This window comes from Methylotenera sp. N17 (genome assembly GCF_000799155.1).
In the GTDB taxonomy this organism is placed as follows: Bacteria; Pseudomonadota; Gammaproteobacteria; order Burkholderiales; family Methylophilaceae; genus Methylophilus.
Genome location: NZ_JUGE01000001.1, coordinates 1 through 56333 on the forward strand (window position 1 = coordinate 1; position 56333 = coordinate 56333).

The window sequence follows — 56333 nt, forward strand, 5'->3', positions numbered from 1 at the left end:
ATGATGAGCAACAAGCCAACACCGGTTTGGTTTTGGCCAAACAGGTGCATCATCAGCAATATAAAGCCGATATCAATAATGACTTGCGTGGTGAGACTGATTTGGAAGCCAGTTTTCTTTAGCCAGTTAAGCACAACAAAAATCACGCTCAATACAAAATAAATCAGCAGAACTTTGGTGGTGAAGATTGGCTGCTCTAGGCTGAGGCCACCGCCACGCATGAGTATTTGCGTGAACAGTAACACTGAGGCAACTGTTAGCCGATAAAAATTAAATAGTTTGAGATTGCGTCGTTTGGACGAAGTGAGCCAATCGTTAAAGCTGGGAAGCGTTTCTAATTGCATATGGATTTAAACGCTAGTGTTTGCAAGGCTGTTGTTTACAAACGGTTTTTGCATCAAGCTGCGTGCTTTCACTTTCTGGGATATGTGTACCACACAAAACGCATTGCACGATGCGCTCTTCGCCAGGCTGCGTAGACTGCTTTGGTTGCGGATGTTGGCTATTCCCTAAAAAGGCCGAGAACCGCTTGATGATCACGTACAACAGTACAATCAACACAATTAAAAACAAAATTCTAGCCATGGCATATCCCTAATCGAATGTAATGATTGTAACGAAAACCTTACAATAGAACAAAAACTAAAACTGATATACTAACGAACATTGCAATTAGCGAACATTGTATTTAGTCCTCACACAACCAATCTCCATGGCGAGCTCCCAAGAATTATCTGATTTTCTGCGCGATGTAGAGCGCCGTGCCTATAAGCAGACGGTGTATGCCGTGCGCGACGAGCACGCAGCACTAGACATTGTGCAAGATGCCATGCTTAAATTAGCTGAAAAATACGCAGCCAAGCCGTTAGAAGAATACCCCATGTTGTTTCAGCGTATCTTGCAGAACACCATGCGCGATTTTTGGCGTAGACAAAAAGTACGTAATTTGTGGACTACGTTACTCTCCTCTTTTGGGAGTCAAGAAGACGGTGAAGAACGTGATCCATTAGAAACGATTGATGTTGAAGACGACACGGATAATCCGGTAGAGCAGTTGCAGCGTAGCCAGACCATTGCCATCATTGAAAAAGCGTTAGAAAAGCTTCCACCACGTCAACGCGAAGCCTTTGTGCTACGTTATTGGGAAGATATGGATGTTGCAGAAACAGCGGAAGTCATGGGCTGTTCTCAAGGCAGTGTAAAAACACACTGCTCGCGTGCCGTGCATGCGCTAGCGCAGATGCTGGAAAAGCAAGGGTTAGGAGCAAGAGTTATTATCAATTTAGGAGTAGAGTCATGAGCCAAATTCAAGACAATACAGATCATTCACCGTCAGAAGAGATGCAAGGCAAAGCGATAGCAGGCTTGTTAAATAGCCGTGCGCAGCAGCTAAGCATGCGTACGCTCAAGCGATTGGAAGAAGCGCGCATGGCTGCTGTACAGCAGCATGCCAGCCAGTTGTCCGGGTATTCTGTGCACCAGAATGGCACGCTCTCGACTTGGTTCTCATGGTCGCAACATCCAAGACTCATTAGCGCAGGTGTGCTGTGTGCAGCTTTAATCGTCGGGCTGACATTGACGCAACACATGAATCGACAAATTGAAAATAGCGATGCGTTTTTATTGGGATCGGAATTGCCACCGGAAGCGTTTGTAGATAGGGGATTTGAACCATGGCTCAATGCCAAAGTAGAACTTTAACTATTCAACATAACCAATTAAAACCAAATAAAGCACACATCGTCGTTGGGTTGTTTGTCTCATGGTTATTGTTATCGCTGATTGCGTTTCAACACGCGCATGCTAATGATGAAGGCAAAACCTATGTGGTGATGGGTGATATTGGTGCGATTAAAACCAATATCGCGGACAGTTCCGGCGCTAGCAAAGTGACATGGGCACAATTGACCCCAGAACAAAAGAAGGTACTGGCGCCGCTAGGCGCTGAGTGGGATACCTTGCGCCCTTGGCAACGTGAGAAAATGCTAGACATCGCGCGTGATTATCCCAAAATGGATACGCAAAAACAGGAGCGGGTACAGAAGCGTTTGGTGAGTTGGAGCCGTATGACACCGTATGAGCGTGAAAATGCACGTAAACGTTACCAGCAGTTCTATAATTTGAGCCCGGAAAAAAAGGATGAACTCAGGCAGAAGTGGGCAGAGCACCAAAAACTACCGGAGGCGCAACGGGAAAAGCTACGGCAAGGCTCATCGGAAATCGAATACGACCCAGAGTTTGATTAGTCCAAGTGATAACGCTAGGCGATAAAACCCGCATCATGCGGGTTTTTCTATTCACACTATAAACTTTTGATATACAACACAATATGCAATTAATTCTGAAAAGACTCATGGCCTGCGTGTATGAGCTCCTTATCCTTCTAGCGCTATGGATGCTACTGACGTGGCTGTTTGTCAGTGCTTTCGGTGATGCTACACATGGCCTAAAACATCTGTTATTACAGGCTTTGTTATGGCTAATGACCGGATTGTATTTTGTAGTTTGCTGGGTAAAAACTGGGCAAACACTGGCCATGCAGGCCTGGAAAATGAAGGTCGTAGGGTCGGACGGTCAGTTATTGACCTTGCAGCAAGCCAGTGTCCGGTATCTTTTGGCTTGTCTATTGACGATGGCATTTGGTATTGGTTTGCTCTATATGTTGTTCAATCAAAAACGCTTGTTTTTGCATGACCGCATATTACATACGCAATTTGTGCTGCTAAATAAATAGCTAGCAGACTGCAAGGTTAACGGTGTTCTATCCACACAATCATGGCGAGGCCCGCCGCCAAAAATAGTAGTGTGGGCGTAATGGCGCTGACCATTGGTGACCAGTCATTCAGTACGCCCAAATGCACAAACACGCGGTTCATGATTTGATACAGCACACCCAATAAAATACCAATAAAGATTTTGGTGCTGGTGCCGCCGGCGCGTTGCTGCAAAAAGCCAAATGGCAATGCCAAGATAACCATGACCACGCAAGCCAACGGGTAGGTCATTTTTGCCCACAAGGCGACTTCATAGCGTGTGGTTTTTTGATTATTACGGCTTAAATGCTGGATAAACGAATACAGATTCCACGCCGACATTTTTTCTGGCAACACCAGTAACACGTTGAGTAGTTCTGGGCGAATGAGAGACTTCCAATTGGCTTTGTCAAAAAATGCGGTTTGTACCGAATTTTCTTCAAGCTTCTTTTGATAATTAAACTGCGTTTGTGTGACTTCCTTTAAGCCCCATTTGTCGTCTCTGTAACTTCCTTGTTTGGCATTGCTGATGCTACGTAACCTAAATTTCTCATCAAATTCATAGATGTGCACATTGAGCAAGGTTGCATCTGGCAACACAGTTTCTACGTTGACAAAACTTTTGCCGTCTTTAATCCATAGGCCTGACTTAAAGTCTTGTGCCACAACAGAGTCGGTCGCTTTAATGCGCATGCGCTGCGCCATTTTTTCGCTAATCGGCGCAATGAGTTCACCGACTAAAAAAGTGATGACAGTAAACAATAGGCCAATTTTAATCAGTGCGTAGCCAATTTGCTGTAATGATAAGCCGCTGACTCGCATGACAATGAGTTCGGAGTTGCCACCCAAAGTGCCTAGGCTATACATCATGCCAAGCAGTACCGCGACTGGCACTACTTCGTAAATATGGCCTGGTACGCTCAGCAATACAAACACCAGCATATTGTTAATGCCGTAATTGCCGCGCCCAAGACTATCAAGCTCTTGGATCAAGTCAAAGAATGAAAACATGGCGAGTAGCCCGAGCATAATCATCAAAATGCTGAAGCTGGTTTCTTGCCAAAAATAACGGTTAAAAATATTCATGACATTAATTAATGGGTAGAGCTAAGCGCGCGCTTTTTAAACCATTGTGGTAACAATGGCAATAAATGGTTGCGGCGATAGAATAAATAAAAAGTGAGTGCCAGAAATGTGAGATGCACTGGCCATAATCCAACAATATGCGAGATTCTGTCTTGTGTAATCCAGGCTTGGAAAATACTCAGTATGTTGTTGTATACAATAAAAATCAGCAGCGCAAACATAATGTTCAATGAGCGCCCGGCGCGTGGATCTACAAAGCTCAGTGGTATGGCAAGCAATACTAAAATAAACGCAGAAATCGGGATCGCTAATCGCCACTGCAATTCTGCTTTGTCGGCAGATTTATTGTCGGTGAGCAGAGATTGCGTGGACTTGCCTTGGGTGGTGTTGGGTTCCGGTGCCGATTCTTTGGTTTCGATACGGATGGCATAGCGTTCAAATTCTGTGGTGGAGACTTCTGCGCTATTAAGCTTGCTTTCGTAGCGGCGGCCTTTTTCCAGCACTAAAAAGTTATCTCCATTTTTGTCTTTTTCGCGGTTGCCTGAGGCTGCTACAATGACCCCGGTTTTTTGATGCTGTGTGGTTTGCGCAAAAATGTTTTTAACTTCAAATCCAAGCTTATCAAAGCTCTCGACAAAATAGATACGGTCACCATTGCGCGATTCTTTAAACACTCCAGGGCTGACCGAAGACAGCTCATCGCGGTTTTTAAGCTGCACACGATACTCTTCCGCTTTTTGCGTGGCCCATGGCATAACCAGTAAGCTAAGCAGCGTAATAATTAAAATGACAGGCAGTGCAAAGCTGAGTATGGGGCGCACCCATTGGTTAAGCCCCAACCCGGCGCTAAACCAGATCACCATTTCGGAATCGCGATGCCAGCGCGTGAGTGTAAGCAATACAGCCAGAAAAATGGCCAATGAGAGAATCATCGGCAAGAATTTAATCATGTTAAACCCAAGCAAAGTGCCAATCGCGTCGTTAGGGATAAAGCCCTTGGCTACAGAGCGCACCAAGAATCCGGCACGTTGCGCAATCACAATGCCTAGGAGAATCAAGAAAATGCCACCGGCTGTGCTAATCAGCTCTAACGACAATGATTTTTTAAATATTTTCAATTTGAACGCCGCGCTTTGAATTCAAGTCAAAACGCTAGATAATTAAGGTTGATGATGAATAATTTAATGGATTAAGGATAGATATGGAATTTAGCATAAAAAACGGGAATCCTGAAAAACTGCGTACGGATTGTTTGGTAGTGGGGGTGTTTGAAGGGCGTAAATTATCCGACAGTGCAAAGCAGGTGGACGAAGCCGCCAACCAGGCGATTAGCACAGTGCTGAAATCCGGAGATATGGAAGGCAAGCTGGCGTCTACGCTGGTGTTGCATCAAGTACCCAATGTGGTGGCTACCCGTGTGTTGCTAGTGGGCTTGGGTAAAGCGGCAGAGTTTACAGAGCGTCATTATCGCCAAGCGGTACGTGCTGCCGTTAAGGCGTTGCCTAAAGGCGTGCAAAATGTGGGGTTCACCTTAACCGAGCTCAGTATTAAAAAATCAGACATTCAAGCCAAAGTGGCGCATTTGGTAGAGACCGTGCTGGGCGCGACCTATATAGTGAATGCCATTAAAGAGAAAAAGCCACAAGAGCACGCGTTGGATAAAGTGATTGTGCAGGTAGAGAAAGCGGAAACTACAGCTGCTGAACATGCCGTGAATAGCGGGCTGGGCATTGCCAAAGGTGTGCGCCTTGCCAAAGATTTAGGCAATTTGCCACCCAATATTTGTACGCCTACCTATTTGGGTGAACAGGCCAAAAAGTTAGCCAAAGACTATGGCTTTAAGGTAGAAGTATTGGATAAAGCGCAAATCGAAAAATTGGGCATGGGCTCATTTTTGGGTGTGGCGCAGGGTAGTTTAGAGCCGCCAAAATTAATTGTATTGCAGCATCTCAAAGGTAAAAAGAGCGAGAAGCCAGTGGCGCTAGTGGGCAAAGGCATCACGTTTGATACCGGTGGTATTTCACTCAAGCCAGGTGCAGAGATGGATGAGATGAAATATGACATGTGTGGCGCTGCCAGCGTGTTGGGTACGTTTAAAGCGATTGGCGAGCTGGATTTGCCGTTGAATGTAGTCGGTATTATCCCGACTTGCGACAATATGCCGAGCGGCAATGCATTGAAGCCGGGTGATGTGCTCACTAGTATGGCTGGCCTGACCATTGAAGTATTGAATACCGATGCCGAAGGACGCCTGATTTTATGTGATGCGTTGACCTATGCTGAGCGCTTTGAGCCGAGTGCCGTGGTGGATATTGCTACATTGACTGGCGCTTGTGTGATTGCATTAGGTAACCATGCTAGCGGTTTATTTAGCAACAATGATGGCCTTGCCAAAGAACTATTGGACGCAGGCGAGAAATCGTATGACCGCGCATGGCATATGCCGCTTTGGGATGACTACCAAAGCCAGTTGGACAGTAACTTTGCCGACATGGCAAATATTGGTGGACGTGCCGGCGGTAGCATTACTGCTGCGTGTTTCTTATCACGCTTTGCCAAAAAATACGATTGGGCGCATTTGGATATTGCTGGTACCGCATGGAAATCAGGTAAAGAAAAAGGCGGCACCGGCCGTCCAGTACCTTTGCTGACGACCTTTTTGATGCAACGTGCACACAAAACTAAATAACCGAGCACACAAAATAGATCATATAGACAGGTAAGTGAATGACGAGTATCGGGTTTTATTTTAATGTGGCGGATAAGCCCTTGCTCGTCAATCAACTGGTGCAAAAAGCATTACGGCAACACCGTCAAGTCACGTTATTTACGGCAGATGAAGCGACTGCTAATGCATTAAGTGATCAGATATGGCAGTTTGAGCCAACAGCTTTTAATGCTAATGTGCTGGCAAACCATGCACTGGCACAAGCCACGCCAGTATTGGTGGAGTGGCAAGCACAGCGGGTGCAGCAAGATGACCTATTAATCAATTTACAACCCATGCAGTTGACGATGTTCAGCCGCTTCAAACATTTATTCGAGTTGGTGGGATTGGATGAGCTGGATAAAGCTGAGGCACGTAAGCGCTTTGCCTTTTATCGCGACCGTGGATACGACATTAAATCAGTTGATATGTTGAAAAAATCCATATAAATTGGGTACATTCAATGAAGTGTGTAAGAAAGTAATGTGTGGATACTCAAGAGATTCCCGTCTTAACGGAAGTGTATAAAACCAAATCGGTCAAATCAGTGCCAGATGTGATTGAGGTCACGCCAGAACTGCGTCAAATGATTGCGAATGAGCTGAGGCCGCTCATTACACAAGAGGTGATTGAGACACTTACCCCAATATTAGAAGCGCGGATTACAGAAACACTTAGCCAGCAATTGTTGGCAAGCTTATCAGCACAACTCAACACACAAGCAACGGCAATTACACATCAGGTGTCTGATGATGTGACGGCAGAGGTCACCAGACAAGTGGCCGAGCAGCTGCAGCAAGAAGTGATTTTGCCTATGCAAGCTACGTTATCGTCTAGCTTAAGTGAGCAACAACACGCCAGAGTTGCTTTCGAGCACACGCTCACTGAAAAGCTACAACACGACCATGACGAGTATGCACAAGCCTTGACGACGCAATCGCAAACATTGTTAGCGTCTGCAGAAGATGCGTTAAGCCATAAAGTGACGGAGCTGAGTGAGGCAGAAATTGTGCGTGTTGAAGCAGCCTCACGTGCGCAGATTGTCGCGCTGCAAGAAGAGGCCACGGCTAAGCTGAAAACGCAGATTGCAGATAGCGAAACAGCTTCAGAAGATATTTTTAAATATGCCGTGAATGCCTATTCAGAGCAAACACAAACTCGGTTATTTGAAGAGATTGCTGCGCAACAAGAAAAATTCACGCAAGCGCTTGAGCAGTATGTGCAGCAAGCGCAGTCTGAGATGCAAACGACATTGATGGCTGCTGTACAAACGCATGTAGGCACATTCATGCAAGAAGAGGTTGCACAGCATCGACAAAGCGCCATCAGTGAAATCAATGTGTTTTACCAAGATAAACTGGCTGAGTCGCAAGAAAGTGCCTCACAGCTAGCGCAGACTTTAGGGCAGGAGTTAGTGCAAACGCTATCGACCTATGCCAATACGCTGACTGAAGACGCCAATCAGCATTTGAAAGTTTCTCAAGAAACACTGATTGCCGAGGCATCTGAGCGTATCCGCTTACAGGTAGAGCAAGAGCTAAGACACAGTGCTGATACGGTGCGCCAAGATTTTAACCATGCCTTAAATGCAGATTTGCCTGAGATTCAATTGCTATTGTCACAACAGGTAGAGCGCATGCTGGATGTGGAGTTGCCAGTGTTTGAAAAAGCGTTGTTGGTCAAAGCAGAGGAAGAGCTGGTCAGCATGTTGGCGCGCGTCACACTGACCCTGCCAAAACAGGGTTAATTCAAAACGGCCTGCGCACTAGGCCGTTTATAAATCGTTAAGCGTCAACCAGTGCTTTGTAAGCGGTCGCCGAGAGTAATGTGCTCGCTTGCGTGGCATCGCTGGTCTCGAACTTAAAAATCCAATGCGTATATGGCTTGTCGTTCAGATTTTCTGGCGATTGCAGTACGCTATCATTGATTTCAATGACTTTGCCATCTAATGGCGCATGTAGATCCGAGCCTGTTTTGACCGACTCCACCAAGCCGCAAGGTTTCCCTGCGCTAATCGCTGTGCCTACCTTGGGTGGGTCAACAAACACCACATCACCCAGCATGTCTTGCGCATAATCGCTAATGCCAGCCAGCCAAGAGCCATCGGGTTGTGCTTGTGTCCACATATGTTCGTTGGTGTATAGCAAATGATCAGGAAATTTCATGAATTTATTTTTCAAATGAACGGTCTGATAATTTTGCCATAAAGCAACCTACATAAACATAGCGTTGCTAAAAAACAAAAAACACTCATTACTTAATAATAATTTTACAAATCACATGTAAAGTATTGACAATAAATGAATTTTGATTAAAATTAGACTCAAGTTGATTGACTGTATACGGTGCCGTAATGAAATATTTTCTCAAACATTTAACGTTGCTATACATGGTGGTTGGGCTAGCGCTCACACCGTTACAAGGTGAGGCTGCAAGTAAAAAGCACCGTAAAGCTTCTACAGTCTCTTCTGTAAAGCATAAAGTATCATCCAAATCTTCGCGTGCTAAAGTGCAACGCGTTACCCGCTACAAAGCTTCACGCGTGAATGTGAAGTTACGTAAGTCTTATTCTATTAATCAGGCCTATGCGTATGCGCCTGACAATTACGATGGTATTAGCCCGCTGAATTTAGCTTCAGCCAAAGCATTGGTCATTAATCAGAATACCAATGAAGTGATTTATGCCAAGAATACCAATGCGCCAACGCCGATTGCTTCCGTTACCAAACTGATGACGGCAATGGTGGTATTGGACTCTGGTGCTAATTTACTGGAAGAAGTTGCCGTCACCAATGAGGATGTCGATTACTTAAAAGGCACTTCTTCAAGATTGCCTATTGGTACACGTTTGAGTCGCCATGAGCTGATGCACCTTGCCTTGATTGCTTCTGAGAACCGCGCTGCCTCTGCGCTCGCTTCTACTTACCCAGCGGGTCGCGCACAGTTTATTCGTGACATGAACCAGAAAGCCATGAGCTTGGGTATGGTCAATACACATTTTTCTGACTCAACCGGTTTGGATAGCAGTAATGTCTCTACGGCTGAGGACTTAGCGAAAATGGTCAATGCGGCTTACCATTATGATGAGATTCGTAATATCAGTACGATGTCTTCTTACGATGTGAATTTGTCCAGCCGCTTAGCGCACTTTAACAATACCAATAGTTTGGTACGCAATAGTGATTGGGTGATTGGTCTATCTAAAACTGGATTTATCAACGAGGCAGGGCGCTGTTTGGTCATGCAGGCGCAATTGGCAGGTGAGCCGGTGATTATCGTGCTACTGGATTCTTATGGAAAATATTCCAGAATTGGTGATGCAAACCGTGTGAGAAAATGGATTGAGCATAATACCGAAGCAAAACCTACGCAGGCGCAAGATGCGGATGTGGTGCCCGTGACTTTAGGTCAAACAGCTACTATCTCAACCGATATTAACTAGAGAGATTTATTGGCGGGCGACTTTCATTTAAGTATGGTTGATTAAACTAAGCCAGGGATATCTCTATAAAAAGACCCATAAAAAAACACGCTTAATAGCGTGTTTTTTTATGGGTGAAAGTGAGGTGCTAGAGAGCCATTAAGCTGCGTCCGATTTTTTAGTCGCAGCTTTCTTTGTCGCGGTTTTTTTAGCGCTGGCCTTTTTTGCAGTCGCTTTTTTAGCGGCCCCTGCTTTTATGATTGTTGCAGTTTCTGTTTTGGTGGTTTTAGCCGTCGTTGTTTTCTTAGCCGTCGTCTTTTTGGTACCGGTTTTCTTCGCAGGTGTTTCTTTAGCCGCTTTTTCTGTCAGCAGCGCTAATGCTTCTTCCAAGGTTAACTCTTCTGGTGTAACGCTCTTAGGCAGTGTGGCACGCACTTTGGCATGCTGTACATATGGACCATAACGTCCTGCATATACTTCAATACGCCCCTCTCCACTTGGGTGCGGGCCTAAGTCAGCGATAGGTGCAGGGCCAGTGTTGGCCGCTGCAAGCAATGTCACAGCACCGGCTAAATCAATACTAAATACGCTTTCTGATTTTGGAATAGATTTGAATTTGCCATCATGGTTCACGTAAGGGCCAAAGCGACCAATGTTAGCGATAATCTTTTTACCCGTCTCCGGATGTTGTCCTAGATCACGTGGTAATGACAGAAGCATATTGGCAATATCAATATTGACGTTGGCGAGTGGCACCTCTTTAGGAATGCTGACGCGTTTTGGTTTTTTCTTTTCACCTTCTACTGCAACGCCCACTTGTAGATAAGGACCATAAGGGCCATTCATTAAGTAAATCTCTTTGCCTGATTCAGCATCCGTACCAATAGTCACAGGATCAGAGCCTGCTTGTGCGGCACCATTCATGCTGCGTTTATAATCACATTTCGGTTCTGCGTTGTAGCCGGTACAGCCAATAAAGGTACCAAATCGGCTAAGCTGTTTTTGCAACTGTCTGCCACATTTTGGGCAAAGCTCATCAATTAGCTCATTGCCCGGTCTGTCTACATCGGCTTTGTTGATGATCTGTTGGTTGAATCCTTGCCAGAATTTATCCATGACCGGAATCCAGTCACGATTGCCTTCGGCAATTTCATCCAGCTCATTTTCTAGTTTGGCCGTAAAGTCGTAATCCACATATTGCGTAAAGTGTTCAGTCAAAAACTTGTTCACCACACGACCCACATCGGTGGGCGTAAAGCGTTTTTTATCCAGCAATACATATTCACGGTCTTGTAATGTGCTGATAATACTGGCGTAAGTGGAAGGGCGGCCTATGCCATACTCTTCAAGCGCTTTCACCAAGCTGGCCTCTGAGTAGCGGGGTGGTGGCTCGGTAAAATGTTGATCGCCATAGATTTTTTCGACGTTGAGTACTTCACCAGTTTCAAGATGCGGTAATTTGGCTTCACTTTCTTCTTCAGCGTCATCGGTGCCTTCCATGTACACCGCAATAAAGCCAGGGAACACTAAGGTTTGGCCAGATGCACGGAATAATGTGGCATCGGTACCCACGGATAGGTCTACGCTCACTGCATCATACTTGGCCTGTGTCATTTGGCATGCCAACGTACGTTTCCAAATCATTTCGTACAATTTGAATTGTTCATCATTCAAGTATTGACGCACACTAGCTGGGCTGCGGAAGATGTCAGTGGGGCGAATCGCCTCATGCGCCTCTTGTGCATTTTTGGCTTTGGTTTTGTACATGATGGGCGATTTTGGCAAGTAATCTGCCTCAAAATTCTTCTTCACGTAATCGCGGATTTGCATCACGGCTTCTGCCGCCAAGCTGAAGGAGTCAGTACGCATGTAGGTAATTAAACCCACTGTACCGCTGCCTACATCAATACCTTCATACAATTGCTGGGCAATACGCATGGCACGGCTGGTAGTAAATCCTAGCTTCCTCACTGCCTCTTGTTGCAATGTAGAGGTGGTAAATGGTGCAGCAGGGCTGCGGCTGCGTTGTTTTTTCTCGACACGGCTGACGGTGGTTTTGCCAGCAGAAGCAATGAGTAATTTACCCACAATATCTGCTTGCTGGTCATGATTAATCACGCTGAACTGCTCGATTTTTTCGCCATTTAGCTGAATCAACTTAGCATTAAAGCGGTGTGCGTGCTTAAGCGCATCCAAGTGAATAGACCAATATTCTTGCGAGGTAAACGCTTCAATTTCTAGCTCGCGCTCCACTATTAAACGCAAGGCTGGGCTTTGTACGCGACCTGCAGATAACCCACGGCGGATTTTTTTCCACAGCAGCGGCGATAAATTAAAGCCTACTAAGTAATCCAATGCGCGGCGTGCTTGTTGCGCATTGACCAAGTTCATGGCGATATCGCGTGGATGATCAATGGCGTATTTCACGGCCGTTTGTGTGATCTCGTTAAATTCCACACGTTTGAGCAGCTTGTTCTTGAGTAATTTTTTATCTGCCAATATCTCTGCGATATGCCATGAAATGGCTTCCCCTTCGCGGTCCGGGTCGGTTGCCAGGTAGATGCTGTCTGCAACTTTCACCGCTTTGGCAATGGCGTCTACGTGTTTGCTATTTCGGTCGATGATGTCATATTTCATCGCAAATTGTTGTGTAGGATCCACCGCCCCATTTTTTGGAATGAGGTCGCGCACATGGCCATAAGAGGCCAGTACTTCAAAATCGCTGCCTAAGTATTTTTTGAGCGTTTTTGCTTTGGAGGGAGATTCAACAATGAGCAGTTTAGACATTTAAACCTAGGGTGTAAGGGTTGTGGTAGATAATAGCAAGCTAACTGCCGGATAGACAACATCAGGCGGGTATAAAGTCTATAAAAACCAATGAAGCGATAAAAAAATTAATTAAGATTGTATCTTTCTAGCAAATTCAATGCGTTTGCCGTCATCAGTCGCAATGTTCAGCGCAGCGCCTTCGTTGGCAATATCACCAAATAGCGGGTCTTCGTCCTCTGGCTTGGCTTGACTCAGGTTTTTAAAATCATACAAATCAAAATCGGTGAGGTGCGATGGCTCTACATTACCAATCGCACGGAAAATATTGTTGATGCGCCCAGGTTGCTCACGCTCCCAAAGGTTAAGCATGTCTTTGACTTTTTGGCGCTGTAGATTTTCTTGGCTGCCACATAAATCACAAGGAATAATTGGGAACTCCATTTGGCGTGCATAGCTCGCAATGTCTTTTTCAGCGCAATAAGCGAGCGGGCGAATCACCATAAACTGGCCGCGGTTAGTCGCAAGTTTAGGCGGCATGGCTTTCATTTTTGCACCAAAAAACATATTTAAGAACAGCGTTTCTACAATGTCATCACGGTGATGGCCTAGCGCAATTTTGGTTGCACCCAGCTGCTGCGCAGTGGTATAGATAATGCCGCGACGTAAGCGCGAGCAAAGGCTGCAGGTGGTTTTGCCCTCGGGAATCTTTTCTTTGACGATAGAGTAAGTGTCCGCTTCCACGATGCGGTACTCAACGCCTAGTTTTTCAAAATACGCAGGCAGAATATCTGCTGGAAACCCAGGTTGTTTCTGATCCAAATTCATGGCAATCAGCTTGAAGTTGATCGGTGCGCGCTCTTGCAGTGCTAGCAGAATCATCAACATGGCGTGACTGTCTTTGCCACCGCTCATACAGACCAGCACGGTGTCGCCTTCCTCAATCATGTTGTAATCGCCAATGGCCTTGCCGGTGGCGCTGATGAGGCTGTTGCGTAACTTAATAAAGTTATTGGAGTGGTTGTCTGGTAAGTGTTTAATCATGTGCGCTAATTATTACTGTAGTTACTCATTATAACGTGCGGAGGCGTTAATAGAGCTTTTGAGGGCTATATTTTACGCTGTTGTGGGTGTTTAAAGCTTAACAAGTGCTTGAATTGCCTCAAATATTTAAAAATTAACAATCATTTACTTTTGATTCTGAATAAGCAAGCGTTTAATGGGCAGTTAAATTGCGTAGTAATGATGGTAGGGGTTGGCAATATTCACTCAACGCACGCCATGGGTTTGTGTGGCGACTTTAAGAATAAAAATATTATGGTGAGTTGGAAGGCGTACTTAACACTAGGCGCATTGGCTACTTTATTGATACCGTTCTCGGCTCAGTTTGGTATGCGCGATACCTTGTATTTTACGATTGTTTTCTATAGCTTACTTTGCGCTGGCTGGGGCGTAAACCATTATCAGCCAAAAGTGCGTAGCCCGTGGATCTATTATGTAGTTGCTATCGCATCACAATGTCTTGGTGCGTTGATTCAAGCGAATAGCGACGCGAGCGGTGCATTTGGTACACACATTTCAATTGCGGATGGCTTTCTCTTGCTAGGTCACCTGTGCATGGTTGTTGCGCTTTGGCAATTTGCCAGCAAACGGCATCGAGAATTTCCAAAGTACGGATGCTTCCAAGGCTGGATTTTGGCCACCAGTTTGATTCTGATCGGTTGGCAGTTTCTATTTTTACCTACCATTGTCCGCTACGGATTTTCGATTGATCGCCCGCAGATTTTTAGAATGGTGTACCCCACCCTGTCTTATGTGGAAATTGGCATGTTGCTTTGGGTGTGGATCAGTAGCCATGCCAATCAATCAAAAGCATTTATTTTACTGGTCATGGCGACATTTTTTTTTGCCGCTGGGGAGTCTTTATTTCACGGAACCAGCCATAGCCTAGCTGTGCCCAATGATTTGAATTTAATGCTGTGGTTATTTGCTTATGTCATGTACGGTGCAGTAGCGCTGCACCCGGAAATGAAGCAATTGGCGGTGCCCAAGCGGAGCGAGGAAAGCAGCCATGTCAGCAATGTGCTAAGCCTGTTATTGCCTTTGGTGTTATTGCTCCCGGTCACATTGCTCATTATTTATTTTAAAGCGCTACATCCGGCCACTATTGGCATATTGGGTGGTTTCTTTTTAGTCATTGTGGTTGGCTGGTATCAGCTGAGCACCTCCATGCAAAACATCATCCATGTGAAACGGCAATTAGAACAACAAAATAGAACGGACTACCTCACTGGCATCCCGAATCGTAACCATATGGAACATGTGGTTGGTGCTAGTCTTTATCAGGCAGGTAAGCGCCATTATGGTGAAAACGGATTGCTGTTGATTGATATTGATGGCTTTAAATCGATTAATAATATTTTTGGATTTGGTATAGGAGATGCGATTCTCAAGCACATTGCAAGGCATCTGTACGCTGAGAGTGTGAAGCGCGAGCACCACTTTGCCAGGGTGGATGGTGATGAATTTACACTGCTGATGCTGAATGTAGACAATAGATGTGCGATTGAGGCGCAGGCGTGGCAGATTCATCGCTTGTTGGATGACCCGATTAACATTGATGGCGTGACGGTGAAGGTGACATGTAGCATTGGTGTGTCGATTCACTATGCACTCAAGCAAGCAAACTTTGCCACTATGCTCAAAGAAAGCGAGCGCGCCTTGGTGTGGGCAAAAGAGAATCAGTCCCAAGTGGAGATTTACGATAAACGTAAAGATATTGTTGAAGATAAAAGCTGGGTGTTAACCGAGTTTCGTCATGCGATTGCTGCGCATCAGCTAGAGGTGTTCTACCAGCCTAAAATTCAGGTTGATAGCCAAACCGTGATGGGGGTAGAAGCGCTGATTCGCTGGCATCATCCTGAGCGGGGATTGGTCATGCCATGTGTGTTTATGCAGCAAATCGAGGCGACAGACCTCATTCATCATCTGTTTACATTGGTGCTCAATGACACCACCAAGCAATGGCCGGCTTGGCAAGCGCAAGGGTTGTGTATCAGCATTGCACTGAACGTGACAGCGAGAGATCTGATTAATTTTGATTTGGTCCATGAAATTAAAACAGCGCTTGAACAAAATCACATGCCGGCAAATTATCTGGAAATTGAAATTACCGAATCGAGTGCGCTTTCTGATCCGGCACGTGTCAAACATGTGTTGTCAGGTTTAATGGCATTGGGGATTAAAATCAGTATTGACGACTACGGCACCGGCTATAGCTCCCTGCTGTATTTGCAGCAGCTTCCATTGCATTGTCTTAAAATTGACCAGCAGTTTGTGCGGGAGATGCGCCATGATCAGGCCAGTGCGGCAATAGTGCGATCTACCCTAGAGTTAGCAAAAAATCTCAATATAGAGGTCATTGCCGAAGGGGTGGATGACGTTTGGGTCTATCAGCAACTCAAAGCATTGGGTTGCTATGGTGTGCAGGGGTTTCTATTTTCGCAAGCAGTGGCCGCTGCAAGGGTAGTGGAAGTTGTACAAGTCATTCAGGCTGCAGAGGTTTAAGCGGATGCAGGGATGTTTACAAGTTTAAACTTCGTCCGCCATCCACAGCCAATACGTGGCCGGTGACAAAAGGCGCATCATAAATTAAAAATTTAACGGCTTTGGCAATGTCGCTAGGGTTGCCAATACGTTTTAATAAAGTCTGAGAGATCACGCGCTGCCGATACACTTCATCAAACTGCGGATTATTTTCGGGCCATTGTACTGGGCCAGGTGCGACTGCATTGACGCGCACCTCTGGGCTCAACTCCAAGGCTAATGATTTGGTTAAGGTCACCAACCCTGCCTTGGCTACGCTGTATACCACATAGCCTTTTTTCGGGCGCTCAATGTGCATGTCGGTAATGTTCACAATGGTGCCACCCTGTTTGCGTAACTCCGGCGCTGCTGCTTGTGCAAGAAACATCGGTGCTTTGAGATTGCTACCAATTAAATCCAACCAGTTTTCCTCATTAATCTGACCGATTTCCGTGGCATAGTAACTGGAGGCATTGTTAATCAATACATCCAGCCGGCCAAAATGACGGATAGTCTCACTGACTAGGCTGGAAACAATTGCGGCGTTGAGTAAATCGCCCTGAATAATTGCGGCACTGTTAGGGCGCTGTAGATTAAACTCTGCTTGTAGTGCACGTGCCTCGGCCTGGCTTTGATTGTAGTGAATCATTAACAGCGCACCTTGAGCATGCAGCTCGCGGCAAATGGCTGCGCCAACGCGTTTGGCGCCACCGGTAATCAACACCACTTTGCTTGTTAAATCCACTTGGTTTTCTAAATTAGAATGCACGGTTTACTCACTTCTTAATCACTCACATTATAATAGGGAATGGCTTCTCTACCTATTCCGCCCGCGCAGGCGCAAACGCAAAGCGCACAACTGCAATCACGCATTCGCAATACGATCCACGCACAGAATGATTGGATAGATTTTGCTACCTTCATGCACATGGCGTTGTATACACCTAACCTAGGATATTACAGCGGCGGCGCTAAGAAGTTCGGCATTGGTGGAGATTTTGTGACTGCACCGGAAATTTCTCCTTTATTTGCGCGTGCACTTGCTAAGCAAGTTGCACAAGTACTGACAGCTACACAGGGCGATGTACTGGAGTTAGGTGCTGGCACTGGTAAATTAGCAGCCGATTTGCTGCTGGCCTTACATGCGCTACAGGTACTGCCTCAGCGGTATTGTATTCTTGAAGTAAGTGACTACTTGCGTGAGTTGCAGCGTAAAAACTTGCAACTCTGGTTGCCAGAAACGCTGTTCAATCGCGTGGTGTGGTTAGATGCTTTGCCTAATCAAATACGCGGTATGGTAATAGGGAATGAAGTGCTAGATGCGATTCCCGTGCATTTGGTGGGCAAGCAAGCTGGCGTCTTAATAGAGCGCGGCGTCAGTTGGCAAGATGATTTAGGTCAGCAAGGTCACTTGGTTTGGCAAGATCAACCATTAACAATGGGCGCGCTATTTGAAACGGTGACCAAGCTGGATTTTCCTGACAATTACATGACTGAAGTTGCGCCAGCCGCAACGGGTTTGATGCTCAGCCTCGCTGATCGATTGGAACATGGTGTCATTTGCTGGGTAGACTACGGTTTTGGTGCACGTGAGTACTATCACCCACAACGCAGTACAGGCACATTGATGTGCCACTACCAGCATTATGCGCATAGCGACCCACTGATTTATTTGGGGTTGCAAGACATTACCGCGCACGTTGATTTTACAGCGATAGCCGAAGCGGCTGTCTCGCGGCAGTTGGCTGTCATGGGTTATGTCAATCAAGCCAGTTTTTTAATTAACTGCGGCATATTGGACTTACTTGCCGAAGTTTCTCCCAGTGATATGGCCACTTATGCGCCGATGGTATCAGCAGTGCAAAAGCTGCTCTCGCCTGCAGAAATGGGAGAGTTATTTAAAGTGATGCTGCTAGGTAAGGGTATGCAGATGCCGTTAATAGGTGCCACACAAGGCGATAAAAGGCACATGCTCTAGTATAATGTGCGCCATGACGCAAACACCTAATACCCCCAACACCCCTGAATCCACTGAAGAACAGGCATCGCATCGCCGCATCCGTAGCTTTGTGCTGCGCCAAGGGCGGCTGACCAAAGGTCAGGAGCGTGCGCTGGAAACAGGCTGGCCAGTCCTTGGCATTGATTACACGCCGCAGCCGCTGGATTTAGCACAAACGTTTCAACGTGAGCACTCCCCTAAAATTCTAGAGATTGGTTTTGGCATGGGTGAGAGCTCGGCCAAAATTGCACAAACCCTGCCGGAGCGTGATTTTTTGGCCGTAGAGGTGCATACACCTGGCGTGGGGAGTTTGCTTAAACTGATTCAAGAGCAGGCCATTGCTAATATTCGTATCGTGCAGCACGATGCAGTTGAAGTGCTACAAAATATGCTGCCTGAGCAAAGCTTGGATGGGGTGCATATCTTTTTTCCAGATCCATGGCATAAAAAGCGCCATCACAAACGCCGCTTAATTCAGGCTGAGTTTGTTAAGCTGCTGTGCAGTAAGCTGAAAGTGGGTGCTTACATTCATGTGGCAACAGACTGGCAAGAGTACGCGGAGTGGGTGTTAGAGGTGCTAAACGCAGAGCCGATGTTGAAAAACACGGCGGAAAGTTACGCAGAAAAACCTAGTTATCGGCCTTTGACCAAATTTGAAAATCGCGGCATTCAATTAGGCCATGGGGTTTGGGATTTGATTTTCAGACGTATCTGAATTGTCTGAAAAAAACCAGTGCCCCAATACTTTTTCAGCTTCTTCCACGCCCTGTTTTTTCAGGCTGGAGAATAATTGCACGGTGATATTGTCCCCCCAGCCTTCTTTGAGCTCTTTACGCACCTTGTTCAAGGTAAGCGTTGCTTCGCTGCGGGATAATTTGTCTGATTTTGTTAATAGTACATGCACGGGTCTTCCGCTTGGGGAAAACCAATCCAACATTTGACGGTCTAGTGGCGTGAGTGGATGGCGGCTATCCATGACTAGTACTAATCCAGCTAGGCTGCTACGCTCGCTTAAATAGCGCGATAATACGCTTTGCCAGTGGTTGCGCATGGCTTCTGGTACTTTGGCATAACCATAGCCGGGTAAATCTACCAAATGTTTATCGTTGCCTAGCGTGAAAAAATTGATCAGTTGTGTGCGGCCAGGTTGCTTACTCACAAACGCCAAACGGTTGTGGTTGGCCAGTGTGTTTAATGCGCTCGATTTTCCTGCATTAGACCGGCCAGCAAATGCCACCTCTATACCACTTGCGGGAGGTAAGTCGCGTAAGTGATGTGCGGAAATAAAAAAAGCAGCGTTTTGAAAAATAGGCATGATAGATAAGCATTGTTTTAAGGCCGAATGCTATCACGAACAAGGGATTTTTGATAAAATATTCAATTAATTAAAACAGTTATGCTATTCAGAATAATCGAGAAAGTTAGTAATGAAAAATTTATTCAAGTTAGGTTGGGTAATCAGTGGGATGTTAGTGGCAGTAATGGCGGTTGCGGCAGAAAAAGCAGCAGTCAAGCCAGAAACTAAAGCAGAAGCGGTTCCAGTTGCGGTAGAGAAAAAAACAGCAGATCAAATTGTGCAAAGCGTATGTGCGGCATGTCATGCGCCAGACGGTAATAGCGTGATTACGCTGAATCCAAAATTAGCGGGTCAGCATCAGGAATACTTATTTAAGCAGTTAAATAACTTTAAAGAAGGTAGCCGTGCTAACGCGGTCATGTCTGGCATGGTCGCCAATTTATCGCCAGAAGATATGCAAAGTTTGGCGCAATATTTCTCACAGCAGACCATTACATTAGCGAAAGCAAAATCGAATGGTAAGGGTTCCTTGGGTGAGAAGATTTACCGTGGTGGTATTGCCAAAACCAATGTGCCGGCCTGTGCGGCGTGCCATGGTGCCAATGGTGCAGGTTTGCCAAAACAGTTTCCACGTCTAGCCAGTCAGCATGCCGATTACACCTATCAGCAGTTGAAAACTTTCCGTACCGGTGAACGTGCCAATGCACCGATGATGATGGTCATTGCTGCAAAAATGACAGATGCAGAAATGCAGGCAGTTGCCGATTACATACAAGGCTTGCGTTAATCGGCGCAAAATATAAGGTGGCTACGCCACCTTTATTTTTATAAATACTTTTATAAACATTTATTCTGTCTTGTAGTCCAATCCAAACTTCATTCGTTAAATTTCTATCTTGAAACCGCCCAATACTATTCCTTCCAAGCTGTATGAGTTGCTAAGTTCTATGCGATTCGCCGTGAGTATGCTCAGCGTGCTGGGCATTGCTTCTATCATCGGCACCGTGCTTAAGCAAAATGAGCCGTATGAAAATTACATCATCAAATTTGGCCAGTTTTGGTTTGAAGCCTTTGAAAAACTAGGTTTATACGATGTCTATCACGCAGCATGGTTTTTGCTGATTCTATTGTTTTTGGTGATTTCCACCAGTCTATGCATTTATCGCAATACACCGCTGATGCTCAAGGAATGGAAAACATACAAAGAACATGCGGCAGAAAAGTCATTACGTGCATTTAGTCATCAAGCCAGTTATGCCGTGCAAGCGTCTGCTGAGCAGGTGCAAACCAAGCTGACGGATTATCTGGGCGGGCAAGGCTTTACCTATAAGCTTAAACCGCAAGACAACGGGGATGTGTTGATCGCAGCAAAAGCCGGAACACACCAACGTTTGGGCTATATTTTTACCCATGCCGCCATCGTGATTATTTGTTTTGGCGGGATTTTGGATGGCAACCTGCCGTTCAAAATCCAGGAGATGTTAGGCCATAAAAAGATCGAAGTGCTGGATATCCCAGAAAGCCAAGTGCCGGCAGTCAGTCGCTTGAGTATAAGTAACCCATCCTTTCGCGCAAATATGACGTTGCCGGAAGGCGTGAGTGATGATGTAGCATTTGTGCGTGTACGCGATGGATATTTGGTGCAAGAGTTGCCGTTTCGGGTGGCATTAAAAGATTTTCGTATTGAACACTATGCCACTGGGCAGCCTAAGTCATTTGAGAGTGATATTGTCATTACTGACCCTGAACTCGCAGCGCCATTGGAAAAAACCATTAGCGTCAATCATCCGCTTATCTATAAAGGCATTGCCATCTATCAGTCGGATTTTCAAGATGGTGGATCTGAGCTCAAGTTTAAAGTGTGGGATCTTGCAGCTAATAAGCTGCTGAGCGGGCACATTGATGGTGTGGTAGCTAAAAAAGGCACCTTAGGCACGGGCGACCAAGCGCTAGCTGTGGAGTTTAATGAGTTCCGCAAATTTAATATCATGAACTTATCGCCAGATGGTAAAGGCAAGCCGCGCAACGTAGGCCCCAATACTACTTATAAATTGCGTGATCAAAGCGGGCAGGCACGTGAATATGTCACCTATATGCAGCCGCTAAAGTTGGATGGTAAAACCTATTTTGTATCCGGTATGCGTGAAACAGTACAAGAAGATTTCCGTTATTTGCGCATTCCGGCCGACGAAGATTTCAGCATTGATGGGTTTATGCAGTTGCGTCAAGCCATGCGTGACCCAGCCAAACAGTTGGAGATTGCCAGACATTTAAGTAAGCAATCGCCCACTGCCGACCCTAAGTTGCAACAGCAATTTGAGCAAAGTGTGCAACGTTTGCTTAGCACGTTTGCCAGTGGCGGCTTTACCCAGCTATCCCAAGTGATTGAAAAGGCCGTGCCAGAAGCTGAGCGTCAAAAGGCTGCAGATACTTATTTTAAATTGTTGAATGCAAGTGCGTTAGAAGCGTATAACCTTAACCTTGCTGCACAAGGTAAGCCAGCTATGGCATTGAATCCACAGACCTTGGCTTTTTTGCAAGACGCATTGAATGCAATGAATGATTTGTTTTATTACGGTACGCCGTATTATTTTCAGTTGGATGATTTTAAGCATAAAGAAGCCAGTGGTTTGCAGCTGACCAAATCTCCCGGTCAAAAATGGGTGTATTTGGGCTCTGCGCTGCTGGTGTTAGGTATTTTTTCGATGTTTTATATACGTGAACGTCGTGTGTGGTTGCTGATCAAAGCCAATACACAAGAGGTATTATTCGCCATGTCTTCGAATCGTAAAAACTTAGACTTCGATCAGGAATTTGATCGTACCCAACAGCAGTTAGGTCAGTTATTGTCTTAATATAGACAAAAGGAAATATCATGAATACACAGACTTATGATTTTAAACAAAAAGCCATTTGGCAGACCTTGCGCGTACAGGATTGGCTGTATGCGTTGGTGTTGATGGCCGGTGCTGTTTTTGCCTATAGTCGCTACTCGCAATATATGGATGCCTATGAACTTGGCTTCTTGTTTGGTGCAGCGGCCACGTTTAGCTATTTAGGCTGGCGCTGGAAAGGCCTGGCTAAACTGGTGATAGGCATCGCTGTGTTAAGTCTGTTTGCCATTAATTTGTATCATGGTAGCCAAGCCCGCGCTGGTGAAAGTTTCTTTCTTAAGTACTTAATTTCAAGTCAGTCCGCAGTCATGTGGATGAATGTGTTGTTTATTTTGGCCATGTTGACTTACTGGTTTGCATTGTTCAAGCGTAGTGAGTTTATAGGGCGCGTGGCATCTGCACTCACTTGGGCTGCGGTGCTGTTTGGTTTTGTTGGGCTAATGGTGCGCTGGTACGAGTCTTATCTGATTGCGCCTGATGTAGGCCATATTCCTATCAGCAACTTGTATGAAGTCTTTATTTTATTCTGCTTGATTACCGCATTATTGTATTTGCATTACGAATCTAAATTCAATACCAAGCAGTTAGGTGGTTTTGTGTTGCTGATTATCAATGCTGGTGTAGGGTTTATTTTATGGTACAGGTTTGACCGTGGTGCAGATGCCATTCAGCCGTTGGTTCCTGCATTGCAAAGTTATTGGATGAAAATCCATGTGCCGGCTAACTTTATTGGCTATGGGTCGTTCTCATTGGCCGCTATGGTCGCTGCTGCCTATTTATTGGCAAAACGCGGTATCTTAGCAACGCGTTTGCCAAGCTTAGATGTGCTGGATGATGTGATGTACAAAGCCATTGCAGTGGGCTTTGCTTTTTTCACCATCGCCACTATTTTGGGCGCCATGTGGGCAGCTGAAGCGTGGGGTGGTTATTGGTCTTGGGATCCTAAAGAAACCTGGGCGCTCATTGTGTGGTTAAACTACGCGGCTTGGTTGCATTTGCGTATGGTCAAAGGCCTTCGCGGTCCGGTATTGGCATGGTGGGCATTAGTCGGCCTCATCGTGACTACCTTTGCGTTCTTAGGCGTCAATATGTTCCTAAGTGGTTTGCATTCGTACGGCGAACTCTAGGGTTGCGATTAAAACTAGGGTTTAATGATTCGCGGTAGTGTTATCTGTTGATAATGCTACCGTAAACTTAACCGCACCATTCAGATTGCTGCTTAAACTAAGCGTGTAACCCGCCTGCCTCGCGTCCTGCGCTGCATGGTACAAACCAACCCCTAAGCCATTTTGTGATTGAATGTGCTTTTTAAATAATTCAGCAGCGGTTTGTTGCGGCATGGCTTTACCGGTATCCGTCACTTCAATGCAATACTGGTTAGATGAGAGTTCAGTTACTTCTACTTTGATGAGCGTATTGGGCTCATATTTGGTTTTCTCAATGGCATTCCCCAGCAAGTTATCCAGCACACTGTCCAGCACCTCTGCATTGATATCGTGCTTGGGTAAATGTGACGCCACAAACTCCACTTGCGGCTGTGTATAGCGCAACCGTAGATTTTTCCACCATGCAGATATTTTCTCTTGCCGCTTTTTCTCTTCACTTGGCGCTTTGAGCTTGTCTAGCGTTGAGGCAATACGCTGATTGAGCACCGGTAGCTGCTTTTTAATCAGCTTGAGTAAAGCGTCGGTGTCGGACTCATGCGTTTGCTCAGCAGCTGTCACCAAGGTGCCCACCGATTGCAGAATATTTTTAATATCATGCGTCAGGCGTGAGCCTGTCTCATAAAAGGCCTGCATATAAGTGTTTTGGCGCAAGGTCTCTTCACGGCGTTTGGCTTCGTAGAATTCGCCCATAATTTGGGTGAGTAGCTTCACGTGCACATACAGCGCGGGTGACATTTGCCAACGCGTATGCAGGGTCATGTAAAAGTCTTTAAAGTTAAAGTCAGTAGAGTAATTGGTGTGATGGCCAAGCTTGCCTTGTGTTTCATCAGCCAGCCAAGAAATGCCGGAAACCCATTCCAGTTTCATCATCTCGTTCATGGCGGCCTGGGTAAAGCCGTTGGGTGTGGATTCATGTTCGGCAAGGGTGGCAATATTTTTAACCCATTGCTCAAAGGGCATGCCGATACTTAATAAGTAGCGCGACATCAGCAATTCTACGCCAGAAAATTTGGTGCTGGGGCGCCATAAATAGCTTAAGCCAAATAAAATCACAGACAGGCCGGATATCGTATAAAACATCACTTGTATGTAATTGACGTTTTGCAACGTACCAATCGCATAGCTGCCTAACACAATAATAATCGCCAGCATAAATAGCACAAGCGTGTAGAAAAAGTCGACTACCGGCGTGTTGTCAGTTGGTCCGGCGCTATTTTTTATAAACAGAATGGCCACAGGCAATAATGGCATAAAGTAGAAAATGACAAACTCAGCAGCTAATAAGTCGTTAGATGCATTCAGTAGTTTTGGCACCACCCAAAGTAAGAGCATGGCGAGCAAATAACTCGCAGCCAAAATATGAATCAGTCGATTCTTTTTAGAATCACCCGAGAAAATCCGGCCGCCCAATAAGCCAAATAATATGGCTAACCAAATGGCGGTAAGCCACCAATTAAAGTATAAAAATCCTAATAGCCCCACTCCAACCAGTGCAATAGAAGCAATGATGGAAAGTTTTTGGCTGCCGCGCCAAATAGGCTGCCAAATGAGAAAGATGCCAAACGATAAAAAGTAAAACATTTGCCGATACACTTCATCTTGGTCAAAAAAGATGAGGAATGCATGCAGTGATAGCAACATCAACGCCATGACACGGTGAGAGTTTTTGAGTAGCTGTTGACTAATATTGCGTTTATTTAGAAAATTCATCATAGTGAAAGTGTTATAAATTAAAGTAACTTACGGTCAACAGTTAAAGTTCGGTGTCATCAAGTCAACACTATTGACGAAATTTCAACAAAGCCTGTCATGAAATCTGCGATTTAAGTCCTAATTTTATGCTTTATTTGGTTTTTTGATTGGCATAAAACTTGCAAGTTACGAACTAACAATAATAATGCTTTTAAGTGACATAACTAAAAAAACAAACAATTAGGATACCACAATGAAAAAACAAACAGGGTTTACCTTAATCGAACTGGCGATAGTGCTAGTGATTATAGGTTTGCTACTAGGCGGAGTGCTGAGGGGGCAGGAGCTAATTAATAGTGCTAAAGTTAAAAACATGGCACGCGATTTTCAAAATGTCCAAGTATATATTTATGGCTATCAAGATAAATATAGAGCGTTACCTGGGGATGATGCAGCCGCTAAGGCGCATTTAGGTACAGCAGCCGATCAAGCTGGTACAGGTTCTGGAAACGGACAAATAGGTGGAAATTGGGACTCGACGACAATCACTGATGAGTCTGTAATTTTTTGGCAGCATGTAAGGCTGGCCGGATTGGCTCCAGGTTCAACAGTGGTGGGGGCTGGTGGGTATTACCCAACTAATGCCGATGGCGGTAAGTTGGGGGTTCAAGGTTTGGCTTCCGCGGCGAATATACCAAGCGGATTGAGCGGATCTTATGTAGTTTGCTCCGGCGCTATATTGGGGAAATTCGCTAAGCAGTTAGATACTACTTTGGATGATAGTGAAACATCAACTGGATCAATGAGGATTTATGCTGCAGGTAGTGCAACAACTTGGGTTACATCGGCAAATGCTACTGATTCAAGTGTTTTTAATGTTTGCATGGCTTTCTGAAAAGCATAGCTTTTAAATTTAACAAAACCCGCGTAAGCGGGTTTTTTGTTTTCCGAACCTATTTATATTTTTGCGTGTCAGTCATTTTGATTTAGAATAAGTCAAATTCAAATTAACGCACAAATGACTCCCAATATCGTCGAAATAGATAATCTTTCCTTTGGTTACAAAGGACGCATGTTGCATCAAGGCATCAATATGGTGTTCCCGCGTGGTAAGGTCACTGCCATTATGGGCGGTAGTGGCAGTGGTAAAACTACGTTATTGCGCCTCATTGGCGGGCAAATCAGACCTACTAAGGGGCAGGTGCGTGTAGATGGTGATGTAGTACATCAGCAGGATCGCACCGGAATTTATCGTATACGCCGTAAAATGGGCATGCTGTTTCAACAAGGTGCTTTATTCACAGATCTGTCTGTGTTTGAAAACGTTGCTTTTCCCATGCGTGAACATACCGATTTACCGGAAAGCATGATTCGCGATTTGGTGTTGATGAAACTGAATGCCGTAGGTTTGCGTGGCGCGCATCAACTGATGCCTACTGAATTGTCAGGGGGAATGGCTAGACGCGTGGCATTAGCACGGGCGATTGCATTAGATCCCAGTATTATTATGTATGATGAGCCATTTGCCGGCTTAGACCCTATTTCAATGGGGGTGATTTGTCATTTGATTCGTACACTGAACGATGCGCTTGGAGCAACCTCTATCATTGTCACGCACGATGTTGAAGAAACCTTCCGTTTTGCTGACTATATTTATTTTGTGGCCAATGGCGTGGTAGCGGCAGAGGGTACGCCGGATGAACTCAGAAACTCTAACTTGCCGTTTGTACATCAATTTGTGTATGGCGAGAAAGATGGTCCGGTGCCATTTCACTACGCAGCAGATGATTACGCACGCTCTCTATTGGAACACAAAGCATGATTAAATCAGGATTGTTGATCGGTTTAATCCGGGTGTTCAGAAACATAGGCCACAGATTTGTAGATGGTATTTGGCGTTTAGGCGCTGGTATGCGTTTGTTTTGGCTGACGCTAACATCATCTGGTGAAAGCTTTAGACGTTTTCACCTGACTATTCGTGAAATTTATTTCACTGGGGTGATGTCGCTCATTATTATTCTTGTTTCGGCTTTTTTTGTTGGTATGGTGCTTGGTTTACAGGGATATCATACTTTACAAAGATACGGCTCATCCGAGGCAATTGGTGTGTTGGTAGCATTGGCGCTGGTGCGCGAATTAGGCCCAGTAGTGACGGCTTTATTGTTTGCTGGCCGTGCCGGTACTGCAATTACTGCTGAAATTGGGTTAATGAAAGCCACAGAGCAGCTTTCAGCCATGGAGATGATGGCAGTGAACCCGATTGCGCGTGTGATTGCGCCGCGTTTCTGGGCTGGCGTAATCGCTATGCCAATCTTAGCCACTTTGTTTTCTATGGTCGGTGTTTTGGGCGGCTATCTAGTGGCTGTGCCTGTCATTGGCGTAGATGCGGGTGCATTTTGGTCGCAAATGCAGGCCAATGTGGATTGGCAACATGATATTTTGAATGGGGTAATTAAAAGCATGGTGTTTGGCGTAGCCTGCACCATGATCGCCTTATTTGAAGGATATGATGCACCCCCCACTGCGGAAGGTGTGAGTCACGCCACAACAAGAACAGTAGTGACATCTTCACTCGCAATATTGGGGCTGGATTTTATATTAACCTCATTTATGATCAACGTATAAGCAAGCAGGAGCAGCAATGGATAGAACAACAATTGATTTATGGGTGGGTGTGTTTGTAGCGTTAGGTGTTGCCGCGTTGCTTGGTTTGGCCATGAAAGTGGGCAACCTAACCACTGCTAATATTGGTGAAACCTATACGGTAACTGCCAACTTTGAAAATATTGGCGGCTTAAAGCCAAGAGCTCCGGTGAAAAGTGCGGGCGTGGTGGTGGGGCGCGTAGCGGGGATTACTTTTGATTCTGCAACTTATGAGGCAGTCGTGAGTCTGAACATCGACAAACGATATGCTTTTCCTAAAGATACCTTTGCAAATATTTACACTGCAGGCTTGTTGGGCGAACAATATGTGGGTCTTGAGGCAGGTGGAGATGACGTACAATTAGCCGATGGCGACAAGATTACACAAACGCAAGATGCCGTTGTGTTGGAAAAAATGATTAGCCAGTTCTTGTATAACAAAGCTTCTGAATCGACAGACGACAAATCTAAGACGTCTTCCGAATCAACCAAATCGGAAGAAGATACGTTAGGTGCAAGTCCATTGGATAAGATTGGCAAGTCTTCTGCAGATAAAGCCGAAAAATAATAAATTTACAGAATCAATGAAAAGGAATTAAACAGCATGAAACAATTAATAGCAGCATTTGGCCTGTTACTGGCCAGTAGCTTAGCAATTGCGGGCGAAGGCCCTGATGAGTTGGTCAAAAGAACTGCAGATGATGTACTTGCGGTAGTAAAGTCCGACAAAGACATTCAAGCAGGTAACCAAGACAAGATTTTCAAATTGGCTGAAGAGAAAATTCTGCCTAACTTCAACTTTGAAAAAGTATCACGTTTGGTATTGGGTAAAAACTGGACCAAAGCGACGCCAGAGCAGCAAGCTGCGTTTCAAAATGAGTTTAAAACCTTATTGTTACGTACTTATGCAACAGCGCTTTCTAAATACAAAAATCAGGTGATTGAGTACAAGCCTTTGCGTTTACCTGAGGGTTCAACTTCTGCAACAGTGAAGACATCCATCGTGCAGCAAGGCGGTCAGCCGATTGCTGTAGATTATGCGCTGGAAAAGAAAGCAGACGACTGGAAAGTGTTTGACATTGTGATTGAGGGCGTGAGCTTGGTCACTAACTATCGTAGCCAGTTTGCACAAGAAATCCGTCAAAACGGCTTAGACAGCTTAATTAAAAAGCTGGCGGAAAAAAACGGCACTGCAACGGCAAAAGCCAACTAATTATCTGCTTAATGGGATAGAGGTATCTGTTTTGGTAGGCATTACACAGGAAGCAAATCGCTGGCAATTGTCTGGCGATTTAATTATCGAAAACATCAATCAAGTGTTGGACGCCAGCAAAGCGCTCACGTTGAGTAATCCTACGCAGCTGGATTTTACTGCAGTAACCGATGCCGATACATCTGCAATTAGCTTGGTTTTAGAGTTGAAGCGTCGCGCTAGTGCGGAAAATATGGAATTGTCATTAACTAATGTGCCGGCAAATTTGGTGAGCTTAATGCAACTGTATGGTGTAGATGATTTTGTATTGCCAAATTAATTGTAACTGAGTAGTTGTTTTGGGTGACCCCAGTCCTTATTTAAAGGGTTGGGGTTTAGTTTTTTTATCTATGCTTTAACTTTATTAACACCTAAACGGATGAACGTTTGTTTTGAAAACACCAGCAATACAAATACATGATGTACATAAGCAATTTGGGCAACTCAATGCGCTGAATGGCATTGACTTAAGCATTGAGCAGGGCGAGTTTTTTGCACTGCTAGGCCCCAATGGCGCAGGCAAATCTACGCTGATTAATATTATGGCAGGTCTGCTTAGGCCTACTATAGGTCACGTAAGTATTATGGGGCACGATGTTATAGCCGATTATCAACAGGCGCGCATGGCTTTGGGCGTGGTGCCACAGGAGTTGGTGTTCGATCCCTTTTTTAATGTGCGAGAAATGTTGCGATTTCAAGCGGGTTATTTCGGCCACGGTCCTGAAAATGATGCCTGGGTGGATCAGGTGATTGAAGGGCTCGGCCTGACCGATAAAGCACACACCAATATGCGTAAACTATCAGGCGGGATGAAGCGGCGCGCACTGATTGCGCAAGCGCTTGCGCATCGTCCCCCAGTCATTGTGCTAGATGAGCCGACCGCGGGTGTGGATGTGGAGTTGCGTCAAATGTTGTGGGGCTTTATCAAGCAACTCAATCGCGAAGGGCACACCATTATTCTCACCACGCATTATTTGGAAGAAGCGGAAACCTTGTGTGAGCGCGTGGCGATGATGAAACAAGGCAAAATAGTCGCGTTGGATACTACCGCTAATCTACTGAAATCACACGCAGGTAAAAATCTGCGCTTGACGCTCAAAGGCGCACATTTGCCGCCAGCTTTATTGCCTATGCTTAAACACGGCGAGCTTGGCGTGTTTACACTCGCGTTATCAGATTTGACGCAAGTGGAATTTGCCTTGGCGGAGTTACGTAAAGCCAATGTTGACATCGAAGATATGCAATTGATAGAAGCGGATTTGGAAGATGTGTTTATGTCGCTGGTGGGAGGGGTATGAAACTGATTGATGCAAATATTCCGTCTGCTTGGCGCGGCCCTTACACTTTGTTTAAAAAAGAATTGCTGCGTTTTTGGCGTGTTGCCTTCCAAACTGTCGCTTCTCCGGTACTTACGGCGCTGCTGTATTTGCTGATCTTTTCGCATGTACTGGCTGATCATGTGCAGGTGTATAAAGGTGTGCCATACACCGCTTTTCTGGTACCTGGTTTAATCATGATGTCGTTATTGCAGAACTCGTTTGCCAATAGCTCGTCTAGCCTTATCCAATCTAAAGTAATGGGCAATGTGGTGTTTATTCTGCTCACGCCACTGACCTATCTGCAGTTTTTTTCAGCATTTCTAGCAGCATCTATTATTCGTGGTCTGTTTGTAGGTTTAAGTATCTATCTGGTGTCCATCTGGTTTGTGGATGTGCCACTGGTGCATCCGATGTGGATATTCGTATTTGCCTTATTGGGCAGCGCCTTGCTGGGTACCTTTGGTATTATTGCCGGCATTTGGGCGGATAAGTTTGATCAAATGGCGGCGTTTCAGAACTTTGTTATCATGCCGCTTACTTTTCTGTCGGGCGTGTTTTATTCGATTCACTCTTTGCCGCCATTTTGGCAGGTCGTATCAAAATTCAATCCGTTCTTTTACATGATTGACGGATTCCGCTATGGTTTTTTCGGTCAAGGTGATGTGTCACCATGGATTAGCCTAGTCGTGGTCATGGCATTTTTAATCGCATTAGCATGGGCATGCCTAAAAATGTTAAAATCAGGCTATAAATTGCGCGGCTAATACGTCGCCAAATGTAAATAAATTGAAGAGGTTAACGCGTGTTAAGTGCACAGCAATTAGAAAGTTATATACAGCAAGGCTTGTCCTGTGAGTTTATCCGCGTGCTGGGCGATGATGGCACCCATTTTGAGGCGGTGATTGTCAGTGCCGCGTTTGAAGGTAAACGCATGGTGCAACAACATCAGTTAGTTTATCAAGCCTTGGGCGATCGCATGCGTGCTGAAATTCATGCGTTATCCATGCAAACCTATACCCCACAACAGTGGCAACAATTAAACGCAACCGCATAAAAGCGATTGCGTAATATCAGATTCAGTTCGGAGAGTAAGTAAAAATGGATACACAAGCAAAAATCAAAGAAACCGTTACCACCAATGATGTGGTGCTATATATGAAAGGGAGCCCAAAGTTCCCACAATGTGGCTTTTCTAATTTGGCCACGCAGATTCTAGATGCATGCGGTGCACAATATACTGCGGTGGATGTGTTACAGGATCAGGAAGTTCGCGAAGGCATTAAGCAATATGCTAATTGGCCAACAATCCCACAGTTGTACGTGAAAGGTGAGTTTATCGGCGGGGCTGATATTATGCGTGCCATGTACGAGAGCGGTGAATTGCAAACCTTGCTCGGCGGCACACAAAGCTAAATATCGGAACGGATAAAACATTTTGGATAAACTCATTATTGAAGGCGGCGCCACATTAAACGGCGAGATCGTCATCTCCGGTGCTAAAAATGCAGCATTGCCTATTTTGTGTGCTGCTTTGTTGGCAGAAACACCACTGCACTTAACCAGTGTGGCTGCACTGAAAGATATTGATACCACGCTTAAATTGCTCGATACCATGGGCGTAAAAGTGACGCGCAATGCAGATAAAGTGAGTTTGGACGCAAGTGATGTGACCTCGTTTGAGGCGACCTATGAAATGGTGAAAACCATGCGCGCTTCTATTTTAGTGTTAGGTCCTTTGTTAGCGCGTTTTGGCAGTGCACGTGTGTCTTTGCCAGGCGGCTGCGCCATCGGGTCTCGTCCGGTAGATTTGCATATTAAAGGATTGCAGGCCATGGGTGCCGCGATTCATATTACGCATGGCTATATTCAAGCCAGCACCTTGCATCTGCCTAACCGCAGGTTGCAAGGTGCCAAATACTATATGGATCTGGTCACGGTGACTGGTACAGAGAACTTGATGATGGCGGCGGCGTTGGCACAAGGCACGACCGTGCTAGAAAATGCTGCTAAAGAGCCGGAAGTTGTGGATTTGGCCGAATGCCTAAATAAAATGGGTGCCAACATCAAAGGTGCGGGTACCGACACGATTACCATTGAAGGTGTCGAGCGATTAACCGGTGCAACCCATAATATTGTCTGTGATCGTATTGAGGCGGGCACTTATATGGTGGCTGCTGCCATGACTGGCGGCGATGTGACTTTGCGTAATGCACGCCCTGACTTACTGGAAGCGGTGATTGAAAAGTTGCGCGAAGCAGGGGTAACCGTGACTCAGACGGCTGACAGCATTACGGTAAAAGGTAACGGTAAACTCAAGGCAGTCAATATTCGTACAGCGCCGCATCCAGCCTTCCCAACCGATATGCAGGCGCAATTTATGGCCATGAATACTATTGCAGAAGGCGTGTCGACGGTGGTGGAAACTATCTTTGAAAATCGTTTTATGCATGTGCAAGAGTTGCAACGCATGGGCGCAGATATTAATGTAGAGGGCAATACCGCACTGGTCAAAGGCATTCCACAACTAGAAGGCGCGAATGTGATGGCCACTGACTTGCGCGCCTCTGCTGGTTTGGTATTGGCTGGCTTAGTGGCGGATGGTGAAACGGTGATTGACCGTATTTACCATTTAGACCGTGGCTACGAATTCCTAGAAGAAAAATTAACTAAACTTGGCGCCAAAGTGCGTCGTTCTCACTGATATGATTACCATCGCCTTAAGTAAAGGTCGCATTTTTGAAGAAACCACGCCACTGCTAGCAGCGGCGGGTATCCATGCATTGGAAAATCCGGAATCTTCGCGCAAACTGATTTTACCTACCAACCGTGACGATGTACGCCTGATTATTGTGCGTGCTACCGATGTCCCTACCTATGTGCAATATGGCGCAGCCGATATTGGCATTGCCGGTAAAGATGTACTGGATGAGCATGGTGGCGAAGGTTTGTATCAACCATTGGATTTAAATATTGCCAAATGCAAGATGATGGTCGCGGTGAGAGAAGGCTTTGATTACGAGGCCAGTATCCGTCAAGGTGCACGCCTAAAGGTGGTGACCAAGTACGTGAAAACCGCACGCGAGCACTTTGCAGCCAAAGGCATGCATGTCGATTTGATTAAGTTGTACGGCTCGATGGAATTGGGCCCCTTGGTAGGGTTGGCTGACGCGATTGTAGATTTGGTGAGTACTGGTGGTACTTTACGCGCCAATCATCTACAAGCAGTAGAGGAGATTGGCGCAATCAGCTCACGCTTGGTTGTCAATCAGGCTTCACTTAAGCTCAATCGCGCACAATTGCAGCCGATTATCGATAGCTTTGCACAAGCTATCCAGTAGATTTCGAAAGTAAATAAGCATGAACATCAGACGTTTATCGACCTTAGACACCTCTTTTGACCAAGATTTAAAAGCCTTGCTGGCGTTTGAAACCGCACAAGACGACAGTGTGGATACAGTTGTAGCCAATATCCTAAAGGATGTAAAAGCACGCGGCGATGCTGCGGTGTTGGAATATACCAATCGCTTTGATAAAACCAATGCTCAAGGTATGGCTGAATTAGAGCTATCCCAGGCTGAATTAATTGCGGCGTTAGAAGGTTTGCCCGCAGCGCAGCGCGAAGCTTTGCAAGCGGCTGCAGACCGTGTACGTAGCTATCATGAGAAGCAAGTGATGCAATCATGGAGCTATACAGAAGCCGATGGTACGCTGTTGGGTCAGCAAGTGACTGCATTAGACAGGGTGGGCTTGTACGTGCCCGGTGGTAAAGCGGCATACCCCTCTAGTGTATTGATGAATGCCATTCCTGCCAAAGTGGCGGGCGTAAAAGAGCTCATCATGGTGGTGCCAACCCCTAATGGTGAAAAGAATGCGTTGGTACTAGCAGCGGCAGCTATTGCTGGCGTAGACCGTGTATTCTGTATCGGCGGTGCGCAGGCGGTAGGTGCGTTGGCGTATGGTACAGAAACAGTACCGCAAGTCGATAAAATCACAGGGCCTGGCAATGCCTATGTGGCCGCTGCAAAACGTCGTGTGTTCGGCGTGGTGGGGATTGATATGGTAGCGGGTCCGTCTGAGATTTTAGTCATCTGTGATGGCAAAACTAATCCGGATTGGATTGCGATGGACTTGTTTAGTCAGGCTGAGCATGACGAATTGGCGCAATCCATATTGCTATCACCAGATGCAGACTTTCTGGATGCGGTAGCGGCGAGCATAGAAAAACAAGTGAAAGAGATGCCGCGCCAAGACATCATCCGCACTTCTTTGGAGAATCGCGGTGCACTGATTTTAGTGAAAAGTTTGGAAGAAGCGGCAGACATCAGTAACTACATTGCACCTGAGCATTTGGAGTTGTCTGTGGAGGAGCCATATGCTTTTAGCCAAAAAATTAAGCACGCCGGTGCTATCTTTATGGGACGTGATACCTGTGAAGCGCTTGGCGATTACTGCGCTGGGCCTAATCACGTGTTGCCTACTTCGCGCACGGCACGCTTTAGCTCACCATTGGGTGTATATGATTTCCAAAAGCGCTCAAGCTTGATTATGGTGTCATCTGCTGGCGCACAAACGCTAGGTAAAATCGCCTCCACACTGGCTTATGGTGAGGGCTTGCAAGCGCATGCCCGTTCTGCTGAATATCGTTTGAAGTGAGTCACGCACGATGAGTAAGTATTGGAGCCCAATCGTACACCAGCTGACACCTTATGTGCCAGGCGAGCAGCCTAAACTCACTAACTTAGTCAAACTGAATACCAATGAAAATCCTTATGGTCCAAGTCCTAAGGTGATTGTTGCATTGCAGGCAGAGGCAGCAGAGACACTGCGCTTGTATCCGGATCCAAATTCTGACCGGTTAAAAACCGCGATTGCCGAATATCATGGACTGCAAAACAATCAAGTGTTTGTGGGTAATGGTTCGGATGAAGTGCTCGCACACGCTTTTCATGCACTGTTTCAGCATGAGCAACCTCTATTGTTCCCAGATATTACTTATAGCTTTTACCCGGTGTATTGTGGCCTGTATGGTATTGAATATGCGCCAATTGCGCTGAATGAGCGCTTTGAAATCAACATTGACGACTATTTGCGGCCTAATGGTGGCATCATTTTCCCTAACCCGAATGCACCTACTGGCATCCCGCTCGCATTGTCAGAAATAGAGCGCTTACTTAAAGCGAATCAACATTCGGTGGTGGTGGTAGACGAAGCCTATGTCGACTTTGGTACAGAGTCTGCGGTACAGTTGATTCAACAATATCCTAATTTGCTGGTAACACACACGCTTTCTAAAGCGCGCTCGCTTGCAGGTCTGCGGGTAGGTTACGCACTTGGCCATCCGGATTTGATTGAGGCGTTGATTCGAGTGAAAGATAGCTTTAACTCCTACCCGATAGACCGTTTTGCCGAAGCCGGTGCCGTAGCGGCGATGCAAGATCATGCCTATTTTAACCAAGCTTGCGCGCAGGTCGTGGCTACACGCACCCATTTAATTAAAGAGCTGCAAGCCTTGGGGTTTGAAGTGCTACCATCGGGCGCTAATTTTATTTTTGCTCAACATCCTGCGCACGCAGGTGATGCACTCACCGCCAAGCTGCGAGAGCAAAATATCATTGTGCGGCACTTCAAAAAACCATCACGTATTGCACCATATTTACGGATTACCATCGGCACCGATGCGCAATCAGAGTATCTAGTGAATGCATTAAAATCAATTGTTTAGTCAAACTGGTCCAGTAAACCGGGCTTTTGCCTTCTATTTGTAACAAAATCTTAATTTGACGTGACTAAATTGTTGAAAAAACACATCAATTGCGGTTATGATGCGAGAATGTACAAAACGTGCAAATGGTATTTTGTAAAATTTAATTCTACATACTACAAAATATTAAATTTTTAATCGAATATTGAGCGAGTTCGGAGGAAGAAGCATCATGGCACAAACCCAAATGGCATTAGATTCACTAGATTTTGACGCAACAGTTGCATTGGCGGCTAAAGTTGCTCCACATGTGGACATTTTAGAAATCGGTACACCTTGCATTAAGCATAATGGTATTGAATTACTTAAGACTTTACGCGCTAAATTCCCAAACAACAAAATCTTAGTTGACTTGAAAACAATGGATGCTGGTTTTTATGAGGCTGAGCCTTTTTACAAAGCTGGTGCAGACATCGTGACAGTATTGGGTACAGCAGATATCGGTACAATCAAAGGTGTAATCGACGTTGCTAACAAATACGGCAAACAAGCACAAGTTGACTTAATCAACGTTGCTGACAAAAAAGCCCGTACATTAGAAGTTGCTAAATTAGGCGCACACATCATTGGCGTACATACTGGTTTAGACCAACAAGCTGCAGGTCAAACACCATTTGCTGACTTAGCATTAATCACTGGCTTGAAAACAGGCGCTAAAGTATCTGTTGCAGGTGGTGTAAAAGCCGCAACTGTAAAACAAGTGGTAGATGCAGGTGCAGATATCGTAGTAGCAGGCGCAGCGATTTACGGTGCAGCAGATCCAGCAGCTTCAGCAAAAGAAATTACTGGTTTAGCACACGGCGCTAGCGCATCAGCAGGTGGTTTTAAATGGTTGCCTTGGGCAATCGCAATCGGTGCAGCATTGTTAGTGTTGTCTTTATTGAACAATAAAGCACCAGAAGAAGCAGCGGCAGAAGCGCCAGCAGCAACTGAGCAAGCGGTAGAAGCAGCTCCAGCTGAAGCGGCACCTGCAGAAGCAGCACCAGCCGAGGCTGCGCCAGCAGCTGAAGCGGCTCCGGCAGAGGCAGCACCTGCAGAAGCAGCAGCACAATAATCGATTATTCGATTGAAAAGCCGACCGGTGGTCGGCTTTTTTATTTGCATTTTGCCAGCGTAGCGCTGTTTAGGTTAAAATGCTGTTAAATGATTGATTATCATAATTTTAGTTTGTAATTTTTTATAAAGATGACATGGCTATGCGTCAAGCAGAAATATCCCGCAATACCTTAGAGACACAAATCACGGTTTCCATTAATCTCGATGGGTCGGGCGTTTCGCAATTTAATACTGGTTTAGGCTTTTTAGATCACATGCTGGACCAGATTGCGCGTCACGGCATGATGGATATTCAAGTGCAGGCGAAAGGTGATTTGCATATTGATGCGCATCACACGGTAGAAGATATTGGCATCACATTGGGCCAAGCTTTCTTAAAGGCATTGGGAGACAAGAAAGGCATTAACCGCTATGGTCATGCCTATGTGCCATTGGATGAAGCATTGAGTCGCGTAGTGTTGGATTTGTCAGGCCGTCCCGGCTTGGAATTTAGCTGTGAATTTACGCGCGCCGCCATTGGTGAGTTTGATGTGGATCTGATCCATGAGTTCTTCCAGGGTTTTGTCAATCACGCACTGGTCACCTTGCATATTGACAATCTCAAGGGGCATAACTCGCACCATCAAGCGGAGACGATTTTTAAGGCGTTTGGCCGTGCTTTGCGCATGGCAGTGACGCATGACCCACGTATGGCAGGCATTATGCCATCCACCAAAGGCAGCTTATAACACTTGTTGCTACTGAAATGAAAAATATCGATATCGCCGTAGTGGACTACGGCATGGGCAATCTGCGTTCGGTGTCTAAAGCACTGGAACATGTAGCACCTGATTTGAATGTGGTCGTCACCAGTGACCCACAGCAGATTCACCAAGCGAATCGCGTCGTATTTCCGGGACAAGGGGCGATGCCTGATTGTATCCGTGAGTTGGACTCGCGTGGCTTAAGGCAGGCTGTGATTGAAGCGACGCAACAGAAACCATTTTTAGGTATTTGTATCGGCCTGCAAATGTTGTTTGAGCGCTCAGAAGAAGGGAACGCAGCAGGGTTGGGTGTGTTTGCGGGGCAAGTGAAACGTTTTGCCGCAGTAGATATGCATGATGCAGAAGGCCGCAAGTTGAAAGTTCCGCACATGGGATGGAATCAGGTGCAACAACCAAATCAGCACCCTTTATGGCAAGATATCGCAGACAATGAGCGCTTTTATTACGTGCATAGCTACTATGTATGCCCAGATGAATCTGGGTTGGTCATGGGTATCACGGACTACCCTAAGCCATTTACCTGTGCCATTGCCAAAGATAATTTGTTTGCAGTACAGTTTCACCCTGAAAAAAGTGCAAAAGCGGGGTTACAATTATTACGTAATTTCGTACACTGGAACCCTTAACCGTTTACGCTTGTTTTATTGATTTTTCTAACGCCTATTTATCACTACCATGCTTATCATTCCCGCAATCGATCTCAAAGACGGCCACTGTGTTCGTTTAAAACAAGGTTTAATGGAGGAGTCCACAGTCTTTTCTGAGGACCCCGGCGCTATGGCGCGACACTGGGTGGATCAAGGTGGAAAACGCCTGCACTTGGTGGATTTAAACGGTGCCTTTGCAGGTAAGCCGGTGAACGAAGGGGCGATTAAGTCCATCGTCAGTGCAGTGGGTGGTGATATTCCTATCCAGTTGGGTGGCGGTATTCGCGATTTAGATACGATTGAGCGCTATTTGGATGATGGCATTAGTTACGTCATTATCGGTACTGCGGCTGTCAAAAATCCTGGCTTTTTGCACGAAGCCTGCTATGCATTCCCCGGCCAAATTATGGTAGGGCTAGATGCAAAAGATGGCAAAGTTGCTGTGGATGGTTGGTCCAAGCTCACTGGGCACGATGTGATTGATTTAGCCAAGAAGTTTGAAGATTATGGCGTTGAAAGTATTGTCTATACCGATATTGGACGCGATGGCATGTTGACGGGCGTCAATATCGAAGCGACTGTCGCATTGGCGCAGGCCCTGACGATTCCGGTGATTGCCAGCGGCGGCGTGACCAATTTGGATGATGTGCGCAAATTATGCGCCGTGGCTAAAGAAGGCATCATTGGTACCATCACTGGCCGCGCCATTTACGAAGGCACTTTGAACTTTGCTGCAGCACAAGCCTTAGCGGACGAGCTGAGCGCCTAATGGGATTAGCCAAGCGCATTATTCCTTGTTTAGATGTCACTAATGGTCGTGTGGTCAAGGGCGTTAACTTTCTAGAGCTGCGTGATGCAGGTGATCCGGTCGAGATTGCACAGCGCTATAACGATCAAGGTGCGGATGAGCTTACCTTTTTGGATATCACTGCGAGTTCTGATGATCGTGATTTGATTTTACATATCATTGAAGAAGTTGCTTCTCAAGTATTTATTCCTCTTACAGTAGGCGGTGGTGTGCGTCAGGTGGAAGATGTGCGTCGTTTATTGAATGCTGGTGCAGACAAAGTCAGCATTAACACGACTGCAGTACTCAATCCTCAAGTGGTGCAGGATGCCGCCAGTCGCTTTGGTTCGCAATGCATCGTGGTCGCCATTGATGCAAAAAAGGTAGATAATCAGCCATTCGAGTGGGAAGTATTTACCCATGGCGGGCGTAAGGCAACTGGCTTAGATGCAGTGAAATGGGCGCAGCATATGGTGAGTCTGGGTGCAGGCGAGTTGTTGGTGACCAGCATGGACCGCGATGGCACCAAAATTGGATTTAACAATCCGCTAAACCGCGCCATTTCAGATGCGGTCGATGTACCGCTCATTGCATCAGGGGGTGTGGGTAACTTGCAACATTTGGTTGATGGTGTCACGCTCGGTGGTGCAGATGCCGTACTTGCTGCCAGCATCTTCCACTATGGTGAATACACAGTAGAGCAAGCAAAAACCTATATGCAGCAACATGGTATTGAGGTGCGATAATGGCTTGGCTGGATGAAGTAAATTGGGATGAAAGTGGCTTGGTGCCTGTGATTGCACAAGAGCACGACACCGGTAAGGTGTTGATGTTCGCTTGGATGAATCGCGAAGCACTAAGACTCACAGAAGAGACGCAGCAAGCGGTCTATTGGTCACGTTCTCGTCAAAAATTGTGGCATAAAGGTGAAGAGTCCGGCCATATACAAAAAATTCATGAAATTCGATTAGACTGTGATGAAGATGTCATTCTGATACGCGTTGAGCAAGTGGGGGGTATTGCTTGTCATACGGGTCGTCATAATTGTTTTTTCAAAAAACTAGATAATCAAACTTGGTTGATTGACCAAGCGGTGAAAAAAGACCCCAATGAGATTTATCATGAGTGATGTCTTGAGTCGATTAGCAGAGTTGTTGGAGCAGCGTAAATCTGCAGATCCAACCACGTCCTACGTAGCCAAGCTGTATACCAAAGGTTTGGACAGCATTCTCAAAAAGATTGGTGAGGAAGCGACCGAGACTGTCATCGCCGCCAAAGATGGACAGCGTGAAGCGATTGTGTACGAAACGGCAGACCTCTGGTTTCATACATTGGTGATGCTGGCGCATCACAATATTCAGCCGCAAGAAATTCTAGATGAGTTGGCGCGCAGAGAAGGGTTGTCCGGCATTGATGAAAAGAATGCCAGACCTAAAGACTAGGTAGTCAAAGATTAAATGTGATTGGTTGTGACTTAACCACAATTGTTTGGCAGTAACGGGGTGTAGGACATGGATGAAGATTGCATTTTTTGTAAAATATTGGCGGGTAGTATCCCATCAAAAAAAATCTATGAAGATGAAGACGTGATTGCGTTTTTTGATATCAAACCCATGGCCAAGGTACATTTTTTAATTGTGCCGAAATTACATGTGCCTAGCCTGAAAGAGTGTAATGCAAGTCATCAAGACTTGTTGGGCAAGATGTTGCTACTGGTGCCCAAGCTGGCAGAGGCGCAAGGCTTGGCAGGGTTTAAAACGCTCATCAATACTGGCCGCGAAGGTGGGCAGGAAGTTTTTCATTTACATATACACGTATTTGGTGGCGGGCCTGCAGGCAGTTGATGCCTGCGCCTAGACGTTACACAAATTAAGGAGATTATCATGGGTTCATTTAGTTTATGGCACTGGTTGATTGTGTTGCTAATTGTTGTGCTGGTATTTGGTACTAAAAAACTACGCAATATTGGTAGTGATGTAGGTGGCGCAGTAAATGAGTTTAAAAAAGCCGTGAAAGATGGTCAGTCACCTGAGGTTGCTGATGAAAGTGCTGGTAAGACGATTGAAGGCGAAGTCACACATAAAACTAAGCAATAGTCGCCGTGTTTGATATTTCATTTTCGGAGTTGATTGTCATTGCAGTTGTGGCACTGTTGGTGATTGGTCCGGAGAAATTACCAAAGCTAGCGCGTACATTGGGTGCTTATACCGGGCGCATGCAGCGATTTGTTGCGCAGGTAAAAGATGAAGTGAATCGCGAAATGCGTTTTGAAGAGTTGCAAAAGCTCCAGCAAGAAGTCAATAGTGCTGCTTTGCAAACTGAATCCAGCATTATGGCGGGCGTACAATCTCTGCAAGACACCACTATGGATGATGTTGTAGCCCCTGTTTCCAAGCCTGCCACTAAAAGAAAAGCAAGCCCCAAAATCAAAAAATCCCAACCTGCCGCCGGTGATGATGCGTTGTCTACGCCTAAGGTAAAACGTGCGCGTGTCAGCAAGAAACCTGCGCAGCCAGAATAGCGCATTAGCAATAGACGCCGATATGACCCCAACAGAATCCTTTATCTCACATTTAATCGAGCTCAGAAACCGCTTGTTGCGGATTGTGCTAGGGTTTGTACTGGTGTTTATTGGGCTATTTCCGTTTGCAAACCGTATCTACAGCCTATTGGCAGCGCCCATGCTAGCCAAGCTGCCTGCAGGCGGCCAGATGATTGCCACTGCAGTGACAACACCGTTTTTTGTGCCGATGAAAGTGGCCATGATGGCGGCTTTTGTGATTTCGTTACCCCATACCATTTATCAAGTGTGGTCGTTTATTGCGCCTGGCCTGTATGCGCATGAAAAAAAGTTGATGTTGCCCGTGATTGTTGCCAGCACACTATTGTTTATGCTTGGGATGGCGTTTGCATACTTCTTGGTGTTCCCCGTGGTATTTGGCTTTATTGTGGGGAGCGCGCCAGCCGGGGTCGCGGTGATGACAGATATTTCCGAATATCTGGATTTTGTCATGACTTTGTTTATGGCGTTTGGCCTGGCGTTTGAAGTGCCGATTGCTGTCGTGCTGGTTGCCCGCTTTGGTTGGGTAACGGTAGCTCAGTTACAAGAGGCGCGTGGTTATGTAGTGGTGGGCGCGTTTATTTTAGGCGCTATCTTTACACCACCGGATATCATCTCGCAGTTTATGCTGGCAGTACCGCTGTGGTTGCTTTATGAGTTAGGTGTATTGGTAGTGAAATACACGCAACCTAAAGCCAATAGTATACAAGCTTAACTTACTATCTTTTTGCCGCTACTGGTCTGGGGCGTTTTCCAACCAGCAACTCCACTTCAATCAATTTTCCCGTTCTGACAATGCCTAGCGTTGCTTTCTGCTTTGGCTGTAATACCGCAATCAGATTCAACATAGACTCGCTATCCGTCACCTTGTTGCCATTGATGGATACCAAAATATCGCCGGGCTTTAACCCTGCCGCATCAGCAGGGCTGTCACGCAAAATGCCAGCGATCAGAGAGCCTTCCGCTTTGTCCAGTTTAAAAGACTCAGCCAATTCCGGTGTAATGTCTTGCGCTTCAATCCCAATCCAGCCGCGGGTGACGCTGCCGGTGAGTGTGATTTGCTCCATGACCTGCTTGGCGATGCTGACGGGGATGGCAAAGCCAATGCCCATACTACCGCCGCTGCGAGAGTAAATCGCGCTATTAATGCCGATTAAATTACCATCGGCGTCAATCAGTGCGCCACCAGAGTTGCCTGGGTTGATGGAGGCATCGGTTTGAATGAAATTTTCAAATGTATTTATGCCCAAATGGTTGCGGCCAAGCGCGCTGATAATACCTTGCGTAACAGTTTGGCCAACGCCAAACGGATTGCCGATGGCTAATACCACATCACCCACTTTGAGTTTTTCGCTATTGGCAAACGTAATCGCAGGCAGGTTATCTGCGTCCACTTTGAGTACGGCCAAATCCGTTTCCGGATCTGTGCCCACTACTCTGGCAGAAAGTTTGCGGCCATCGGCCAGTGCAACTTCAATCTCGTCTGCAGTATTGACGACATGGTTGTTGGTCATGATCAGGCCCTGCGCGCTGACAATCACGCCACTACCAAGGCTGCTTTCTGGTTGGGCTTCCTGATTATTCAGCTGATCGCCAAAAAAGTGCCTAAACAAGGGGTCGTCCAGATATTGTTGGTTAGGGTCTGTGCTGGCTACTTTGCTGGAGGTGAAAATATTGACGACGGTGGGCATGGCTTTTTCAGCCGCTAAACTGTAGCCTCCTTTAGTTTCTACTTTTGCTGTAGGCTCGACTTGTTTGATAATGACGGGAGCAGACTTGATGGCAAGCAGTTCCGGGTAGAACATTCTTAATACAAACAAAAGGCCCAAGCAGGCGGTCACAGATTGTGCAAAAATAAGCCAAATTTTACGCATAACACCTTCAGGTAAATAAAGATAACTCAGTATATTGGAAATGATATGAAATTAAGCGCACTTAACTTGTATTTGAAGGATATTTTACAGCCCGCTCGCTTTAATGACTACTGCCCAAATGGTCTGCAGGTAGAGGGAAAATCCGAGATACAACGTATTGTGACCGGGGTGACCGCTTCGCAGGCGCTGATAGATGCGGCGGTTAAGAGAAATGCAGATGCAATTCTGGTGCATCATGGCTATTTTTGGCGCGGCGAGCCGCCGGAAATTGTGGGTATTAAAAAGCAAAGAATCCAAACCCTGCTTCAGCACGACATCAATCTGTTCGCCTATCATTTGCCGCTAGATGCCCACCCACAATTTGGCAATAACGTGATGTTGGGACAGCAGCTGGGATTTGATATAGAAGCATGGCTGGATGATAAGCAGATGATCGCCAAAGCGACGCTGGCGCAGCCGCTCTCTATTGAGCAACTTAGCCTGTATGTGGCTGAAAGATTGGGTAGAGTGCCTCAAATTATTCCAAGCACCCGATCTTTAATCAAGACTGTGGCGTGGTGTACCGGGGCGGCGCAGCAGTATATTGATGTGGCGATTGCCGCCGAAGTGGATCTGTTTATCAGTGGTGAGATATCGGAGCAAACCGTCCATGCCGTGCGTGAATCCAATACGGCGTACATGGCAGCGGGCCATCATGCAACCGAGCGATATGGTATTCAGGCCTTGGGCGTTCATTTAGCCAATCAATTTGGTTTAAGTCACGAATTTGTCGATATTGATAATCCTGTTTAATTGATATTTATCAAATACTTATCCAATAAAATTTGGATGTGCCAATAAAAAAATGTATAATCCTGTTTTTGTTTAACCTGTAAAAATTGCTCCAAAAGAGCAAGTTAAGGAAGCCAATGTCAGACACCAAACATGACGCCAACGGGCTCTCGTTTCAGCCGCCCTCCGAAGTTGATGTAGAAAAACGTAAATTCCTCATTCAGGCGACTGCTGCCACTGGTGCAGTCGGTGTTGCTGCCGTGGCCGTACCTTTTGTTGGCAGTATGTTGCCGAGTGAGCGTGCAAAAGCAGCAGGCGCGCCAGTTGAGGTGGATATTAGTAAAATTGAGGCTGGTAGCATGATGACGGCTGAGTGGCGTGGTCAACCGGTGTGGATTATCCACCGCACGGAGGAAATGCTTGCAAAGTTAGATGCGCACAAGAATCAGTTGTCTGACCCTGACCTGAATGTGCCGCAACAGCCTGAGTATTGTAAAAACAAAGGCCGCGCAATCAATGAAAAATACGCCGTGATGTTGGGTACCTGTACCCATTTGGGCTGCTCGCCTAATGCTAACTTTGCGGAGACGGCAGACTGGGATGGCGGTTTTGTCTGTCCATGTCACGGTTCTAAATTCGATTTGTCTGGCCGTGTGTTTAAAGGCTCTCCTGCGCCGACTAACTTGGTGGTGCCACCACATCAATATCTCACTGATACTACATTGTTAATCGGCGTAGATAAAAAGGCGGAGGCCTAGAAATGAAAAATAGTCCTATGGCAGAGCAAAAAGTTACCGCCACTACTACAGGCGGTCTGGCAGGTGTTGTAGATTGGGTGGATGCGCGTTTCCCACTCACCAGTAACATCAAAAATCACCTCACCGAATATTACGCACCTAAGAATTTTAACTTTTGGTACTTCTTTGGTTCGTTAGCATTGTTAGTATTGGTCATGCAAATTGTGACCGGTATTTTTCTGACCATGCATTACAAACCAGATGCGCAACAAGCGTTTGCCTCTGTTGAGTACATTATGCGTGATGTGTTTGGCGGCAATATTATTCGTTATATGCACTCCACCGGCGCTTCCATGTTCTTTGTGGTGGTGTATATGCATATGTTCCGCGGTTTGATCTACGGTTCATACCGCACACCCCGCGAATTGATCTGGTTGTTCGGTGTAGGCATTTTCTTAGTGTTGATGGGTGAGGCATTCTTTGGTTACCTGCTGCCATGGGGTCAAATGTCCTATTGGGGTGCGCAAGTAATTGTGAACCTGTTCTCTACAGTGCCATTCATTGGTCCGGATTTGTCTGAGTGGTTGCGTGGTGACTATTTGGTATCGGATGCGACATTGAACCGTTTCTTTGCCTTTCACGTCATTGCGCTACCTTTGGTGTTGTTGGGCTTGGTAGCTGTGCATTTGATTGCCTTGCATGAAGTGGGTTCAAACAACCCGGATGGTGTAGAAATCAAAGCGCACAAGGATAAAAAAACAGGCATTCCATTAGATGGTATTCCATTCCATCCTTACTACTCTGTTAAAGACTTGGTGGGTGTGGTGGTGTTCTTGATGGTGTTTGCAGCCATTGTGTTCTTTGCGCCGGAGATGGGCGGTTACTTCCTAGAGGCCAATAACTTTGTGCCGGCAGATCCATTGAAAACGCCTGCGCACATTGCCCCTGTTTGGTATTTCACACCTTACTACTCCATCTTGCGTGCTGTGCCGCCAATTGGTATCTCACAGTTCCCTGGTGTAGTCGCCATGGGCTTGTCAGTTGTAGTATTTGCATTCTTGCCTTGGTTAGACAGAGGTGCGGTCAAGTCGATTCGCTACCGTGGTGCGCTCTACAAACGCTGGCTAGCTGCATTTGTCGTGAGCTTCTTGATATTGGGTTATTTAGGTACCGTGCCCGCAGATGTTTGGGGTCAGTTTGGCGCGTGGATGGGTAAGGCTGATCGTGCAACCGTGGTCGCACGTATTTGTATGACGGTGTATTTCCTGTTCTTTGCGTTAATGCCTTGGTATACCAAGCGTGATAAAACAAAGCCAGTGCCAGAAAGGGTAACGCATTAATATGAAAAGCATTTTATTAAGTTTGTTGCTGTTGCCAGTATTAGCGTTGGCGAATGAGGCTGAAATTACCGTAAAAGCGCCTGTGGACTTGGGTAATCATGAATCTTTACAGCGTGGCGCAAGAACGTTTGTGAATTACTGCCTCAATTGTCATAGTGCCAACTACATGCGTTATAACCGTTTGCAAGATATTGGCTTGTCTGAAAAGCAAATTAAAGACAATCTACTGCTGGCGGGCGATAAAGTAGGCGATACCATGCAAGTGGCGATTGATCCGAAAGACGCGAAAAAGTGGTTTGGTGCAACGCCGCCGGATTTGTCGGTGGAGGTGCGTGCACGCGGTGCAGATTGGCTTTACGCTTATTTACGCGGATTCTATAAAGATGATACGCGTCCTACCGGTTGGAATAATACGGTATATGACAAAGTGGCCATGCCGCATGTGTTGTATGAGTTGCAAGGCGTGCAAGTATTGAATCACGAAACCCATGCCTTGGAATTGGTCAAGCCGGGTAAGTTGAGCCCTGCCGAATACAATGAAATGGTAGGTGATTTGACTAACTTTATGGCGTTTATGGCGGAGCCCGCCAAACAAAGCCGCCAGTTCATTGGTATTTTTGTATTGCTGTTCCTTGGGGTGCTATTTGTACTCGTGAAGAAAATTAAAACCGAGTATTGGAAAGATATTAAATAAGATGGAAGGCTGCTCAGTCCTTGAGTAGTTTATCTGTTGATATGAAGAGAGAAGCATAAATTATGATGAAATTATATTCGGGGACAGTTGATCCCTATAGCCATCGCTGCCGTATTGTATTGTTTGAAAAAGGCATGGACTTTGAAGTGATTGATGTGGATTTGGCCAACAAATCCGAAGACTTGGCTGTGCTTAACCCTTACGGTAGCGTACCTGTGTTGGTGGAGCGTGACCTCATTTTGTCGGAGGCAAACATTATCAATGAATATATTGATGAGCGTTTTCCACATCCACAACTTATGCCTGCAGATCCAGTGATGCGTGCACGTGCAAGATTGTTCTTGTATAACTTTGAAAAAGATCTGTTTGACCACATCAAAGACATTGAGTCCGGTGACGACGCTAAAGCGGATGCTGCGCGTAAAACTATCCGTGATAACTTGACGCAAATTGTGCCGATTTTTAGCAAGCAAAACTATTTGCTGGGTGATGAGTACTCCATGTTGGATGTGGCGGTGACACCATTGCTTTGGCGCTTAGGGCACTACGGTATTGAGTTGCCAAATCAGGCGGCACCATTGTTGAAATATGCTGAGCGTTTGTTCTCACGTCCGCTGTATGCAGATGCGATGACGCCATCAGAAAAAGCAATGCGTAAATAAATCGACGTGCTGAATGGAAATGATAAAGCGAGTGCATTGAAAGATGTGCTCGCTTTATACTTTCTGGCTTGCTGCCACACGCAGTAGTATGATGAATAGCAATACCATAGGACACTCTCATGACTGAACTTATTCCCACTAAACCTTATATGATTCGCGCCATTCACGAGTGGTGCGTGGACAATGGCTTGACGCCACATTTATTGGTGGTGGTAGGGCCGCAAACGCGCGTGCCTATGGCCTATGTCAAAGATGGGGAAATTGTACTGAACATCAATTATTCGGCCACCAAAGATTTGCATATCGATAACGAAGCAGTTGTGTTTTCCGCGCGGTTCGGCGGCGTATCACAACATCTCTATATTCCGATTGGTGCTGTCAAAGGCATATTCGCGCGTGAAAACGGACAGGGGATGTTCTTTGAGGTGGAGGATATTGCTGATGCCCCACAGGTGCCAACCCTCGAGCCGCAAGGTCAAATAGACAAAGTGGATGCATCGCCAAATGACAAACGTAAACCCACGCTTAAGATAGTCAAATAGTATAGATGCAGGCCTAAAACGCATCGCTTCAAAAAATTGCAAAAAAATTAAGTTTTTTTGTAAAAAGGGCTAGTCGAAAATTTAAAAATAGTGATATAGTCACGCCTTCAAGAAAATGCCGGGTTAGCTCAGTTGGTAGAGCAGCGCACTTGTAATGCGAAGGTCATCAGTTCGATTCCGATACCCGGCACCAGATCTATACCATTCCAAATGTAAAAAACGCAGTCATAATAAATTGCGTTTTTTTAATGTGAGCATTTGACAGAAAGTTGAAATGTAAGCATAATCGCGGGTTCGGTTAGGAGGGGTGGCCGAGTGGTTAAAGGCGACGGACTGTAAATCCGTTCTCTCAGAGTACGAAGGTTCGAATCCTTCCCCCTCCACCAAAAATAAAGAAGTAAAGTTGTAGGGCTTGTTGGCTTGGCTTCAAGTGATTAAACCGGCGAACAAAGTGTGAATGATGGCGTCGGATTAGTAACGCGGGTGTAGCTCAGTTGGTAGAGCTTCAGTTTTCCAAACTGAATGTCGCGAGTTCGAGCCTCGTCGCCCGCTCCATATATAGGGCGTTGCCTTAGTTGTGGAAGTAACGGGCCCATGTGGCTCAGTGGTAGAGCACTCCCTTGGTAAGGGAGAGGTCGCGGGTCCGATTCCCGCCATGGGCACCATGTAAAGCGAATCAAAAAGTATGATTTGGGAAGATAAAGTTTTATTAAGTTGAATAAAACTTTTACAAAAAAACCAATTTTTAAGTTGAAAATTAAGTTAATAAAATTTTAAAGAAATTTAAAGACATCAAGGTAAAGGAAATCAATCATGGCAAAAGGCAAATTTGAACGTACCAAGCCACATGTGAACGTCGGTACGATTGGTCACGTTGACCACGGTAAGACGACATTAACAGCGGCGATTACTACAGTATTGACCAAGAAATTTGGTGGTGAAGCCAAGGCTTACGATCAAATTGACGCGGCGCCAGAAGAAAAAGCACGTGGTATTACCATTAACACAGCACACGTTGAGTACGAGACAGCCACACGTCACTACGCACACGTAGACTGCCCAGGCCACGCCGACTATGTTAAAAACATGATTACCGGTGCTGCACAAATGGACGGCGCAATCTTAGTATGTTCAGCTGCTGACGGCCCAATGCCACAAACACGTGAACACATCCTGTTAGCGCGCCAAGTAGGTGTGCCATACATCGTTGTATTCCTGAACAAAGCAGACATGGTAGATGACGCTGAATTGTTAGAGTTGGTTGAAATGGAAGTACGTGACCTATTGTCTAAATACGACTTCCCAGGTGACGACACCCCAATCATCAAAGGCTCAGCTAAATTAGCTCTAGAAGGTGACCAATCACCAATCGGCGAACCAGCCATCTTCGCATTGGCTGACGCACTAGACAGCTACATCCCAATGCCAGAGCGTGCAGTTGACGGTACATTCCTGATGCCAGTAGAAGACGTATTCTCTATCTCTGGTCGCGGTACTGTAGTGACTGGCCGTATCGAACGCGGTATCGTTAAAGTAGGTGACGAGATCGAAATCGTTGGTATCAAAGACACATTAAAAACAACCTGTACAGGCGTTGAAATGTTCCGTAAGTTACTTGACCAAGGTCAAGCAGGTGACAACGTAGGTGTATTGTTACGTGGTACAAAACGTGAAGAAGTAGAACGCGGTCAAGTATTGGCTAAATCTGGTTCTATCAAACCACACACAAAATTCACAGCAGAAATCTACGTGTTGGGTAAAGATGAAGGTGGTCGTCATACACCATTCTTCCAAGGTTACCGTCCACAATTCTACTTCCGTACGACAGACGTAACGGGCGCTGTAGAATTGCCAGCAGGTACAGAAATGGTGATGCCAGGTGATAACGTATCGATCACTGTGACATTGATTGCCCCGATTGCGATGGAAGAAGGCTTACGCTTCGCGATTCGTGAAGGTGGTCGTACCGTTGGTGCTGGTGTGGTCGCTAAAGTCATCGCGTAATACGCTTGATATGAAAGCCATGCCAGCAACCCGGTGTGGCTTTTTGAACAGTTAAAGTTGTATAGGCCAATAGCTCAATTGGTAGAGTATCGGTCTCCAAAACCGAGGGTTGGGGGTTCGAGACCCTCTTGGCCTGCCAAATAACAATGCAAACCATTTGAAAAAATGGTTTGCTTTTATAATTAAGTGAAACACTTATGATGGATAAATTAAAACTAGTAGTATCTCTGTTGTTGGTTGTGGCGGGGATTGCTGGTTTTTATCTTTTGGAAGACAAGGCGCTCGTCTTACGCATTTTGGCGGTAATGGCGGGCATCGCGGCGGGCTTGGCAGTGATGTGGACATCGCCGCTAGGTAAGGACGCGCTTGGCTTTGTCGGTGATTCGGTTGCAGAAGCTAAACGCGTAGTGTGGCCGACACGTAAAGAAACGATTCAAACCACCATTGCAGTATTTGTGTTGGTGCTGATTATGGCTGCCTTTTTGGCGGTGGTGGATATTGGCTTCGCTTACATGGTGCAATGGTTAATGGGACGGAGTGCTTAATGAGTATGCGTTGGTATGCAGTCCAAGCCTTTTCCGGAATGGAAAAATCTGTAAAGGCCGGCCTTGAGGAGCGTATTACGCGCTCAGGCTTGCAAGATCAGTTTGGCGATATTTTGGTGCCTGTGGAAGAGGTGGTGGAAATGAAATCTGGTCAAAAGACCATTTCAGAGCGTCGCTTGTACCCAGGCTATGTGTTGGTGCAAATGGATATGACGGATGAAAGCTGGCACTTGGTGAAAAGTACGCCACGTGTGACTTCTTTCATTGGAGGTACTGCACAAAAGCCAACACCGATTAAAGATAAAGAAGTAGAGATTATTCTGAGACGTATGGATGACAGTAAGTCGAATCCGACGCAAAAACTGACCTTTGAAAAAGGTGAGTCTGTACGTGTGATTGATGGTCCGTTTAAAGACTTCTCTGGTGGTGTGGAAGAAGTGAACTACGAAAAAAGCAAATTGCGTGTTTCTGTGGTCATTTTTGGTCGCGCAACACCGGTAGAGTTGGACTTTAGTCAGATAGAAAAAGAAGTATAGTAAGTAGATTGCCTGCATTAGCGGGCAATTTGTGTTTAACGGGGAGCTTAAGTTAAAGCGTTTGTACCCATTTTAGGAGTGTTGTTATGGCAAAAAAAGTCATTGGCTACATTAAACTGCAAATTCCTGCAGGTAAAGCCAACCCAAGTCCACCCGTAGGTCCAGCACTGGGTCAACGTGGTTTGAATATTATGGAATTCTGTAAAGCGTTCAACGCTGCAACACAAGGTGTTGAGCCTGGTCTTCCAATCCCAGTAGTGATTACAGCGTTTGCGGATAAGAGCTTCACGTTTGTGATGAAAACACCGCCAGCGACGATTTTGATCAAAAAAGCGGCTAAATTGGACAAAGGTTCAGCGCGCCCACATACCGATAAAGTAGGCAAAATCACACGCGCACAAGCGGAAGAAATTGCTAAAACTAAAATGCCTGATCTGACTGCAGCCGACATGGATGCAGCGGTGCGTACGATTGCAGGTAGTGCGCGCAGTATGGGTATCGAAGTGGAGGGTGTATAACATGGCGAAAAGAATTGATGCATTGCGCGCAAAAATTGACCGCAATAAATTGTATCCAGTGCAAGAAGCGTTGGGCTTGGTAAAAGAGGGCGCAACTGCCAAATTTAACGAGTCAGTTGATGCTGTGGTTAATTTGGGTATTGACGCACGTAAATCTGACCAATTGGTACGTGGTGCTTTGGTATTGCCAAACGGTACAGGTAAAACAACACGCGTTGCGGTGTTTGCTCAAGGCGCGCAAGCCGAAGCTGCAAAAGCAGCGGGTGCGGATATCGTGGGTTTTGAAGATTTGGCTGAGCAAGTCAAGGCTGGTATGTTGGATTTTGATGTGGCGATTGCCACACCAGATGCGATGCGTATCGTAGGTGCTTTGGGTCAAGTGTTGGGACCACGTGGTTTGATGCCAAACCCAAAAGTGGGCACAGTGACTCCAGACGCGGCAGCTGCAGTTAAAAACGCAAAAGCTGGTCAAGTGCAATACCGTACTGATAAAGGCGGCATTATTCATTGCACCATTGGTCGCGCTTCATTCACATTAGAGCAATTGCAAGGTAACTTGGCTGCATTGGTGGAAGCGTTGAATAAAGCAAAACCAGCCTCGACTAAAGGCGTGTACTTGAAAAAAGTATCTGTCTCTAGCACGATGGGTCCTGGTGTGCGTGTGGATCAAGCCACATTAGTGTAATTAGTAGTTAGGCAAATATTGCCTTAAAAAGAACTTTGGGACTGCTGCATGTTTAAGTCATTAAATGTGTGGCAGGAACATCAAAGACCGTTGGTATCCTTAGGGATTTAATCAATACGGAAAATAAATGGGTGACGGGGCTTCTATGACCATTTCCTCTGTTTATTTAAAGTAAAGACCAACGCAGATGGCGAACCCGATACAGGATATGAATATGCCCTGAATAAGGACGCCGTGAGCGGTGCAACACAGTCGTGTTGTGCTTTATTAACGGAAGGAGAAAAGACCTTGAGTCTCAATCTTACAGAGAAAAAAGAAGTCGTTGCCGAAGTTAGTGCGCAAGTTGCATCAGCGCAAGCAATTGTTCTTGCTGAGTACCGTGGTATTGGTGTGGCAGATTTGACAGTATTGCGTGCGGAAGCACGTAAAGCTGGCGTTTATTTGCGTGTGTTGAAAAATACACTTGTACGCCGTGCGGTAGAAGGTACGCCATTTTCTGCTTTAGCAGACCAAATGGTAGGTCCATTGGTGTTTGGTATATCTACCGATCCTGTGGCCGCAGCAAAAGTGTTAAACAATTTTGCTAAAACTAACGACAAGTTCGTGATCAAAGCGGGCGCAATGCCAAATCAGGTGATGGATTTAGCTGGGGTACAAGCCTTGGCATCTACATTGGGCAGAGAAGAGTTGCTTGCGAAATTCGCACGTACACTCAACGAAGTGCCAACCAAATTTGCGCGCGCACTTGCAGCGGTTCGTGACGCTAAAGAAGCAGCTTAATTCATACGCAACATTATTAAATTTTAGGGAATATTCAAATGGCAATTTCAAATGCAGATATTTTAGACGCAGTTGGTTCAATGTCAGTGTTGGAGCTTTCAGCACTGATTAAAGAAATCGAAGAGAAATTTGGTGTATCAGCAGCTGCAGTAGCAGTAGCAGCTGGTGGCGCAGCAGGTGCTCCAGCAGCGGCCGCAGCAGAGCAAACAGAGTTCAACGTGATCTTGTTGGCAGCTGGCGAAAGCAAAGTGAACGTGATTAAAGCAGTTCGCGAATTGACAGCTTTAGGCTTGAAAGAAGCGAAAGACTTAGTTGACGGCGCACCAAAAGCAATTAAAGAAGGCGTAAGCAAAGCTGACGCTGACGCAGCATTGAAAAAATTGATCGAAGCTGGCGCAACTGGCGAAATCAAATAATCCTATTTTAGGACTAGGTGAGGCTGACGGGAGACCGTCAGCCTTCGCCGTTTGTAGGTAGGTACTATGTAACAAAATGTAACCTCCACCATATCAACGTATGGGCGGGTCGCATTAGAAGTCAATAATTTCTATTTCACTTAAAAAAGAAGTTAGAAATCAAAACATTGCAGTGGATGAAAAGTGTTTTGTCTTCTACCCTCAAAATTTCAGGAGACGCTATGAGCTATTCCTTTACCGAAAAAAAACGCATTCGTAAAAGCTTTGCTAAACGAGAGAGCGTTCAAGAAGTTCCTTATTTACTCGCGATGCAATTGGAGTCCTACAAGGCCTTTTTGCAGGCAGAGATTCCAACAGACAAACGTACCAATGATGGCTTAGAGTCAACATTCCGTTCCGTATTTCCTATTGTGAGCCACTCAGGCAATGCACGTTTGGATTACGTGAGCTATCAATTAGGCGCAGAGCCATTTGATGTCAAAGAGTGTCAACAACGTGGCTTGACTTACGCTGCACCATTGCGCGTAAAAGTGCGTTTGACCATCATGGACAAAGAGGCTTCTAAGCCGACCGTGAAAGAAGTGAAAGAGCAAGAAGTGTACATGGGCGAATTGCCTTTGATGACTGAAAATGGCTCGTTCGTGATTAACGGTACAGAGCGTGTGATTGTTTCACAATTGCACCGTAGCCCAGGTGTGTTCTTTGAACATGACCGCGGTAAAACACATAGCTCAGGTAAATTGCTGTTCTCAGCACGTATCATTCCTTACCGTGGTTCATGGTTAGATTTTGAGTTCGATCCTAAAGATTACTTGTACTTCCGTGTGGATCGTCGTCGTAAGATGCCAGTGACCATTTTGCTGAAAGCATTGGGTTACACCCCAGAACAAATTCTGCAAACATTTAACGATACCGATACGTTCCATATTGGCCCGAAAGGCGTGGAATTTACATTGGTAGCTGACCGCTTACGTGGTGAAGTGGCTAAATTCGACATCGCTGATAAAGCAGGTGAAGTACTCGTTGCTAAAGACAAGCGCATTACGGTGAAACACATCCGTGATATTGAAAAAGCTGGCGTGACCAAAATTGTGGTGCCAACTGACTTTATTATGGGTCGTGCAATCGTTGCCAATATCATCGACAAAGAAACTGGTGAAGTCATTGCGAATGCCAATGATGAAATTACAGAAACACTGTTGGATAAACTGATTGAAGCAAAAGTGTCTGAAATCAACACGTTATATACCAATGATTTAGACCACGGTGATTTTATTTCTCAAACATTACGTATTGATGAAATCCCTGACCAATACAGCGCACGCGTAGCCATCTACCGTATGATGCGTCCAGGCGAGCCACCAACCGAAGAAGCTGTAGAAGCGTTATTCAATGGCTTGTTCTTCTCAGAAGAGCGCTATGACTTGTCAGTTGTAGGCCGTATGAAGTTTAACCGTCGTGCCTATCCAACCAAACAAGAAGAACGCAGTGCTAACTGGTTGCGTAATTTCTATGCCATGACAGGTGAGCAAGGCGACACAGGCGCTAACATCCTCAATACACACGACATTCTTGCTGTGATTGGCGTGTTGATTGAATTGCGCAATGGTCGTGGCGAGATTGATGATATTGATCACTTAGGTAATCGTCGTATCCGTTCAGTAGGTGAGCTTGCTGAGAACCAATTCCGTGCCGGTTTGGTGCGTGTGGAACGTGCTGTAAAAGAGCGTTTATCACAAGCTGAATCAGACAATCTGATGCCGCACGATTTGATTAATGCGAAACCAGTGTCTAGCGCGATTCGTGAATTCTTTGGTTCTAGCCAATTGTCACAATTTATGGACCAAACCAACCCATTATCAGAAATTACGCACAAACGTCGTATTTCTGCATTAGGGCCTGGCGGTTTAACGCGTGAGCGTGCAGGCTTTGAGGTACGTGACGTACATACAACACACTATGGTCGCGTATGTCCAATTGAAACGCCAGAGGGTCCAAACATTGGTTTGATCAACTCACTAGCGCTGTATGCACGTACTAACCAATATGGTTTCTTAGAAACACCATATCGCCG

63 protein-coding genes, 5 tRNA genes and 1 pseudogene (1 of these 69 running past the window's edge) are annotated in these 56333 nt (G+C 45.9%); 58 read left to right on the forward strand and 11 right to left on the reverse strand.

What is annotated here, in order from left to right:
• Positions 1-344 (reverse strand): annotated as a pseudogene (locus tag FG11_RS00005) (sensor histidine kinase); the annotation flags it as partial.
• A gap of 13 nt (positions 345-357) precedes the next feature.
• Positions 358-585 carry a PP0621 family protein gene (locus FG11_RS00010; RefSeq protein ID WP_047532455.1) on the reverse strand — a complete coding sequence of 76 codons (228 nt, stop codon included), beginning with the start codon at positions 583-585 and terminating at the stop codon, positions 358-360.
• 127 nt (positions 586-712) lie between these two features.
• Between FG11_RS00010 and FG11_RS00015 the strand changes: the two genes are divergently transcribed.
• The 4 genes from FG11_RS00015 (at position 713) to FG11_RS00030 (ending at position 2734) form a co-directional block, all read left to right on the forward strand.
• Positions 713-1300 (forward strand): RNA polymerase sigma factor, encoded by a 588-nt coding sequence (locus FG11_RS00015; protein WP_020183584.1) that lies wholly within the window; start codon positions 713-715, stop codon positions 1298-1300.
• The gene (locus FG11_RS00020; RefSeq protein ID WP_020183585.1) at positions 1297-1701 is read left to right on the forward strand and encodes a DUF3619 family protein; all 405 of its coding nucleotides are present in this window, start codon (positions 1297-1299) and stop codon (positions 1699-1701) included. Before FG11_RS00015 ends, FG11_RS00020 begins: the two co-directional genes overlap by 4 nt.
• Entirely contained in the window at positions 1674-2246 is a 573-nt protein-coding gene (locus FG11_RS00025) for a DUF3106 domain-containing protein (protein ID WP_200884550.1), read from the forward strand. Before FG11_RS00020 ends, FG11_RS00025 begins: the two co-directional genes overlap by 28 nt.
• A gap of 83 nt (positions 2247-2329) precedes the next feature.
• Complete coding sequence (locus FG11_RS00030; RefSeq protein ID WP_047532459.1) at positions 2330-2734, forward strand: RDD family protein; 405 nt, start codon at positions 2330-2332, stop codon at positions 2732-2734.
• Positions 2735-2750: 16 nt separating this feature from the next.
• On the opposite strand, the gene lptG is transcribed toward FG11_RS00030, so the two are convergent.
• Positions 2751-3839 (reverse strand): LPS export ABC transporter permease LptG, encoded by a 1089-nt coding sequence (gene lptG / locus FG11_RS00035; RefSeq protein WP_025223623.1) that lies wholly within the window; start codon positions 3837-3839, stop codon positions 2751-2753.
• 8 nt (positions 3840-3847) lie between these two features.
• The gene (lptF, locus tag FG11_RS00040; RefSeq protein WP_047532462.1) at positions 3848-4957 is read right to left on the reverse strand and encodes an LPS export ABC transporter permease LptF; all 1110 of its coding nucleotides are present in this window, start codon (positions 4955-4957) and stop codon (positions 3848-3850) included.
• Positions 4958-5040: 83 nt separating this feature from the next.
• Here lptF and FG11_RS00045 point away from each other — a divergent pair, with 83 nt between their 5' ends.
• Genes FG11_RS00045 through FG11_RS00055 form a run of 3 tightly spaced genes read left to right on the forward strand, consistent with a single transcriptional unit; the run spans position 5041 to position 8293 of the window.
• Positions 5041-6528 carry a leucyl aminopeptidase gene (locus tag FG11_RS00045; protein ID WP_047532464.1) on the forward strand — a complete coding sequence of 496 codons (1488 nt, stop codon included), beginning with the start codon at positions 5041-5043 and terminating at the stop codon, positions 6526-6528.
• A 38-nt stretch (positions 6529-6566) separates the two neighbouring features.
• Positions 6567-6995 carry a DNA polymerase III subunit chi gene (locus tag FG11_RS00050; protein ID WP_047532471.1) on the forward strand — a complete coding sequence of 143 codons (429 nt, stop codon included), beginning with the start codon at positions 6567-6569 and terminating at the stop codon, positions 6993-6995.
• A 38-nt stretch (positions 6996-7033) separates the two neighbouring features.
• Positions 7034-8293 carry a hypothetical protein gene (locus FG11_RS00055; protein ID WP_047532474.1) on the forward strand — a complete coding sequence of 420 codons (1260 nt, stop codon included), beginning with the start codon at positions 7034-7036 and terminating at the stop codon, positions 8291-8293.
• Positions 8294-8330: 37 nt separating this feature from the next.
• On the opposite strand, the gene gcvH is transcribed toward FG11_RS00055, so the two are convergent.
• Complete coding sequence (gene gcvH / locus FG11_RS00060) at positions 8331-8711, reverse strand: glycine cleavage system protein GcvH (protein WP_047532476.1); 381 nt, start codon at positions 8709-8711, stop codon at positions 8331-8333.
• Between the two features lie 188 nt (positions 8712-8899).
• Here gcvH and FG11_RS00065 point away from each other — a divergent pair, with 188 nt between their 5' ends.
• Positions 8900-9988 carry a serine hydrolase gene (locus FG11_RS00065; RefSeq protein ID WP_051086425.1) on the forward strand — a complete coding sequence of 363 codons (1089 nt, stop codon included), beginning with the start codon at positions 8900-8902 and terminating at the stop codon, positions 9986-9988.
• Between the two features lie 138 nt (positions 9989-10126).
• On the opposite strand, the gene topA is transcribed toward FG11_RS00065, so the two are convergent.
• Positions 10127-12754 (reverse strand): type I DNA topoisomerase, encoded by a 2628-nt coding sequence (gene topA / locus FG11_RS00070; RefSeq protein ID WP_047532478.1) that lies wholly within the window; start codon positions 12752-12754, stop codon positions 10127-10129.
• 111 nt (positions 12755-12865) lie between these two features.
• Entirely contained in the window at positions 12866-13777 is a 912-nt protein-coding gene (gene ttcA / locus FG11_RS00075; RefSeq protein WP_020183596.1) for a tRNA 2-thiocytidine(32) synthetase TtcA, read from the reverse strand.
• Positions 13778-13975: 198 nt separating this feature from the next.
• Here ttcA and FG11_RS00080 point away from each other — a divergent pair, with 198 nt between their 5' ends.
• Positions 13976-16300 (forward strand): putative bifunctional diguanylate cyclase/phosphodiesterase, encoded by a 2325-nt coding sequence (locus tag FG11_RS00080; RefSeq protein WP_047532480.1) that lies wholly within the window; start codon positions 13976-13978, stop codon positions 16298-16300.
• A gap of 16 nt (positions 16301-16316) precedes the next feature.
• Here FG11_RS00080 and FG11_RS00085 read toward each other — a convergent pair whose 3' ends face one another.
• Positions 16317-17087 (reverse strand): pteridine reductase, encoded by a 771-nt coding sequence (locus FG11_RS00085; RefSeq protein ID WP_020183598.1) that lies wholly within the window; start codon positions 17085-17087, stop codon positions 16317-16319.
• A gap of 39 nt (positions 17088-17126) precedes the next feature.
• Between FG11_RS00085 and FG11_RS00090 the strand changes: the two genes are divergently transcribed.
• Together FG11_RS00090 and trmB are read left to right on the forward strand one after the other, a co-directional pair.
• Positions 17127-18296 carry a class I SAM-dependent methyltransferase gene (locus tag FG11_RS00090; protein WP_047532482.1) on the forward strand — a complete coding sequence of 390 codons (1170 nt, stop codon included), beginning with the start codon at positions 17127-17129 and terminating at the stop codon, positions 18294-18296.
• Positions 18297-18309: 13 nt separating this feature from the next.
• The gene (trmB, locus tag FG11_RS00095; protein WP_052185058.1) at positions 18310-19032 is read left to right on the forward strand and encodes a tRNA (guanosine(46)-N7)-methyltransferase TrmB; all 723 of its coding nucleotides are present in this window, start codon (positions 18310-18312) and stop codon (positions 19030-19032) included.
• Here trmB and yihA read toward each other — a convergent pair.
• Positions 18991-19632 carry a ribosome biogenesis GTP-binding protein YihA/YsxC gene (gene yihA, locus FG11_RS00100; RefSeq protein ID WP_047532486.1) on the reverse strand — a complete coding sequence of 214 codons (642 nt, stop codon included), beginning with the start codon at positions 19630-19632 and terminating at the stop codon, positions 18991-18993. The genes trmB and yihA overlap by 42 nt on opposite strands.
• A gap of 112 nt (positions 19633-19744) precedes the next feature.
• Between yihA and FG11_RS00105 the strand changes: the two genes are divergently transcribed.
• The 3 genes from FG11_RS00105 to ccsB all read left to right on the forward strand — a co-directional run bounded on the left by FG11_RS00105 (position 19745) and on the right by ccsB (position 23635).
• Positions 19745-20401: a c-type cytochrome gene (locus FG11_RS00105; RefSeq protein ID WP_047532488.1), complete on the forward strand. Its 657-nt coding sequence runs from the start codon at positions 19745-19747 to the stop codon at positions 20399-20401.
• A gap of 160 nt (positions 20402-20561) precedes the next feature.
• Positions 20562-22469 carry a cytochrome c biogenesis protein ResB gene (locus tag FG11_RS00110; protein WP_047532489.1) on the forward strand — a complete coding sequence of 636 codons (1908 nt, stop codon included), beginning with the start codon at positions 20562-20564 and terminating at the stop codon, positions 22467-22469.
• A gap of 20 nt (positions 22470-22489) precedes the next feature.
• Positions 22490-23635, forward strand: coding sequence for a c-type cytochrome biogenesis protein CcsB (gene ccsB / locus FG11_RS00115; protein WP_025223637.1), 1146 nt, complete (start codon positions 22490-22492; stop codon positions 23633-23635).
• Positions 23636-23656: 21 nt separating this feature from the next.
• On the opposite strand, the gene FG11_RS00120 is transcribed toward ccsB, so the two are convergent.
• Complete coding sequence (locus FG11_RS00120) at positions 23657-25387, reverse strand: sensor histidine kinase (RefSeq protein ID WP_152604026.1); 1731 nt, start codon at positions 25385-25387, stop codon at positions 23657-23659.
• 232 nt (positions 25388-25619) lie between these two features.
• Between FG11_RS00120 and FG11_RS00125 the strand changes: the two genes are divergently transcribed.
• From FG11_RS00125 to tatC, 25 genes are all read left to right on the forward strand, one after another.
• The gene (locus tag FG11_RS00125; RefSeq protein WP_020183606.1) at positions 25620-26261 is read left to right on the forward strand and encodes a prepilin-type N-terminal cleavage/methylation domain-containing protein; all 642 of its coding nucleotides are present in this window, start codon (positions 25620-25622) and stop codon (positions 26259-26261) included.
• Between the two features lie 123 nt (positions 26262-26384).
• Positions 26385-27188: an ABC transporter ATP-binding protein gene (locus FG11_RS00130; RefSeq protein WP_026361883.1), complete on the forward strand. Its 804-nt coding sequence runs from the start codon at positions 26385-26387 to the stop codon at positions 27186-27188.
• Positions 27185-27991, forward strand: coding sequence for a lipid asymmetry maintenance ABC transporter permease subunit MlaE (gene mlaE / locus FG11_RS00135; protein WP_020183608.1), 807 nt, complete (start codon positions 27185-27187; stop codon positions 27989-27991). Before FG11_RS00130 ends, mlaE begins: the two co-directional genes overlap by 4 nt.
• 16 nt (positions 27992-28007) lie before the next feature.
• Positions 28008-28577 (forward strand): outer membrane lipid asymmetry maintenance protein MlaD, encoded by a 570-nt coding sequence (gene mlaD / locus FG11_RS00140; RefSeq protein ID WP_047532492.1) that lies wholly within the window; start codon positions 28008-28010, stop codon positions 28575-28577.
• A 36-nt stretch (positions 28578-28613) separates the two neighbouring features.
• On the forward strand, positions 28614-29222 hold the full coding sequence (locus FG11_RS00145) for an MlaC/ttg2D family ABC transporter substrate-binding protein (protein ID WP_047532494.1): 609 nt from the start codon (positions 28614-28616) through the stop codon (positions 29220-29222).
• A 31-nt stretch (positions 29223-29253) separates the two neighbouring features.
• A complete protein-coding gene (locus FG11_RS00150; protein WP_047532496.1) occupies positions 29254-29541 on the forward strand; it encodes an STAS domain-containing protein in 288 nt (95 codons plus the stop codon).
• Positions 29542-29653: 112 nt separating this feature from the next.
• Positions 29654-30559, forward strand: a complete 906-nt coding sequence (locus tag FG11_RS00155) for an ABC transporter ATP-binding protein (RefSeq protein WP_020183612.1) — start codon at positions 29654-29656, stop codon at positions 30557-30559.
• Positions 30556-31344: an ABC transporter permease gene (locus FG11_RS00160; protein WP_020183613.1), complete on the forward strand. Its 789-nt coding sequence runs from the start codon at positions 30556-30558 to the stop codon at positions 31342-31344. The genes FG11_RS00155 and FG11_RS00160 overlap by 4 nt, the downstream gene beginning before the upstream one ends.
• A gap of 38 nt (positions 31345-31382) precedes the next feature.
• Positions 31383-31634 carry a BolA family protein gene (locus FG11_RS00165; RefSeq protein WP_020183614.1) on the forward strand — a complete coding sequence of 84 codons (252 nt, stop codon included), beginning with the start codon at positions 31383-31385 and terminating at the stop codon, positions 31632-31634.
• Positions 31635-31678: 44 nt separating this feature from the next.
• Positions 31679-31993, forward strand: a complete 315-nt coding sequence (grxD, locus tag FG11_RS00170) for a Grx4 family monothiol glutaredoxin (protein ID WP_020183615.1) — start codon at positions 31679-31681, stop codon at positions 31991-31993.
• A 22-nt stretch (positions 31994-32015) separates the two neighbouring features.
• On the forward strand, positions 32016-33281 hold the full coding sequence (gene murA / locus FG11_RS00175) for a UDP-N-acetylglucosamine 1-carboxyvinyltransferase (RefSeq protein WP_020183616.1): 1266 nt from the start codon (positions 32016-32018) through the stop codon (positions 33279-33281).
• A 1-nt stretch (position 33282) separates the two neighbouring features.
• Positions 33283-33918 carry an ATP phosphoribosyltransferase gene (gene hisG / locus FG11_RS00180; RefSeq protein WP_020183617.1) on the forward strand — a complete coding sequence of 212 codons (636 nt, stop codon included), beginning with the start codon at positions 33283-33285 and terminating at the stop codon, positions 33916-33918.
• Positions 33919-33937: 19 nt separating this feature from the next.
• The gene (gene hisD, locus FG11_RS00185; RefSeq protein ID WP_020183618.1) at positions 33938-35233 is read left to right on the forward strand and encodes a histidinol dehydrogenase; all 1296 of its coding nucleotides are present in this window, start codon (positions 33938-33940) and stop codon (positions 35231-35233) included.
• Positions 35234-35243: 10 nt separating this feature from the next.
• Positions 35244-36302, forward strand: a complete 1059-nt coding sequence (hisC, locus tag FG11_RS00190) for a histidinol-phosphate transaminase (RefSeq protein ID WP_047532498.1) — start codon at positions 35244-35246, stop codon at positions 36300-36302.
• A 211-nt stretch (positions 36303-36513) separates the two neighbouring features.
• A complete protein-coding gene (gene hxlA / locus FG11_RS00195; protein ID WP_025223649.1) occupies positions 36514-37395 on the forward strand; it encodes a 3-hexulose-6-phosphate synthase in 882 nt (293 codons plus the stop codon).
• Between the two features lie 142 nt (positions 37396-37537).
• Positions 37538-38125 carry an imidazoleglycerol-phosphate dehydratase HisB gene (gene hisB / locus FG11_RS00200; protein WP_025223650.1) on the forward strand — a complete coding sequence of 196 codons (588 nt, stop codon included), beginning with the start codon at positions 37538-37540 and terminating at the stop codon, positions 38123-38125.
• 17 nt (positions 38126-38142) lie between these two features.
• A complete protein-coding gene (hisH, locus tag FG11_RS00205; protein WP_047532499.1) occupies positions 38143-38787 on the forward strand; it encodes an imidazole glycerol phosphate synthase subunit HisH in 645 nt (214 codons plus the stop codon).
• A 49-nt stretch (positions 38788-38836) separates the two neighbouring features.
• Positions 38837-39577 carry a 1-(5-phosphoribosyl)-5-[(5-phosphoribosylamino)methylideneamino]imidazole-4-carboxamide isomerase gene (hisA, locus tag FG11_RS00210; RefSeq protein ID WP_025223652.1) on the forward strand — a complete coding sequence of 247 codons (741 nt, stop codon included), beginning with the start codon at positions 38837-38839 and terminating at the stop codon, positions 39575-39577.
• Positions 39577-40341, forward strand: coding sequence for an imidazole glycerol phosphate synthase subunit HisF (hisF, locus tag FG11_RS00215; protein WP_020183624.1), 765 nt, complete (start codon positions 39577-39579; stop codon positions 40339-40341). Before hisA ends, hisF begins: the two co-directional genes overlap by 1 nt.
• Complete coding sequence (gene hisI / locus FG11_RS00220) at positions 40341-40724, forward strand: phosphoribosyl-AMP cyclohydrolase (RefSeq protein WP_047532500.1); 384 nt, start codon at positions 40341-40343, stop codon at positions 40722-40724. The genes hisF and hisI overlap by 1 nt, the downstream gene beginning before the upstream one ends.
• A complete protein-coding gene (locus FG11_RS00225) occupies positions 40717-41037 on the forward strand; it encodes a phosphoribosyl-ATP diphosphatase (protein WP_025223655.1) in 321 nt (106 codons plus the stop codon). Before hisI ends, FG11_RS00225 begins: the two co-directional genes overlap by 8 nt.
• A gap of 69 nt (positions 41038-41106) precedes the next feature.
• Positions 41107-41439: a histidine triad nucleotide-binding protein gene (locus FG11_RS00230; RefSeq protein WP_047532501.1), complete on the forward strand. Its 333-nt coding sequence runs from the start codon at positions 41107-41109 to the stop codon at positions 41437-41439.
• 39 nt (positions 41440-41478) lie between these two features.
• Entirely contained in the window at positions 41479-41691 is a 213-nt protein-coding gene (gene tatA, locus FG11_RS00235; RefSeq protein WP_020183628.1) for a Sec-independent protein translocase subunit TatA, read from the forward strand.
• A 5-nt stretch (positions 41692-41696) separates the two neighbouring features.
• Positions 41697-42116 carry a Sec-independent protein translocase protein TatB gene (gene tatB / locus FG11_RS00240; protein WP_025223657.1) on the forward strand — a complete coding sequence of 140 codons (420 nt, stop codon included), beginning with the start codon at positions 41697-41699 and terminating at the stop codon, positions 42114-42116.
• A 22-nt stretch (positions 42117-42138) separates the two neighbouring features.
• Positions 42139-42870 (forward strand): twin-arginine translocase subunit TatC, encoded by a 732-nt coding sequence (gene tatC, locus FG11_RS00245; protein ID WP_020183630.1) that lies wholly within the window; start codon positions 42139-42141, stop codon positions 42868-42870.
• Between the two features lie 4 nt (positions 42871-42874).
• On the opposite strand, the gene FG11_RS00250 is transcribed toward tatC, so the two are convergent.
• Positions 42875-44029, reverse strand: a complete 1155-nt coding sequence (locus FG11_RS00250) for a Do family serine endopeptidase (RefSeq protein WP_020183631.1) — start codon at positions 44027-44029, stop codon at positions 42875-42877.
• A gap of 45 nt (positions 44030-44074) precedes the next feature.
• Here FG11_RS00250 and FG11_RS00255 point away from each other — a divergent pair, with 45 nt between their 5' ends.
• The 19 genes from FG11_RS00255 to rpoB all read left to right on the forward strand — a co-directional run.
• Positions 44075-44821 (forward strand): Nif3-like dinuclear metal center hexameric protein, encoded by a 747-nt coding sequence (locus tag FG11_RS00255; protein WP_047532502.1) that lies wholly within the window; start codon positions 44075-44077, stop codon positions 44819-44821.
• A gap of 116 nt (positions 44822-44937) precedes the next feature.
• Positions 44938-45558, forward strand: coding sequence for a ubiquinol-cytochrome c reductase iron-sulfur subunit (petA, locus tag FG11_RS00260; RefSeq protein ID WP_025223660.1), 621 nt, complete (start codon positions 44938-44940; stop codon positions 45556-45558).
• Between the two features lie 17 nt (positions 45559-45575).
• Complete coding sequence (locus tag FG11_RS00265; protein WP_088177912.1) at positions 45576-46877, forward strand: cytochrome b; 1302 nt, start codon at positions 45576-45578, stop codon at positions 46875-46877.
• A 1-nt stretch (position 46878) separates the two neighbouring features.
• On the forward strand, positions 46879-47571 hold the full coding sequence (locus FG11_RS00270; protein ID WP_025223661.1) for a cytochrome c1: 693 nt from the start codon (positions 46879-46881) through the stop codon (positions 47569-47571).
• A 62-nt stretch (positions 47572-47633) separates the two neighbouring features.
• Complete coding sequence (locus tag FG11_RS00275) at positions 47634-48233, forward strand: glutathione S-transferase N-terminal domain-containing protein (protein ID WP_020183636.1); 600 nt, start codon at positions 47634-47636, stop codon at positions 48231-48233.
• 119 nt (positions 48234-48352) lie between these two features.
• Positions 48353-48775, forward strand: coding sequence for a ClpXP protease specificity-enhancing factor (locus FG11_RS00280; protein ID WP_020183637.1), 423 nt, complete (start codon positions 48353-48355; stop codon positions 48773-48775).
• 117 nt (positions 48776-48892) lie between these two features.
• Positions 48893-48968: transfer RNA gene (locus FG11_RS00285), tRNA-Thr, on the forward strand.
• 108 nt (positions 48969-49076) lie between these two features.
• Positions 49077-49161, forward strand: a tRNA-Tyr gene (locus FG11_RS00290).
• Between the two features lie 93 nt (positions 49162-49254).
• Positions 49255-49330: transfer RNA gene (locus FG11_RS00295), tRNA-Gly, on the forward strand.
• A gap of 35 nt (positions 49331-49365) precedes the next feature.
• Positions 49366-49440 (forward strand) — tRNA-Thr (locus FG11_RS00300).
• Positions 49441-49588: 148 nt separating this feature from the next.
• Complete coding sequence (gene tuf / locus FG11_RS00305; protein WP_020183638.1) at positions 49589-50779, forward strand: elongation factor Tu; 1191 nt, start codon at positions 49589-49591, stop codon at positions 50777-50779.
• A gap of 63 nt (positions 50780-50842) precedes the next feature.
• Positions 50843-50918 (forward strand) — tRNA-Trp (locus FG11_RS00310).
• A 58-nt stretch (positions 50919-50976) separates the two neighbouring features.
• Positions 50977-51324: a preprotein translocase subunit SecE gene (secE, locus tag FG11_RS00315; RefSeq protein WP_020183639.1), complete on the forward strand. Its 348-nt coding sequence runs from the start codon at positions 50977-50979 to the stop codon at positions 51322-51324.
• The gene (nusG, locus tag FG11_RS00320) at positions 51324-51860 is read left to right on the forward strand and encodes a transcription termination/antitermination protein NusG (protein WP_025223663.1); all 537 of its coding nucleotides are present in this window, start codon (positions 51324-51326) and stop codon (positions 51858-51860) included. The genes secE and nusG overlap by 1 nt, the downstream gene beginning before the upstream one ends.
• 86 nt (positions 51861-51946) lie before the next feature.
• Positions 51947-52378 (forward strand): 50S ribosomal protein L11, encoded by a 432-nt coding sequence (gene rplK, locus FG11_RS00325; protein WP_020183641.1) that lies wholly within the window; start codon positions 51947-51949, stop codon positions 52376-52378.
• A gap of 1 nt (position 52379) precedes the next feature.
• Positions 52380-53063 (forward strand): 50S ribosomal protein L1, encoded by a 684-nt coding sequence (gene rplA, locus FG11_RS00330; RefSeq protein ID WP_020183642.1) that lies wholly within the window; start codon positions 52380-52382, stop codon positions 53061-53063.
• Positions 53064-53351: 288 nt separating this feature from the next.
• Positions 53352-53843 (forward strand): 50S ribosomal protein L10, encoded by a 492-nt coding sequence (gene rplJ, locus FG11_RS00335; RefSeq protein WP_020183643.1) that lies wholly within the window; start codon positions 53352-53354, stop codon positions 53841-53843.
• A gap of 38 nt (positions 53844-53881) precedes the next feature.
• Positions 53882-54259 (forward strand): 50S ribosomal protein L7/L12, encoded by a 378-nt coding sequence (rplL, locus tag FG11_RS00340; RefSeq protein WP_020183644.1) that lies wholly within the window; start codon positions 53882-53884, stop codon positions 54257-54259.
• A 221-nt stretch (positions 54260-54480) separates the two neighbouring features.
• Positions 54481-56333, forward strand: partial view of a DNA-directed RNA polymerase subunit beta gene (rpoB, locus tag FG11_RS00345; protein WP_047532504.1) — the 5' portion only. It continues 2320 nt past the right edge of the window; only the first 1853 of its 4173 coding nucleotides appear in the window; the start codon lies at positions 54481-54483; the stop codon falls past the right edge of the window.

Bases quoted from the DNA above. Each gene is read 5' to 3' on its own strand.
- FG11_RS00015 (WP_020183584.1), top strand. From the start codon at position 713: ATGGCGAGCTCCCAAGAATTATCTGATTTTCTGCGCGATGTAGAGCGC.
- FG11_RS00125 (WP_020183606.1), top strand. From the start codon at position 25,620: ATGAAAAAACAAACAGGGTTTACCTTAATCGAACTGGCGATAGTGCTA.
- gcvH (WP_047532476.1), bottom strand. From the start codon at position 8,711: ATGAAATTTCCTGATCATTTGCTATACACCAACGAACATATGTGGACA.
- secE (WP_020183639.1), top strand. From the start codon at position 50,977: ATGATGGATAAATTAAAACTAGTAGTATCTCTGTTGTTGGTTGTGGCG.
- hisC (WP_047532498.1), top strand. From the start codon at position 35,244: ATGAGTAAGTATTGGAGCCCAATCGTACACCAGCTGACACCTTATGTG.
- FG11_RS00090 (WP_047532482.1), top strand. From the start codon at position 17,127: ATGGCTTCTCTACCTATTCCGCCCGCGCAGGCGCAAACGCAAAGCGCA.
- rplL (WP_020183644.1), top strand. From the start codon at position 53,882: ATGGCAATTTCAAATGCAGATATTTTAGACGCAGTTGGTTCAATGTCA.
- FG11_RS00265 (WP_088177912.1), top strand. From the start codon at position 45,576: ATGGCAGAGCAAAAAGTTACCGCCACTACTACAGGCGGTCTGGCAGGT.
- mlaE (WP_020183608.1), top strand. From the start codon at position 27,185: ATGATTAAATCAGGATTGTTGATCGGTTTAATCCGGGTGTTCAGAAAC.
- FG11_RS00050 (WP_047532471.1), top strand. From the start codon at position 6,567: ATGACGAGTATCGGGTTTTATTTTAATGTGGCGGATAAGCCCTTGCTC.
- FG11_RS00160 (WP_020183613.1), top strand. From the start codon at position 30,556: ATGAAACTGATTGATGCAAATATTCCGTCTGCTTGGCGCGGCCCTTAC.
- FG11_RS00250 (WP_020183631.1), bottom strand. From the start codon at position 44,029: ATGCGTAAAATTTGGCTTATTTTTGCACAATCTGTGACCGCCTGCTTG.
- rplA (WP_020183642.1), top strand. From the start codon at position 52,380: ATGGCGAAAAGAATTGATGCATTGCGCGCAAAAATTGACCGCAATAAA.
- hisB (WP_025223650.1), top strand. From the start codon at position 37,538: ATGCGTCAAGCAGAAATATCCCGCAATACCTTAGAGACACAAATCACG.
- ttcA (WP_020183596.1), bottom strand. From the start codon at position 13,777: ATGATTAAACACTTACCAGACAACCACTCCAATAACTTTATTAAGTTA.
- tatA (WP_020183628.1), top strand. From the start codon at position 41,479: ATGGGTTCATTTAGTTTATGGCACTGGTTGATTGTGTTGCTAATTGTT.
- FG11_RS00270 (WP_025223661.1), top strand. From the start codon at position 46,879: ATGAAAAGCATTTTATTAAGTTTGTTGCTGTTGCCAGTATTAGCGTTG.
- FG11_RS00225 (WP_025223655.1), top strand. From the start codon at position 40,717: ATGAGTGATGTCTTGAGTCGATTAGCAGAGTTGTTGGAGCAGCGTAAA.
- trmB (WP_052185058.1), top strand. From the start codon at position 18,310: ATGACGCAAACACCTAATACCCCCAACACCCCTGAATCCACTGAAGAA.
- FG11_RS00130 (WP_026361883.1), top strand. From the start codon at position 26,385: ATGACTCCCAATATCGTCGAAATAGATAATCTTTCCTTTGGTTACAAA.
- FG11_RS00275 (WP_020183636.1), top strand. From the start codon at position 47,634: ATGATGAAATTATATTCGGGGACAGTTGATCCCTATAGCCATCGCTGC.
- FG11_RS00280 (WP_020183637.1), top strand. From the start codon at position 48,353: ATGACTGAACTTATTCCCACTAAACCTTATATGATTCGCGCCATTCAC.
- ccsB (WP_025223637.1), top strand. From the start codon at position 22,490: ATGAATACACAGACTTATGATTTTAAACAAAAAGCCATTTGGCAGACC.
- hxlA (WP_025223649.1), top strand. From the start codon at position 36,514: ATGGCACAAACCCAAATGGCATTAGATTCACTAGATTTTGACGCAACA.
- FG11_RS00020 (WP_020183585.1), top strand. From the start codon at position 1,297: ATGAGCCAAATTCAAGACAATACAGATCATTCACCGTCAGAAGAGATG.
- nusG (WP_025223663.1), top strand. From the start codon at position 51,324: ATGAGTATGCGTTGGTATGCAGTCCAAGCCTTTTCCGGAATGGAAAAA.
- FG11_RS00030 (WP_047532459.1), top strand. From the start codon at position 2,330: ATGCAATTAATTCTGAAAAGACTCATGGCCTGCGTGTATGAGCTCCTT.
- FG11_RS00080 (WP_047532480.1), top strand. From the start codon at position 13,976: ATGATGGTAGGGGTTGGCAATATTCACTCAACGCACGCCATGGGTTTG.
- hisD (WP_020183618.1), top strand. From the start codon at position 33,938: ATGAACATCAGACGTTTATCGACCTTAGACACCTCTTTTGACCAAGAT.
- topA (WP_047532478.1), bottom strand. From the start codon at position 12,754: ATGTCTAAACTGCTCATTGTTGAATCTCCCTCCAAAGCAAAAACGCTC.
- FG11_RS00065 (WP_051086425.1), top strand. From the start codon at position 8,900: ATGAAATATTTTCTCAAACATTTAACGTTGCTATACATGGTGGTTGGG.
- hisA (WP_025223652.1), top strand. From the start codon at position 38,837: ATGCTTATCATTCCCGCAATCGATCTCAAAGACGGCCACTGTGTTCGT.
- hisF (WP_020183624.1), top strand. From the start codon at position 39,577: ATGGGATTAGCCAAGCGCATTATTCCTTGTTTAGATGTCACTAATGGT.
- tatC (WP_020183630.1), top strand. From the start codon at position 42,139: ATGACCCCAACAGAATCCTTTATCTCACATTTAATCGAGCTCAGAAAC.
- FG11_RS00230 (WP_047532501.1), top strand. From the start codon at position 41,107: ATGGATGAAGATTGCATTTTTTGTAAAATATTGGCGGGTAGTATCCCA.
- FG11_RS00025 (WP_200884550.1), top strand. From the start codon at position 1,674: ATGGCTCAATGCCAAAGTAGAACTTTAACTATTCAACATAACCAATTA.
- lptG (WP_025223623.1), bottom strand. From the start codon at position 3,839: ATGAATATTTTTAACCGTTATTTTTGGCAAGAAACCAGCTTCAGCATT.
- FG11_RS00010 (WP_047532455.1), bottom strand. From the start codon at position 585: ATGGCTAGAATTTTGTTTTTAATTGTGTTGATTGTACTGTTGTACGTG.
- petA (WP_025223660.1), top strand. From the start codon at position 44,938: ATGTCAGACACCAAACATGACGCCAACGGGCTCTCGTTTCAGCCGCCC.
- tuf (WP_020183638.1), top strand. From the start codon at position 49,589: ATGGCAAAAGGCAAATTTGAACGTACCAAGCCACATGTGAACGTCGGT.
- FG11_RS00110 (WP_047532489.1), top strand. From the start codon at position 20,562: ATGCGATTCGCCGTGAGTATGCTCAGCGTGCTGGGCATTGCTTCTATC.
- grxD (WP_020183615.1), top strand. From the start codon at position 31,679: ATGGATACACAAGCAAAAATCAAAGAAACCGTTACCACCAATGATGTG.
- hisG (WP_020183617.1), top strand. From the start codon at position 33,283: ATGATTACCATCGCCTTAAGTAAAGGTCGCATTTTTGAAGAAACCACG.
- FG11_RS00105 (WP_047532488.1), top strand. From the start codon at position 19,745: ATGAAAAATTTATTCAAGTTAGGTTGGGTAATCAGTGGGATGTTAGTG.
- hisI (WP_047532500.1), top strand. From the start codon at position 40,341: ATGGCTTGGCTGGATGAAGTAAATTGGGATGAAAGTGGCTTGGTGCCT.
- mlaD (WP_047532492.1), top strand. From the start codon at position 28,008: ATGGATAGAACAACAATTGATTTATGGGTGGGTGTGTTTGTAGCGTTA.
- FG11_RS00045 (WP_047532464.1), top strand. From the start codon at position 5,041: ATGGAATTTAGCATAAAAAACGGGAATCCTGAAAAACTGCGTACGGAT.
- yihA (WP_047532486.1), bottom strand. From the start codon at position 19,632: ATGCCTATTTTTCAAAACGCTGCTTTTTTTATTTCCGCACATCACTTA.
- FG11_RS00120 (WP_152604026.1), bottom strand. From the start codon at position 25,387: ATGATGAATTTTCTAAATAAACGCAATATTAGTCAACAGCTACTCAAA.
- FG11_RS00145 (WP_047532494.1), top strand. From the start codon at position 28,614: ATGAAACAATTAATAGCAGCATTTGGCCTGTTACTGGCCAGTAGCTTA.
- rplK (WP_020183641.1), top strand. From the start codon at position 51,947: ATGGCAAAAAAAGTCATTGGCTACATTAAACTGCAAATTCCTGCAGGT.
- hisH (WP_047532499.1), top strand. From the start codon at position 38,143: ATGAAAAATATCGATATCGCCGTAGTGGACTACGGCATGGGCAATCTG.
- FG11_RS00255 (WP_047532502.1), top strand. From the start codon at position 44,075: ATGAAATTAAGCGCACTTAACTTGTATTTGAAGGATATTTTACAGCCC.